Consider the following 57,671-nt stretch of genomic DNA (forward strand, 5'->3'; position numbering starts at 1 on the left):
AGGCCGTAGAGGCGCATGTATTAAAGCTTCAAATGCGTATTGCAAAGGCAATAAGAGAAGGTAGACACGGCAAAGCCAAAGCATTGCAGTGGATATTGACTCACTCACGTTCGGCTAAGCTGTTAGCGGTCAAACGTGTATCACAAAACAAAGGTAGTAAAACATCTGGGGTAGACGGTGTCATCTTAAATACAGATGCTCGTCGCATGAAAGCGGTTGATAAACTTTCACGTAAAGGATATCAAGCAAAACCACTTAAACGGATCTATATCCCCAAGAAAAACGGCAAACTCAGGCCATTAGGTATTCCTTGCATAATAGACAGAGCTCAACAAGCACTGCATTTATTAGCATTAGAGCCTATTTCTGAATCATTAGCCGATCCAAATAGTTATGGCTTTCGCCCTAATAGAAGTACAGCAGATGCCATTGGGCAATGCTTTATCTGTCTAGGCCAGAAGAAATCAGCTAAATGGGTACTTGAGGCAGATATCAAAGCCTGCTTTGATAAGATTGGACATCAATGGCTCTTAGATAACGTTCCTATCGATAAGCGAATGTTATCGCAATGGCTCAAGTGCGGCTTTATGGATAAAGGCGTGTTTCATCGAACTGACGAGGGAACACCACAAGGTGGGATAATATCGCCCACCTTGATGGTGATGACCCTTGCAGGGCTGGAACAACATGTCAAATCCACTGCACTGAGTAAAGGTCAACGAGTCAACTTTATTGGTTATGCTGACGACTTCATCGTTACAGGGCATTCAAAGGAATTTCTTGTAAATGAAGTCAAACCGCTGATTGCTGGCTTTTTAGAAGAACGTGGCTTGACTCTCTCTGAAGAGAAAACACAGGTAACACACATTGACGATGGCTTTAATTTTCTGGGTTTCAACCTTAGAAAGTACAAAGGGAAGTTACTCATAAAACCGAGTAAACCCAATGTGCTATTGTTTCTGCGAAATCTGCGTGAACTCATCAAGAAACACGCAACCATACCAGTGAACGACCTCATCAAATTGGTGAATCCTAAGCTGCGTGGTTGGGCGAATTACTATCGTCATAGTGTTGCCAAGAAAACTTTCAACTACATTAGTCATAAGCTATTCGAGATGCTATGGCATTGGGCTAAACGACGCCACCCGACTAAATCTAGACGGTGGATCGCTATGAAATACTTCATCAATCGTAAAGGGCAATGGCAATTTCACGGTTGGCGTAAAATAGCGAATATAGATTCTCAGTTTAATCTTGTTCAGATAGCCCAAACTCCCATAAAAAGGCATGTGAAGATAAAAAGCCCAGTTACAGCTTATAATCCAGAGTTCGCTGATTATTTAAAAAGGCGAAAACAACCTGATAAGTGTCGTAATGCTTGGTCTTCACCAGTCTCGCCTTTGTTTTAATTGCTGGGTATCAAACGATACTTTATATGAGGCTTGAGCCCAGTGCAGTGAAAGTTGCACGCTGGGTTCTTAGGGAGACGGCACTTGGCAACAAGTGTCGTCCACCCGACAAATAATCAAACCGAACCAAAACCAAAATCCTTTGAAAAATATCAACGTTATATCCCTTAACTCTTTGGTTGTTATAAAAAGCCTGAACTTCATTTCAGGCTTTTTTGCTCTCGCGCTTAGACGATCTTCAATACCAGATGATTTACAAGCTCAGCAAGTAGTCTAAACCACCTGTGATTGCCGCGACTTGCGCCACAATGCAGTTTTCATCATCTGACAATGGGCTGTCTGGGTACACTTCTGTGGTCGTCACATATTTGGCATCCGTGACACCGGCACATAAACCAAGGGCTTTAGTGGCGTAATTAATCACGCCAAACTGCGCTAAATCAACGCCAATTAACTTACCGTCATCATCGGCTGGCGCAATATGGGTGACTTGCTCTACTGATTTGATAATCGCTGTTTGAAATTCTTCTTGCGGATGAATGGTGTCACCAACAAGGTAAAAACCATCCGGGATATTCCAGTTAGTATGCTCAACAGCATCACGTGCCGACAGTGCTGGCCTAAATTCACTGTTATCGGTATCGGTGGTTTCATGTAGATCAATATGAGCAAATATCTCAACATCTAAATCCGCTAATAGCTTGATTAACGCTGCCGACTCTTCAGCTGGGCTGTCAGCATAAAATGAACGGTTCGGGTCGATTGCTTTTGGGTTCCAACGGTTAATGGTTTCATATCCCCAAGGGCTGATACACGGCGCCACTAGAATATTAAAATGCTTGGCATAATCAGCCGCTTTAGTTTCAGCAAAACGGATGGCGCCTTGCACGCCGCTTGTTTCATAACCGTGCACGCCACCAGTCACTAAAATCGTCGCTTTATTGGCATCCCAATTTTTTGATTTAACCGCCAACAATGGGTAACGCTCAACATCATAAGAGAGGGCACCATACTGCTCAACATCAAAGCGGTCTTTTAACGCCAGCACCTTGGCTAGCACTTCATCTTGATAAGAACGCTTAATCGACTGAACATTCAGCCACAGGGCTTTTTCAGCGTCGCCCCATTTCTGACCTTTTACACCGATTGCGTACACTTGCTGATCCATTTTTGATTCCTTTTGGCTTGGTTTTGTCTCCAAGCTCTTCTATACCTAATGCAGTAAAAGGCTAACCTTTTTTCAGCGCCTTTTACTCCAGCGTTAAATTACTCGAGAGCATAAACGTGATATAGATTGATATCAATGTCGTTATCCGTAATAGTTTTCAATCAGGTAGTTAGAGCTGCCAACCTATTTCTCATTTACAAGGATGATTTTTATGAATGCATTAAGACATGGATTTTCAATTGGAATAGAAAGAGTTGAGGATGAGTTTTTCCTCACACTCAAAGCAAAAGGTAAGTTAACCCACAGTGACTATCTTGCTATCACACCGGTCATTGATTCGGCATTATCAGAAGTTAAGCAGCCAAAAATTAAAGCGCTATTCGATGCAACAGAACTTGAAGGCTGGGAGCTTAGCGCTGCTTGGGATGACCTTAAACTGGGGCTTAAACATGGCAATCAATTTATAAAAATTGCACTTTATGGCAATAAAGGCTGGCAAGAAACCGCGACTAAAATTGGTCGCTGGTTTGTCGCGGGTGAAATGAAATACTTTGACAATGAAGCTGATGCATTTGCGTGGCTAAATGAATAATACCAATTGATTAATAAGCCCTTTAATCAAATAAAAAACGCCAGCAAATGCTGGTGTTTTTTATTTTAATCTCACAATATTAGGCTAGAATAATCACCTACCAGCCAAGGCTCTTGCAGGCGGTGTCTGGCTTGCCTTCCACGCAGGGTAAAGCGTGGCTATCACGCTCATCACAAACGCTAAACACACCACGGTAATGACATCATTCACTTGTAACTGTGAAGGTAAGAAGTCAATAAAGTACACATCCGCCGATAACAATTGAATACCTAATATTGATTCAATACCACGGGCAATAGCGCTTAGGTTTATCGAAATTGTCACACCTAATACGGCACCAATAGCGCAGCCTAAAATGCCGTTAAAAGCGCCCTGCACCACAAATATTAGCATCACAGAGGCTTTTCTCATGCCCATAGTCAACAAAATCGCAATCTCAGACTGTTTATCTCGTACAGCCATAACCAAGGTTGAAACGATATTAAAACATGCCACAGCAATAACCAATGCCAGTACTAAATACATCACCATACGCACTAATTGAATATCTTGGTATAAATGCCCTTGGGTGCGAGTCCAGTCGGAAATATACACATATTGCTGCTGGCTATAGCCCAAATCACGAATTAACCGCGGCGCAGCAAACACATCATCAGCCTTAATCCGCACGCCTGAAACGCTATCACCTAAATTTAATGTTTTAGCGGCATATTGCATCGGAATATAAGCGGTGCTCATATCGAGTTCACCACCCAGCTCAAAAATACCAGACACAACAAAACGGTGACTCTTAGCTGCACCGATTTTGTTTTGTGACTTGCCATTCAGATTGGGCATATAAAGGTTGAGTGACTGACCGACGGTTAAATCTAAACTCTTAGCAAGCCCCTTACCTAACACAATGTTATTGCTGTTATGTTCACTGAGGCTTTGCCAGCTCTTAGGTGACATAAATTGCTGGATGTTAGACACTTTGGCTTCATTGCCAATATCTATGCCCATCACGGTGAGGCCCTGAAAACCGCCCACCTTTTGTACTAAACCTTGCATACGCACAAATGGCGCAGCAGCAACAATACCAGGCACTTGGCTGGCATCATCCACAATTGATTGCCACTGATGAATCGGCTCATTCACCCCAACTAGTTCACCATGCGAAACCACGCCTAATAAGCGTTGCTCTAACTCTTTTTCAAAACCATTCATTGCCGATAACACAACAATGAGCACCATCACGCCAAGGGCAATACCCGCCGTTGAAGCAAACGAGATAAAGTTAATAAATCGGTTTGATTGGCGCGCAAGATAAAAGCGCCAACCGACCCACATGGCTAACAAACTTCTCATGCAGTCAATTCCTCCGCTTTAACTAAGCGGCCATCTTTCATGTGCAGTTGTCTATCCATTCGCGCGGCTAGCTTTTGATCATGAGTCACCACTACAAAAGCGGTGCCTAGCTGCGCCGCAAGCTCAGTAATGAGTTCATATACAGCTTCACCGCTATTGGCATCAAGGTTACCTGTTGGCTCATCAGCAAGAACCAATTTAGGGTCATTAATTAACGCTCTAGCAATCGCCACTCGTTGACGCTCACCACCAGACATTTCAGCCGGAGTGTGAGTTAAACGGTGACCTAAACCAACCCGCTCAAGCAGCGCCTTCGCTTTAGGCTCCACCAGTTTACGACGCTGACCTTGAATAAGTGCGGGCATAGAGACATTTTCAAGCGCTGTAAACTCTGGCAATAAATGATGAAATTGATAAATAAAACCAACATTCTCATTGCGGACTTTAGCTTGGCGTTGACTCGATAACTGATACAAATCTTCGCCCAACATAGTCACTGTGCCGCTTGTAGGGCTATCGAGTGTCCCCATAATATGCAGCAAGGTACTTTTACCTGAGCCAGAGCTACCAACAATCGCTAATTGCTCACCTTTAAATACTTGCAGGTCAACATTATGTAGCACCAGAGTGTCTACCGCCCCTTCTTGGTATCGTTTACTAACATTACTGACTTGTAGCAATAATTCTTGCGTCATTGTTAACTCGCTATTCATCTAAATCTTAATCTACTCGTATCATCGATTCTTGGTATCTAGGCTTATTCGTACCTAAGCTTATTCATACCTAAGCGCAGTAGCTGGCTGCACATTAGCAGCGCGAATCGCAGGGTAAATGGTGGCTAATAACGTCATCACTAACGTGCCGACGACAATCCAAGTTAATTGGCTAAGCTCTAATTGCACAGGTAAGTTCTGCCCTGCACCTAAAATAGAGATCCCTAAAAAATGGGTAATGCTATTTAAGTTAAAGGTTAACAACACGCCAACTGTAACGCCGGAAATCAGGCCAAGAATAGCGTTGAGCGAGCCTTGAATAAGGAAAACCCCCATCACATTTGGCGTTGTCAGGCCTTGGGTTTTTAACACGGCAACATCGGTAGTTTTGTCGACCACCATCATCACTAATGCAGAGACAATATTAAAAGCAGCAACCGCAATGATAAGACTCAACATTAAGCTCATCATATTTTTTTCCATTTTCACTGCGCCAAAAAGATGACCATAGGTATCACGCCAATCCGTTGTGGTAACAGGCGTTGCAAATTGGCTAACCACCTCTGGCGCCACTTTGCTAGCGTTAAATGGATCATCAAGATACAAACGTAACTGCTTAATTTCGCCCGGTGTTTGTCTCATTAGGCGCTGCGCGTCATCATGATGAACATAAGCAAGCGTGCCATCAACTTGCGAGCCCATTTCAAACATGCCAACAACGGTAAATTTACGCTGACTAGGTACAGGGCCTAACGGGGTATATACCACACCGTCACCGCTTAATACGCGAATTTTATCGCCCGGAGCCACATCAAGTATCCGCGCTAACTCCGCGCCTAAGATAATTCGATACTTACCAGCCTCAAGTAAATCAAAATTGCCCGAATATACATTTTGGGTGGTTTTTAATAAGCTTTTTTCTTGGTCTGGGTAGATCCCATAAATCTGCGCCGCGCCAATATTACTGGCTGACTGCACCATAGCTTGGGTCGAAATACTTGGCGTAGCGCCCACAACGCCAGGAAGCAGGCTAAGCTTTTCAACTTGCTTGTGCCAGTCAGCTATAGGGCTAGAAGCGTGCACGGTTAATTGCGGCACCGCCCCTAAGATACGCTGCTTAAGTTGGCCTTCTAAGCCATTCATCACCGAGCTCACAACAATTAATGCCGCCACACCCAATAAAATGCCTGATACTGCAAACAAGGTAATGAAGGATGCAAATGCATTGGTTTTCTTTGCGCGCCAGTAGCGATAACCTATATAAAACGATAATGAAAAATTCATTAAAAAACCCAAATAAAATCGACTGATACAGAGCCTAAGCGCCGATGATTTAGTTACCCACGAATGCCCCATTTGCATGAAGAATCATTGCATAACTTGTAATCAGAACTGTAGAACTCAGCGCTAAAGCAAGACATTTTAATGTCTAACCTTGCTAAATCATAAAGATGCGCACGATAATAGGGGTATTAGCCCCCTAAAAACAAGAGGCAACTCCCTTGTTATCCGACTCTACCGCCTATTTTAGTATTATTCACCCATTTGATGCCTATTTGAGTCCTTGGGACAGCGCTAAACCTTTGCCAACCGCTGAGCAGTTAAACATGTTGCTGCCCACAAGTTTACAGCTGATCAGCGATGTAAAAGCGTTAGAGTCAGATTGTTTATTGCAATTGCGTCATTTAGACGATGATGCAAAAACAGTAGTGGAATTTTTAAAACTGCAATCACGCAAAATAGACATGGTTTTGCAGCATGTTATGGCCAAAGAACAGTACGAAGGTACTCGTTATCAAGGCAGTCATTTTGGCGGCAGTGGATTTGCCATTGCTAGCCCTATCGCGCTTGAAGTTGGTCAAATATTTCAAGTGACCTTGCATATCAAAGAAGAGCTGATTGCTATTTTATGTATTGCTACAGTGCAAAGCTGTAAACAAAAAGCCCTTGAATCGTCAACGACTCAATTATTAGAAGCTACGCCTTATGTCTGTGAACTCAGCTTTAGGGTGATCCAAGAAAATGATGTCGAGCAATTGGTCAAAGCCAGTTTAAGTTTGCAACAAAAGCAACTCAAATTACGTCAACAGGCTCGCTAGCACAAAAAGATTTTTCGCTGGCATGAGTTGAAACAAGCCTCTACAATACTTAGCAACTTTACTGCAAATGGACTTGTTCCCTCGCCTTAATGAATGCTTTCTCTGTATTGACTCCGCCAGCTGTCAAAAGTGCCAAATTGGCACAAACGCTGTGTACACTCGGCGGCGCTGACCAAGCGCTAACCATCGCGAATATTTCTAAGCAACACCAAGGAATTACCCTTGTTGTTACCGCCGACACGCCAACGGCTATAGCGCTCGATACCGAGCTTAGCTACCTGCTTAGTGAGCAATCAATATCGATTTGGCTATTTCCAGATAGAGAAACGCTGCCCTACGACAGTTTCTCACCCCATCAAGATCTGGTCTCTCAACGCTTAGAGGCATTATCGCGTATTCCCCAAGCCCAGCAAGCTGTGGTCATTGTGCCTATCACCACCTTGATGGTGCGCCTGCCACCGCAATCATTCTTAACTGGCAATGTGTTAATGCTAGAAAAAGGCGATAAATATCGCCTGTTAGACGTGCGCGAGCAGCTCATCAATACCGGCTACCATGTGGTTGAGCAGGTTTATGAGCACGGCGAGTTTGCAGTACGCGGCTCGATTATCGATATTTTCCCTATGGGCTCTAGCCAACCTTATCGAATTGAGCTGTTTGATGATGAAGTGGAAACCATTCGACATTTCGACCCGGAAACTCAGCGCTCAAGTAAAGAGATAGATTCAATCCGCCTGTTACCGGCTAAAGAATTCCCAACTGATGACGCTGCGATTGAAGGCTTTAGGCAAAGATATCGCCGCCGCTTTGAAGTCTTAGTCAAAGAACCGGGTTCTATCTACCAAATGGTCAGTAAAAAGACCATGCCGGCTGGTATTGAAAATTACCTGCCATTGTTTTTCGACGAAACGGCAACGCTATTTGACTACCTGCCTGACTCAACTCAGCTTGTTAGCGTCGGCGATATTGAAGCCGCGACGCAGTCGCACCTTAAAGAGGTTGAAACCCGCTATGAAGATAGACGCGTCGACCCATTAAGACCTTTATTAGCGCCGCAAGAGCTGTATTTACTGACAGAGCAAATTTTTGCTAACTTTAAAGCCTTACCTCGCTTTGGACTTAAAGATCTCAGTTATACCGGTACCGCTATACCGGCAAAGGTCAGCAAGCTGCCAGATATCACAGCTAACCATAAGCTTAAACAGCCACTTGCAGAACTAGAGCAGTACGCAACGCTGGGTGAGCGTATGCTATTTAGCGCCGAATCTGAAGGTCGTAGAGAAGCGCTATTAGAGCTGCTCGGCAAGATTAATATCAAACCTAAGCTATTTGCACATTTTGATGAATTTGCCAGCAGCAAAACCAAAGTCGGCTTAATCGTATCGCCACTAGCCCAAGGCTGCGTGATTGAAAAGAAAACTGGCGGTAAGTTTAGCTTAATCTGTGAAACCGAACTATTTGGTCAGCGGATATCCCAGCGCCGTCGCCGTGATAAGCAGCGCCAAATCAGCTCTGACGCATTAGTAAAAAACCTTGCCGAGCTTAAAGTCGGTCAGCCCATCGTGCATTTAGATCATGGTGTTGCCCGTTACCAAGGCTTAGAAACCTTAGATACCGGCGGTCTAGTTGCAGAGTATTTAGTATTAGAATACTCAGGCGGCGATAAACTTTATGTACCGGTTTCATCTCTGCATCTCATTAGTCGTTACAGCGTTGGGCCCGATGAGGAAGCAACGCTTAATAAACTCGGTAATGAAAGCTGGGCTAAGGCGAAGAAAAAAGCCGTTGAAAAAATTCGTGATGTAGCAGCAGAGCTTCTCGATGTTTATGCTCGCAGACAAGCCCGTCCAGGTGAAGCTTGCCGTATCGACCAAGAAGAATACGCCCAGTTTGCCAATAGCTTTCCTTATGAAGAAACCGTTGACCAAGAAACGGCTATTGAGGCGGTTCTTGAAGATATGCGTAACCCAACAGCCATGGACCGACTCGTTTGTGGTGATGTGGGCTTTGGTAAAACAGAAGTCGCGATGCGCGCCGCTTTTGTTGCGGTGAACGATGGCAAGCAAGTCGCGATATTGGTGCCCACCACCCTGCTTGCTCAACAACATTATGAAAACTTCAAAGACCGTTTTGCCGATTGGCCATTTAAGATTGAAGTGATGTCGCGTTTTAAAACAGCCAAAGAGCAAACCCAAGTCATGAAAGACTTGCTCGACGGTAAAGTCGATATCGTGATTGGTACCCATAAACTGCTGCAATCTGAAGCCAAGTTTGAAAACCTGGGCTTACTCGTTATTGATGAAGAACACCGTTTTGGCGTCAGACAAAAAGAGAAAATTAAAGCGCTACGAGCCAATGTAGACATTTTAACGCTTACGGCTACGCCTATTCCGCGTACTTTGAATATGGCGATGTCGGGCATGCGTGACTTATCGATTATTGCTACGCCCCCAGCCAAACGTCTTGCAGTAAAAACCTTTGTTAGAGAGTACGATGAAGCGACAATTCGCGAAGCCTTGCTGCGTGAAATATTAAGGGGTGGCCAAGTTTACTTCTTGCATAACAGTGTTGAAACCATTGAAAAACGCGCTGCTGAAATCAGTGAATTGCTACCGGAAGCGCGTGTAGTTACTGCCCATGGTCAAATGCGTGAGCGTGAACTTGAACGAGTCATGTCTGATTTTTACCATCAGCGCTTTAATGTGCTGGTGTGTACTACCATTATCGAAACTGGTATTGATGTACCATCAGCCAATACCATTGTAATCGAGCGCGCCGATAACTTTGGTCTTGCGCAGCTGCATCAGCTACGTGGCCGCGTTGGTCGCTCGCATCACCAAGCTTATGCTTATCTCATGACGCCTCATCCAAAGCGAATGACCAAAGATGCTCGCAAGCGCCTTGAGGCCATTGGCGCGTTAGAAGATCTCGGTGCAGGCTTTATGCTTGCCACTCAAGATCTTGAGATCCGCGGCGCCGGTGAGTTACTCGGTGATGAACAAAGTGGCCATATTTCGAAAATCGGCTTCACTCTCTATATGGAAATGCTCGAAGATGCAGTGAAATCGTTAAAGCAAGGCAAAGAGCCTTCGCTTAACCAGATGCTACGCCATCAGTGTGAAATAGAGCTAAGAATCCCAGCACTTTTACCTGAAGATTATGTTGCTGATGTGAATATGCGCCTATCTTTATATAAGCGCATCGCAAACTGTGAAACAGCCAAGGCTTTGGATGAATTGAAAGTCGAGTTAATCGATCGCTTCGGTATGTTGCCTGACGCCACCAAAAACTTGATGGAAATGACACTTTATAAGCACTTAGCCACGCAGTTAGGCTTAAGAAAAATCGAAATGCACGCTAAAGGTGGTAGTATAGAGTTTGGTGAAAATAATAAGGTTGATCCAACCTTTATCATCGGCTTACTGCAAACTCAGCCCCAAGTATATCGAATGGACGGGCCCAATAAGCTAAAATTTGCTATGCCGTCTGAAACAGCAAAAGACAGGCTTGCACTACTAAAACTGTTAATTGAGCAGTTGTTTCAACATCGTCTTGGAGAATGATCGTGTTAAGACTATCTAAAAACAAGCTAAGCGCAGCTTTAGCTGTTAGCCTTTTATCTAGCCTATCTGCCAGTACCGTTGCTGCAGCTGAACGCTGGTTTGAGGTCGAAGTCTATATCTTTGAACGGGATACTCCAACGACCGAACAATGGCCAACAACCGCGGCGACCAAACAGAATCGTAAGGCTGTGGATTTTATTACACCTATGATCAGCACTGATTTAACTGCCCTGAATATGGGGCTCAACGGTTGTACCTCAACTGATTGGGCAACCGATAGCGTGAACTGTAATGAACAACTAAGCAGCGCTAACCATAAAGCGATGGCCGATGTTCCAATGCAAATTTCTGCGTCGACGCCAGCGGTTGCTCATTTAGGCGATGGTGCAGTGCTACTTGCCCAGAGCCAAAGTCAATTTAAAGATATTATGGCAACCATTTCACGTGAAAAAGGTACTTCAAGCCTATTACACATGACATGGCAACAATCGATGTTACCGCGAAACCGTGCCGTACCCGTTAAATTATTCTCTGGTCATGACTATTCTGAAGAGTTTGAATTTAATGGCCAGCCTATTGAGGCAAGCTCAACGACATCAGAGTTTGGTAACTTTGATTTTATGGGCAGTCAGTTTGCAACTGATAGCAACAAGCCTGTTTGGAAGTTTGACGGAACGATAAATATTTATCTGCAGCACTATCTGTTTATCGAAACAGACTTTAGATTACGTGAAGCGGGCAGTAAAACCGTGTTACTCGCTAACAACGAGTTAAGAGCTAATCCTAATACATTGGCAAACACTGGGGAAAGTTCAGAATCACAAGCGGTCACAACACCGTACCTGTACTCTATTCCGATGACGCAAAATCGCCGGGTGCGCAGTGATGAAGTCCATTATTTTGATCATCCTAAAATGGGCATGATTATCCAGATCCGTAAAATGGAACAACCAACAGCTAAAGTCGTTGAGCCAACAAAGGACGTTGCTGAATTACCTGCAACAACACTTTAAAGCTGAATGATTGAAAAATCGAGGTAGATATCATCTGCCTCGTCTTCTGCTACAAAGACCTCATCAACCTGTGATGATGGCGAACCGATATGGCACCAACTAATCAGCTTATCGACAGCGGGTTGCCCACCTTGCGCTAAAATCTGCACTGAGCCATCACTTAGATTACTGACATACCCCGTGACTCCCAGAGCCTTTGCTTGAGCGAGTGTATTTTGCCGGTAGGAAACGCCCTGCACCCTGCCTTTCACTTTTATCACCACACGTTTCATCACGTATTCCTTTTAAGAATCACTCAACTTAGACACTGCCTACAATAGTCATTACTGATCTCAAACAAATATCTGTTTGTATAATACCAATTAGTATAAGAAGTTGCTCTACTCAGAGCGTATTTGGCAAACTAATTTAAGGCGAATAACTGAAAGAATGGTTACTCCCTTGTGAAGTTATTCAACGTAGAAGTAGGCAGCCAAAAATGCTCCAGAATGGCGAGTTTTAGCGGCTCTGATACTGCGTTAACAAGTTTGAACGTAGAATAACTATGCTCTTCACTCGTTGCCTTGTCTCAGTGCCGCTAAATTCTCGCTGAGCGACCAAATCTTTATACTAATTGGTATAAGGAATAACATAGCCTAAAGCACACAGTTCAGCAAAGTAAGCTAAACCATTAACCTGCCGACTGCTGCTATCTAGCGATTGTTGTGTTTGATACTTTAAAAGTCTTCAGTCTGCATATAAAAAGCCGCCACAAGCATCAATTGCTTGTGGCGGCTCTATTTATATTTACGACAAAACAGTTAGCTTGCTTTAAATGCCTTAATAAGCTGTAACTGACCAGCTAAGGAAACAAACTTGTGCTGCTGTGCTTCATCCCACTCTATCGAGTAATACTCTTTAAGTGTAGATTCAACTTTCGCATTATCATTCACATCATCTTGACGAGCCAAAATACACAATGCTTTACCAGCATTTAGTGCCCGAAAATCTTTAACGCATTTATTAGCGATATCAGCATATTCTTCAGGACGATCAATATGTTCAGCCATATTGTCTTCAGGCTTTAAATTAGGATTAATCAGAACCGACTTAATACCGTTTAAGAAACCAATCCGTTCAGCCCAAAAACCACCTAGCCCGACACCTAAAATCAACGGCGCTTTATCATCTGAAGAAGCAATTTGCTTACTGACTTCATTCAACAAATGCTGCATATCATTTTTAGGGTGTTGCGTACTGTAGCTGATTAAACGCACATCATCGTCGATAAACTGTAGCTGACGCATTTTATCGTGATTACCCGGACTAGTTGCGTCAAACCCATGAAGATAAAGGATCATTTTGTCCCCCAGACAATAAATACAACGGTAATTATGACTTAACCTATCAAGCTGCGCCTGTTTTTATGTTGCGCTAAGTCAAACTTTTCGCGATTGCTTTAGCACGTTCCCAGCGAGTGTTGTCTTCCAGCGCCTTAGCGACTTTTTTAGCGTCTGGCTTTAATAAGTTAGCGCTTAAGCCTTTGTCATCTGTTGGCCAGTTAACCGTATTTAACACCTCGGTAGCGCCAGCGCTGTCGTTACACACTAATATCATATTACAACCTGCATCCAGTGCTGCTTGTGCTCGAGCTGCATACCCACCAGCCACTGCAGCGCCTTTCATTCCTAAATCATCGGAGAATATCACGCCATTGAATGAGAGTTGCTTACGTAGTACCTCTTGTAACCAAAATGGGGAAAAGCCCGCAGGCTGACTGTCTACTTTTGGATAAATAACATGTGCAGGCATAATGCCTTGCAAGCGCTCTTTTCCAATCAAATTCACAAATGGCTGCATATCTTCAGCGAAAATCTGTTGTTTACTGCGTTCATCAACAGGTTTTGCAATATGTGAATCCGCCTCGACACTGCCATGCCCAGGGAAATGCTTACCTACAGCGCACATTCCTGCTTGCTCCATACCATCAATAAATGCACTCGCAAGCTCAATCACTTCGCTTTTTTCTGGGCTAAAACTGCGCGTGCCAATCACTTGGCTGATGCCGTTTAAATCAAGCACAGGTGCAAAACTTAAATCAATATCGACAGCTAATAATTCAATCGCCATTAAGTAACCGAGCTCTGTCGCCCACGCTTTTGCTTGGGTCATGTCACCTTTCGCTGCCGGTAAAATATCGCCCATTGCTGGTAGAACGGTAAACCCGTCTCGAAAGCGCTGCACTCTGCCGCCTTCATGATCAACAGCAATAATAATATCGGGGCGAATCGCCCGTATCGATTTTATCAGCTCAACTAATTGTGCACGGTCAACATAATTGCGACTAAATAATATTAATCCGCCTATCATAGGGTGAGTTAACTGCGACGATTCAGCAACATCTAACGTCGTGGACTCAATATCTAACATCAAATAACTCATACTACCCTCTAAATTTTTTATCAATCTGTAGATTTTATCTACATTAGCCCTAGCAAGGATAAGCCTCAGCTATAAGCAAAAACACGCTATAAACCCATGTTAAACGTCAACTAATATAAAATAAACCAAACCCAAACACATAATATCACCGCTTAGCTTACAATTAGTTTATCTAATGCTCTAAAATTGGATACAAAAAAACTAATGCTAGAGAAGACCTTAAAGTATGGGATACTTTTTTGCACCAACAACTCAAGCAACTAAGATTAATAGCAAGCATTGTTTTAACACGCTGGATAGACGAAATATACCAAGAAAAGCGTCATTCCTCCATCCAGTCATTTCTTAGTGAAGTTGGTTATAACTATAACGACTAGAGCAATTAAGGTTTAGCATGATTAGTGTATTCGACATGTTCAAAATCGGCATCGGGCCGTCAAGTTCGCACACTGTTGGCCCAATGAAAGCCGGCAATATCTTCATCAATCAATTACAAACGCTAGATCATCTAGATAGCATTGATGAATTACGTTCTGAGTTATTTGGCTCTTTAGGCCAAACGGGCAAAGGTCACGGTACAGGTAAAGCGGTTATTCTAGGCCTGATGGGCGAAGCGCCTGATACGGTTGATACTGACTCAATTGATGATATTTTACAGCAAGTGAGTGACTCTGAGCGACTCAAGCTTGCAGATGGTCGTGAGGTACTCTTTAGCCGCGCAAACGGTATTACTTACCATAGACGCAAAAGCTTGCCTGCTCACGCCAATGCCATGACGCTATATGCTTACAAGGAAGGTAAATGCATATACGAGCGCACCTATTACTCTGTAGGGGGGGGGTTCATTCTTGATGAAGATGAAATTCAAGCACAGGACGCCTCACCTGCCGCACCAATTAAATCAGCCCCTTATGATTTTAATTCAGCCCAACAATTACTCGAACTTTGCACCACTAACGGTTTTAGTATTTCATCATTAATGATGGCTAATGAGCTGAGTATCGCTAATGCAGATGAGATCAACGAGCAACTATGGCTGATTTGGCAAACCATGAAAAACTGTGTCGAACGTGGCTACCTAAAAGAAGGCATGTTACCTGGTGGATTAAAGCTTAGACGCAGAGCCCCATCACTGCATCGCCGCCTAAAAGCCGAAGGTAAAAACTGTGTTGACCCATTAACCGCTATGGATTGGGTTGATCTGTTCGCGCTATCGGTCAATGAGCAGAACGCTGCAGGCGATCGCGTTGTCACCGCACCAACTAACGGTGCTGCTGGCATTATTCCTGCCGTATTATGTTACTACGATATGTTTGTGCAAGAAGTGGATCAAGATATTTGTAGCCGTTACCTGCTAACTGCTGCGGCTATCGGTATTCTCTATAAAAAGAACGCGTCTATTTCAGGTGCTGAAGTGGGCTGCCAAGGTGAAGTGGGTGTAGCTTGTTCTATGGCTGCAGCGGCATTGACCGAAATTATGGGCGGTACTGTCGAGCATGTAGAAAACGCAGCAGAGATTGGTATGGAGCATAACCTTGGACTCACCTGTGACCCTGTAGGCGGCCTTGTACAAGTACCTTGCATCGAACGTAATGCTATGGGAGCCGTAAAAGCAATTAACGCCTCACGCATGGCTATGCGCGGCGATGGTAACCACAAGGTTTCACTCGATAAAGTGATTAAGACCATGATGGATACTGGTAAAGATATGCGCAGTAAATACAAAGAAACCGCTAAAGGCGGCTTAGCTGTAAATATTGTCGAGTGTTAAATCACTGAATCATCTAGCATTGAGTAACTAAAGTGGCTTAGTACACCATAAAAAAACCTCGCGATTGCGAGGTTTTTTATTGGTTTAAAGAGAAGGCTACCTAACCGGTAATTCAATATCTTTAAACATGGCTTCAATCTGCTGTGCATCTCTTAATGCCACGGCTTGCTCAACCACAGTTCGCGTTAGGTGCGGTGCAAAATGCTCGATAAAGTCATACATATAAGTACGTAAGAAATTACCTTTTCTAAAACCAATTTTAGTGGTGCTGTGACCAAAGAGGTGGCTCGCATCGATAGCGACTAAATCTTTATCCATATGCTCATCAATTGCCATTGAGGCTATCACACCAACACCAAGGCCTAACCTTACATAGGTCTTAAGCACATCAGCACTGGTAGCACTAAATACGACTCTTGGCTCTAACCCTGCACGATTAAAGGATTTTTCAATCTCTGACGCCCGATCAAAACCAAATACATATGTCACTAACGGAAAACGAGCGAGATCTTCAATGCTAATATTGCTTCTTGCTGCCAATGGATGATCACGAGTCACTACAATTGAGCGGTTCCAGTGATAACACGGCAACATGATCAAATCGCTATAAAGGTGCATCGCTTCAGTCGCAATGGCAAAGTCAGCATCACCTCTTGCCGCAAGCTCACTAATTTGTGATGGCGTACCTTGATGCATGTGTAAGTTAACTTTAGGGTAACGGTCTATAAAACCTTGAATGATATGCGGTAATGCATAACGTGCCTGAGTGTCTGTAGTGGCGATATTTAGCTCACCTTGATCAGGTTTGGTATACTCTTCAGCTACTTTTTTAATGCTTTCGACTTTACCTAAAATATCATTCGCGATACTAATCACTTGCTGACCAGCCGGGGTCACATGAGTTAAATGCTTACCACTACGACCAAAAATCTGGATCCCTAGTTCATCTTCAAGCATACGTACTTGCTTACTTATACCAGGCTGAGATGTATACAGATTTTCCGCTGTAGCGGAAACATTGAGGTTGTGGTTAACCACCTCAGCTATGTATCTAAGTTGCTGCAACTTCATCTTTTATCCTTCCTTGTGGCAGGCTTATTACCTGTCTAATAAATAAGTAATGACGCTTTTAAATATAATTATTAGTTATAGTACAACAGAATAATTATATCAAATGGAATATAGCACAATAGTCTATCTCTACGAAACAGTAATCGATAATCCTTGATGAAGATTACTACCTTATACTGTTGATTTATAGTAGCATTGACCGAATTGTAAAATTATTGGTTCTGCTATGATATTTATTTCAGTCTTGGTTTTGATTGGCGTATTACTACTTTTAGTAATAGGCATCAGCATCATCCAACAACAAAAAGCCCGAGTTGAAGCTGAAAGGCGAACTGAACTAGCTCGTCATAGAGCCATTATTGATGAAACGGAAGAAGTGCTATCAAACAGTGGGCTAATTCCCTGCTCTTCAAATATTGTATTAATCCTTTACAAAAGGGTTGAAGATGCGCTGGAGAGTGCGCTTCCGCTCGCACGTAATCAAAGTAATGATTATGAACGCCGTTTAACTGATTTACGCGGTCAAATGCAAGTCTTAAAAGCCAATCAAAAACCTGCTCCTGCCATTGAGCAATTTCGATTACCCGATAGCGATAGACAGATTTTAACTTTGGTTAAAACACTTAAAAAAATGAAAGCTATTCTTCGAGCTGAACATAAAAAAGGCAAAGTGGACCCGAGTATTTTCAGTGAAGAAGAGATCCGAATCGATAGCCTGCAACTGCGTATTAACGTTGACTCAATGCTAGGAAGAGGTCGAGCAGCCTGCTTTATGAAACAATATGGTTCAGCCAAACAGATGGTAACGAAAGCCCTAGCAACGCTACATACCATAAAAGCGCAGACCCCCAACGACCCATTTATTGCGCGTAAAGTCGAAGAAGCTAAAGCTATGCTCCTTGAAATCACAGGTGCACAAGAAAAAGCTCAGCCTGCGCGAATAAAACCAAAAGAAGATGACGATGATATTGATGTGCTGTTTCAGCCGAAGAGAAAGTGGTAACAAAACACACTGATTAACTGTTTGAGCTTATCTTCAAAGCAAGATAACCACCTTCAAAAGAAGGTGGTTATCTCAGAAAATATTAACCAGCCTTATTAGCAAGCAGCGCCTTCACATAATACCAATCAGTATAAGAATTTGATCTACTCAGAGCGGTTTTTGGCAAACTAATTCAAGGCGAATAGCTGCAATAATGGTTATTCCCTTATAAAGCTAATCAACGCAGAAGTAGGCAGCCAAAAACGCTCCAGAATGGCGAGTTTTAGCGGCTCTGATACTGTGTTAACGAGCTAAAACGTAGAATAACTATGCTCTTCACTCGTTGCAAACCACATAGATGTGGTGAATGTCATTAAAGCAGGAGCACTTAATGACCTTGTCTCAGTGCTGCTAAATTCTCGCTGAGTGACTAAATGTTTATACTGATTGGTATAAATGGCTAAGCATTTGCGATATCTATAACTCCCCCTTCTACCTGCAATAAAACGACCCGCCGATACATTCAAGATTTAACTACTAAATAAGCTTCCACACGCACACAAAAATCCTGAGCAAACCCATTTCTTCCATCTCAAAGGGAATGAATACAAAAAAGCCCCGATTAACGGGGCTTCTTAATATCCATCAAGATTATTCTTCTTTTTTCGACTTAGGCTTGGCTTTCGCTTTAGGCTTTGCCTTGGCTTTAGGTTTGGCCTTAGCCTTAGCTTCCGTCACCCATTTGCCATCAACAAACTTCGATGACCAACCCGTCGCTTTACCATCAACATCAGTAGCCACGTACTGCTCTTTTGTCTTACGACTAAAGCGCACTGACGCCAAGTTACCATCATCATCTGCAACGGGTGCATCAGCTAGGTACTGGTACTTTGGCCACAATAGTTCACGGTACTTAATTAGCTCTTCCACTAATGGACCACGGGTTTCACGTGATTTAGGGAAAGTGCTTGCAGCAAGGAAGATACCTGCCGCGCCATCACGTAATACAAAGTATGCATCAGACTTAGTACACTTAAGCTCTGGAAGATGGATTGGATCTTCTTTTGGTGGCGCCGCTTCACCGCTTTTGAGCAGTTTACGGGTATTCTTACACTCAGAGTTTGTACAACCAAAATACTTACCAAAACGACCGTTTTTAAGCTCCATATCGTTACCACAACGATCGCACTCAAGAATCGGACCTTCATAGCCTTTGATTTTGAACTGTCCCGCTTCGACTTCGTAACCATTACACGTTGGGTTATTACCACAAACATGCAGTTTACGCGCCTCATCGATTAAGTAGCTGTCCATCGCTGTGCCACAAATGCCACAACGATGTTTTGCGCGTAATGCTTCAGTCTCAGCATCTTCACCACTGCTAACAGCTTCTTCACCTGGCGTTAAGTTTAACGTGGTTTTACAACGCTCTTTTGGCGGCAATGCATAACCAGAACAACCTAGGAAGACACCGGTAGTACCGGTACGGATCCCCATAGGGCGTCCACAAGTTGGGCACTTGATGTCATCTGTTATCACCATTTCGTTCGGGCGCATACCGCCCTCTTCTGGTGGCAACTCGGCAACTTCTAGCTGCTTAGTGAAATCTTTATAGAATCCATCGAGTACTTTTTTCCAGTCAAGCTTACCATGAGCTACATCATCTAATGTTTGCTCCATACTTGCGGTAAAGTCATAGCTCATCAAGTCTTCAAAACTGCCTACTAGGCTATCACTGACAATTTCACCCATCTTTTCTGCAAAGAAACGACGGTTATCAACTTTAACGTAACCACGATCTTGGATCGTTGAAATAATCGTTGCATAAGTAGATGGACGACCAATACCACGCTTCTCAAGTTCTTTAACCAATGAAGCTTCGCTATAACGCGGCGCTGGCTTAGTAAAGTGCTGCTTAGGAAGTAGCTCTTTTAAGGTAACTGAGTCACCTTGTGCTACATATGGCAGAGTATTATCTTCTTCATTTTTCTTTTTGATGGCAGTTTGAACACGTGTCCAACCATCAAAACGAAGTGTACGGCCTGTCGCTTTTAACTCATACTCGCCAGCTTTTACCGTAAGACGAGTTGCATCATATTTCGCAGGAGTCATCTGACATGACACAAACTGACGCCAAATAAGCTCATACAAGCGCTGAGCGTCTCGCTCCATGTCTGAAAGCGATGCGGCACTAACTTTTACATTAGAAGGACGAATCGCTTCGTGAGCCTCTTGTGCGCCTTCTTTGCTACCGTAGCGAATTGGCGATTCTGGCAAATACTTATCACCGTACTCATTGCCAATCATTTCACGCACGCTATCAAGCGCTTCTTGACTCAAGTTAGTCGAGTCGGTACGCATATAGGTAATGTGACCCGCTTCGTATAAACGCTGCGCCATCATCATGGTTTTCTTAACCCCGAAACCTAAGCGCGTACTTGCCGCTTGCTGCAGTGTCGAAGTGATATAAGGTGCTGATGGCTTGCTTGATGTCGCTCTGTCTTCACGAGCTGCAACAACGAAACTAGACTGAGAAAGTTGGCTAACCGCTGTTTGCGCTTCAGTTTCGTTTACTGGGCTAAATGCTTTACCTTGGAACTTGACTACCTGCATTTTTAGCAAGTCATCCGTTAAAGTATTTAGCTCAGCGTGCACGTCCCAAAACTCTTCAGGCACAAACGCTTTAATTTCGCTTTCACGCTCAACCACCAAACGCACTGCAACAGATTGCACACGACCGGCAGACAAACCACGAGCGACCTTTTTCCACAATAGTGGCGATGCCATAAAGCCCACAACACGGTCTAAGAAACGACGTGCCTGCTGAGCATTGACCATATTGGTATCAAGTACTGATGGCTGGCTAAATGCATCTTGAATCGCAGATTTTGTGATCTCATTAAACACGACGCGCTGATAACGCGATTCGTCACCACCAATCACTTGCTGTAAATGCCAAGCAATCGCTTCTCCCTCTCTATCCAAATCGGTTGCGAGATAGATATGGTCAGCGTTAGCAGCCAGAGTTTGAAGTTCTTTAACGACCTTTTCTTTACCAGGTAAAGTTTGATATTTAGCTTTCCAGCCTTTTTCTGGGTCAACCCCCATACGCGCAACTAATGCTTGCTTAGCTTTCAAGCTCTTATATTCAGCCTTCTCCTCTGGAGACATCTTCTTTACTTCAGCAGCTGTTTTACTGACAACTTTAGCGTCTGAAGTCGACGATGTAGGCAAGTCACGGATGTGACCTACGCTCGACTTAACGATGAAATCTTTGCCTAGATATTTATTAATAGTCTTGGCTTTGGCCGGTGATTCGACGATTACTAGCGATTTACCCATAGATTAATTTGCGCCAACGAGTCTCAAAAATCGGAAATTTGGCTCCATATATAGAGGGTTGTGTACAGAGTTTCAAGCAAATCCCTCTTTTATTTGTACTGGAGTACCAATTTTTAACCATTTTTGAAAAAAATGTGAAAAAAAATAGTGCTTATTTAAAAACTAATATTTCATTATTAGTCATCAAGCAAGTATTAGTTGTGCATTTCGATGCAAATACAGTGTTTTTACTAAATAAAGCTCGCTTGTGTGGTGCACTCGCTTAAGTATACTGACCACAATAATTACAACTCAGAAAAGATATAACAACCTGAGATACCCTTAAGGAAAACAACAATGAAGCATTTTGAAGCGAATTTCGATGGACTCGTTGGCCCAACCCATAATTATGCAGGGTTATCATTTGGTAACGTTGCCTCTCTAAACAACGCTGCCGCGACCTCAAGCCCAAAAGATGCCGCCAAACAGGGACTAAAAAAAGCCAAAGCGCTGGCCGACTTAGGCCTAGTACAAGGTATGTTTGCCCCACAAGAGCGCCCAGACATCCATTCATTACGCCGTATGGGGTTTTCTGGGACTGATAGCGATATTCTGAATAAAGCAGCTAAAGAAGCCCCTGCTTTATTACGTGCCTGCTGCAGTGCATCAAGTATGTGGACAGCCAATGCTGCAACAGTGTCTCCTAGCGCGGACACCCATGATGGTAAGCTGCATTTCACTCCTGCAAACTTAGTCGATAAGTTACACCGCAGCATCGAACCTACGACGACAGGTAACATACTTCAAGCTACGTTTAACGATAGCCGCTATTTCAAACATCACCAACATTTACCTGAACATACCAGCTTTGGTGATGAAGGCGCAGCCAATCACACTCGTTTATGCAGTGAATATGGTCATGCAGGTGTTGAGCTATTCGTTTATGGACAAGAAGCGACCAATCCAAGTGCACCACGCCCACAAAAATTTCCTGCACGCCAAACATTAGAAGCATCGCAAGCTGTAGCTCGCCTGCATCAACTTGACGATGACGGCACTGTCTATATACAGCAAAATCCAGATGTGATTGATCAAGGTGTATTTCACAATGACGTGATTGCGGTAGGCAACCAAAACGTGCTCTTCTACCACGAGCAAGCATTTTTAAATACTCAAGCAAAGCTCACTGAAATTAAAAATAAGTTTGGTGAGTCTGCATTGCATTTTATCGAAGTACCAACGTCAAAAGTCGCTATTCAAGATGCAGTCAAGAGTTACCTGTTTAATACTCAAGTAGTGACCTTACCTTCTGGTGAAATGGCGATTATTGCCCCAACTAACTGTCAAGAAAACCCAGCCGTTTTTGCCTACCTTAACGAACTGGTCACGCTAAATACTCCTATCAAACAAGTGCTTTACTTTGACGTTAAGCAGAGCATGCAAAATGGCGGTGGTCCAGCATGTCTTCGCCTACGTGTTGCAATGAATCAAGATGAAGTGGCGGCAGTTAATCAGCATACCTTGATGAATGATGGGCTTTTTAACCGCCTAAATCAGTGGGTAGATAAACATTACCGCGATCGTTTATTAGTCGCTGACTTAGCCGACCCACAACTATTAATTGAATCTCGAACTGCGCTAGATGAGCTGACACAAATTATGCAACTAGGCAGTGTTTATCAGTTCCAGAGATAAGTAAGACTAGATAAATTCCCCGCCATAAAAAATGCCGCTAAAAAGCGGCATTTTTTTACTAATCAATAAACTACAAAATATTTACATCTATTGTTACGACTTCTGTCGTCACTTTATTAGGCGTTTCAACAACCACACTAAATACGCCTGAAGTCGGCTCATCAACACCTTTAAGCGAAACACTAAACTGGCGGCCACCATTATAGTTTGAGCTAGGCCATATAATAGGGTTTGTTGATGAAATAGAACCAGCGCTCGTAGAGAAGCTTACAATCGACCCAGCAGGCATTTGCTGATTGTGAAGATCTGAAATAGTGAAATGCACTGTAGCTGAACCTTTACCATAGATCTGAATTGAGCCACCTTTATGCTCCCTTCTTGCAATAACAGTAATTGGCTCTCCTTTATCATCAACATCATCAACCAACTCCTGGTCGACAATGACGATGTCTTCATGCTTTGTTGCTACAGCAGCACTACCTGACATCACCATAGTGAGACTTCTACGAACATATACGGACTTTGAATCACTGATACCGTCAGCACAGTAATCATGAGCAGGAGACGCACATAACACACCATTATATTTCTTATCCTTGGTATCAAAATCTCCCTGTGAATCAAAATCAATAAGCTCTTCTAACTCACCTCCAACTAATCCTATTAGTTGCTCATCAGGTTGAGGGTTAAATACTGTATCCTCATTATAATCATTAAAGGCATCGTTCAAGTCGAAAGGCTCACCAGTAACGTCGGTTCCATTTAAGAAAGCGTCTTTCTCATCCTCATAATCACCAGGCACATAATCAAAACGACCATTACCATTTAAGTCAGGGAATGTTTCTTCACCAATAGCTGTAGCGGTGATAGTCGCTCGCCCACCAAAAGGCTGACCATAGTAGTTACCGTAAACCCTTACTTGATTACTGTTATTTAAATCACAAACATCAGAGTCTGTAACCGACTTTTTCAATACAAAACACTTTTGAATCGCTGTCGGATTATTAATCTGAATTCCCTGTTCATTAAACAGTGTTGCACCCTCAGGACGTGATAATTGACTTGTCCAAGTGACAGAGCAAGCACCATTTGTAGTTTGGCAAGCATCTTCAATTGAACCACCTTCAGTAGTAAAGGAAATTGTTGTTCCATCTGGTACAGGGTTATTGAATGCGTCCGCCATACGCGCTGTCACTTCCACCTCAGTACCGTCTCTATTCCATCCTTCGGCGTTGACGAATTCAGCAGCAAGCGAGAAGCTATCTTGATCAGGAATACCTGTGGAAATGACAAGTAGTTTAGACTGGCTAGTAATTGCAGGAACCGCACTATTATCTACAGTTGCAGTTACCCTTACCGAGGTAGCGACTGTACCGGTAGTCACAACAGTTTGCACTATACCATCACTATTTGTTGTGGCAGCACTAGGATTAAGCTCCACTCCACCAGTTACAGTGTTGAGTTCAAATAACACATTTTGATTAGTGACAGGGTTACTATTTTCATCAAGAACACGAAATTTAACTACCGATGACTCCGTTCCGCCTGTACCTAAAATACCTATATTTTCAGGCATGGCTGATACAAAAGCGATACTACCAACATCAGCTTGCGAAACTTCAAGTGTCGCCGAAGCTGATAGACTTATTCCGCCAGCATTAGCACTGACGTTAATTTGGTCTTCACCCACACAACCTTGTGCGAGATAAGTTGTAGTCGCTTTGCCGTTACTTGAAGAAATTGGAGAACTTATAATAGCTTGAGCAGGGGTCTTAGTTCCGCAAGTTGACGAGAAATACACATCAATAGGCTGTGAAAAAGGATTGCCCTTATCATCCTGAATCAAAACAGAAATCGTCGCAGTTCCGCCAGCTGAAAGTTTCTCTCCAGCATGCTCAACACTCGCAATATTTTCTTTAAAGGGATCACCGCTTCCCATTAAAACATTGGTCGCACCTAGCACAACAATGGTTTTACCAATTTCATTAGTAGGCAGCGTAGCTGTCGCCTCTGCAGCGCCTAACTCACTGCCAGCGAAAATACTAACTGATGCTAGACCATTAGCATCTGTTACCGCAGTTTTTATCGGTAAATCACCAAGCGGGCTATCAAAAGTAACAATAGTAGGTTTTGAGATCCCTGTAACTTCAGCCGTTAAGCGTCCAGGTGATAAAGTCGTAATTGATTCTATCGAATTGCCTTCATTATCGGTCAAAGACAATGAAACTTGAGCGCCACTACCAGCATCCCCTCCATCACCAACCATGGTCACGTTGATAAATGCAGATTCACCAGATGGAACTGCTGCAGTAACGGTAGCACCAGTATTAATTGATGCTGTATCCAAAGTTATTTCTGCAACGCCATCTGAGTTAGTCGCAACTTCACCGGTTCCAGGCGTAAACGTGCCGTAATTAACGTTGTTTAATGAAAAGCTCACCAATGCACTCACTGGAGCGCCAGAAGAATCTGTAACTTTTGCAGTTATAATGGCCTTACTTTCAGCAGAGATAAGCGTCTTATCTGCACTGAGCGTAATAGAGATAGTTGTAGGATCAGGCGTACCCCCACCATCTGGGTCCGTAGAAATACTCCCTCCGCCACCACAACCGACGAGTATAAACGTCCATATAAAAGCGATAAAAATGCTATAAGCTGACTTCATTGTCAGACTCCCTGTTACTCTGATTATTATTACTGATAACCTTACGGCTACGCACTGCGTAACATTACACAATTTACATGCAACTTTACCACAACAAAATGCGTTTATTTACAACGAATACCGAAAACTTTAACTTCTGGAGCATTTCTTATGGGGCACTTTCTTGGTAGGCTTTAATGCGCAAATTGAAAAGCATAAAAATTATACAGGAAGCACTATGTCTGCTACGAAAACCAAAAAACTCGGCCTCACGAGTAAGATTATAATCGGTATGTTTACCGGTATTATTCTCGGGTTGTTATTACGCAATCTGTTTCCAGAGAGTGATTTTATTAAAGAGTACATTACCGAAGGCGTACTCAATGTTATTGGTACCATCTTCATCTCCAGTTTAAAAATGTTAGTTGTTCCCCTCGTTTTTGTTTCACTTGTCTGCGGTACCTGCTCGCTAAGCGAACCTTCTAAAGTCGGCCGTTTAGGCGGTAAAACTATTGCGTTTTATCTATTCACAACAGCTATCGCACTCTCGATGGCAATTCTTGTTGCGGTTGCAGTCCATCCTGGCAATGCCAGCATGGTGGTCGAGGGTATGCAGTTTGATGCCAAACAAGCGCCTAGCCTTTCAGATGTGTTAATCAACTTAGTACCGACTAACCCTCTACATGCAATGAGTGAAGGCAACATGCTGCAAATCATCATTTTCGCGGTGATTTTTGGTTTTGCTATCTCCCACATAGGAGAGCGTGGTGCGCGTGTTGCAGCGCTGTTTAATGACCTAAACGAAGTCATTATGCGTGTTGTAACGCTTATCATGCAGCTTGCACCTTATGGTGTATTTGCTTTGATGGCGAAACTTGCGCTAACTCTGGGCATGGAAACATTTGGTAGCGTGGTTAAGTACTTCTTCGTTGTACTCGGCGTATTACTTATTCATGCTTTTGTTGTTTACCCTACTTTACTTAAACTGTTCTCTGGGCTAAACCCATTCACCTTTATCCGTAAGATCCGCGATGTTCAATTGTTTGCTTTTAGCACTGCTAGTTCGAATGCGACGCTACCAGTAACCATTGAGACAGCTGAACACCGCATGGGCGTAGACAACAAGATTGCCTCATTTACCTTGCCGCTTGGCGCCACCATTAACATGGACGGCACCGCGATTATGCAAGGTGTGGCAACTGTGTTTATTGCGCAGGTATTTGGTATTGAACTAACAATTACTGATTATGCGATGGTGGTTATCACTGCAACTTTAGCGTCAATCGGCACAGCAGGTGTACCAGGCGTAGGCCTTATCATGCTTGCTATGGTACTTAACCAAGTGGGTCTGCCAGTTGAAGGTATCGCGCTGATTATTGGTGTCGATAGACTGCTTGATATGGTCCGTACTGCAGTTAACGTAACCGGTGATACCGTTGCTACTGTTGTGATTGCAAAATCTGAAGGCGAGTTTGATGAAGCTCTGTTCAACGATACTCAAGCAGGTAAAGTCGCTCCAGGCTTTAATGCAGAGGTGCATGCTGAAGAGCATAAAGTTAATCGATAGTACCGACGCGATTTAACTAAAAAGGCATCCAAATGGATGCCTTTTTTTATCGCAGATGCTTACAGAAAGCTTTTTAATATTGCAGCATAATTTAACAAACTAATTAATTAGCTGAACTCAGCTGCTTTAATACTCTAGCAGGCACGCCGCCCACCATAGTATCGGGTGCAACATCTTTATTGACTACGGCACCAGCAGCAATAACCGAACGCGCACCAATTGTCACACCTTGATTAATCACTACATTGCCACCAATCCACACATCATCTTCAATAGTGATCGGTAAGCAAAATGTTTCCCAGCGGCGTCGACTCATATGATCAACACTGTGAGATGCTGTATAAAATTGGCAGTTAGGGCCAATCATCACATGATCACCAATGGTAATCTGGGCACCATCGAGCATCACTGCGCCCATATTGATAAAACTGCCACTCCCTATGGTAATTTGTTTACCAAACTCGCAATTAAACGGCTCACGCACAATCGAACCTTCACCAATATTAAGTAACTGCTTCATCAAGCACTGAGTTTCGCTAAAGCCTAAGCTATTATTAATTTGCTTTTGCAATAAATAAGCATTGTCTCGTACAGCTGAAATCTCAGCATCTGCGCCAGCAAACACTTCACCATTGAGCATTTTTTGGTATTCGGTCATCGCTTTATTTTTCTTATGTTATTTAGAGTAGATTCAAAAAAGGCATAACTCAGAATGCTAAGTTATGCCTTTTAAAATTATGTCACTGCAAGCCTTCAGCGGCTTCTCAGCTTATCTTTCCCAGTATGACTCTTCCAAGCTATCTTCACGCTCTGGTAAGCCACGTGAAAGTCTTGGGCTATGCTGTGCAAGTACTTCATAAGCTACGCGGTTAGCATACTTACAAATTTGCGAGAATGATGAGTAACACAAACCATCACGCTTATGCTTGCTTGAGCCTGGCACGTTAGTCTTGTGGAAAGTATTCGAAGCCAAATCATGTAATAGTGCAGCTAATGCACCATCGCCTGCACCGTTAGTATTACGGATAACCTCAGGACCGCCCATATATGGCGAGATGTGCGCGTAAACCTTAAGTGGAGACTCACAATCAGCCTTTAATTTAGGGCGAGAGAATTCGTAACGGTTAAACTCAGGAATAGAACCTGGTAATAGCGTATGGCTAGTTTCACGCTTTTCTGAGTCTTCAGTGTAACCTGCTGTGTATAGCCCTAGAGGACCTGCTGTGGTCAACACCATGTCACACCACTCAAGTGCCGCTTCACTGGCTAGCAATGGATCGCTAAAGCCTGTTAACGCTTCACCTTCATCTTCATTCATAGCAAGAATGGTCACGTGCTCTTTAATGAATTCTTGCCACCATTTTGGATCTTCTTCAATTAAGAAACGGGTACCTAATGTTAAGACTACTGGCACTTCAGCTTCTTTAGCGTAGTTAATCGCTGTCATTGCCGCATCAGTGATCTGATCGCCACCGCTAGCTCGCGTTAAATAAGCCGTCAGAATTAGCGCAGAGCCACCTTGAACCACGTCTTTATCAATATATGTCGGCGTTAACTGATCCATTGAGCCTTTGCTGATCGCAAAGGTACGCTCACCGCACTCAGAAATTAGCGTAAAGCAACGACCAATGGGACCCGCTACGGGTTGCAAGTAGTTCAAATCTACTTTAGAAGAGGTGTTACATAAATAGCGGTAAGCATAGCTACCCACTTCAATATTTTTGCTCATTACGCCAAATAATACTGAGCGATCATCCGCCAAAATAGAGTAATTGTGTACCGTGTTACCAATGGTGCCACCAGCAAACTCATCGCTGATCAGTTCATTGCTTTTAAGCTCGGTATAAAGTGCATGGGCCTTGTCATCGTCAATCAAGGTTGAGTTACCTTTCGGCAGCTCATATCGACTCAATAACTCATCTTCCACTTTAGCCTCAATGTCTACTAACGTCTGGTCAATACCAGAAATGTAAGTAGAGATTGGTAAAGGCTGCTGGATCAACTGCGCCAGCAGTGGATCACGGTTTTTAACTGGAAAATAATGTTTAGACTTACGCTGACCTGGAAACTTCATATTGAGCTCTCTTTCATTCGGCATCCATGCAAAATATCAATTTAAACGGGTAAGTAATCTCTCATTGTTTATCCAATGGTGAATAAACAAAACGACACTTTAAGCGGTTAACTATAGTAAAGGTTAGCTATAGTAAAAATTATGCCGCCACTATTTATTTAGCTTAGTCACAACTTAAGCAAAATAGTGAGCTTAGTGGGCTATATACGCAAAAAGGTGGGGGATTTTACCACACCCCACCTCTTTCGCTAGCTGAAATCACTACAGAAGGGATAAAAATTAATGCCAGCCTTGGGTTTGCAGCTCAACAATCTTAGCTAATAAGTCAATATGACCAGCAGAGTCATTTAAACACTCGATAAACTCATAACGCTCACCACCAGCCGATAAGAAGTCTTCTTTACCCTCTTGTGAGATCTCTTCAAGAGTCTCTAGACAGTCACAAGAGAACGCTGGGCACATGATATCAACTGACTTCACGCCTTCTGTTGGTAACGACTCAAGTAGTGCATCAGTTGCAGGACCAATCCACTGCTCTTTACCAAATTGCGATTGAAAACAAATACGCCATTGCTGCTGAGTTAAATCAAGCTCGGCAGCTAACAATTCAGCTGTTGCTTGGCACTGGGCTTGGTAAGGATCGCCTTCGGTAATGTAACGTAGCGGCACACCATGAAACGACATTAATAAAACCTGTGCCTGACCTTTAGCTTTCCAATGGTTTTTAACAGACTCAGCTAATGCCTTAATATAATCTGGGTGATCAAAATACTGTTTATTGAAACGCAGCTCTGGAATATTGCGCTCTGCTTTTAAAAGCTCTGCAATCGCGTCGTAAACCGGGGCAACGGTTGAGCAAGAATATTGCGCATAAAGTGGCAGTACAAAAATCTTTTCAGCGCCTTGCGCCTTTAAGCTATCCAGCCCCGATTGCAAAGACGGGTTGCCATAGCTCATGCCGAGTTCAACTGGAATATTTTGCCCTAAGGTTTGCTGCAATTGAGTTTTAAGCTTATCGCGCTGTTTTTGGCTTATTACCATTAACGGCGAACCTTCATCCCACCAGATAGACTGATACAACTTGGCCACTTTTGCAGGACGAGTATTAAGAATGATGCCGTTTAAGATCGGTTTCCAGATCCAAGGCGAAAGATCAACAACACGAGGGTCGCTTAAAAACTGTTTGAGGAATTTTTTTACATCAGGAGCGGTCGGTGAATCAGGCGTACCTAAGTTAACTAATAACACACCGAATGGAGGGGCTAAGTCACTCACATGAATTCTCTTTTTAGCAAGATATTCAGCTCAGGCTATCACCGCAAAACGCATAAAAAAAGCCCATTCGCATGGGCTTTTCAAAATATGAGAACTAGCTCATAAACACATATTCACTCGAGTATTTTTTATACTCAGTGACTATGGAATTGACGCTAAGTATTAGCCAAGAATAGTTACGATTTCTTCGCTAACTGTTGCTACAGACTTAGTACCGTCAAACTTGTTGTAAGTTACGTCGCCTTTAGCTGCAACTGCGCCGTAGTATTCAACTAGTGGCTTAGTTTGCTCATGGTAAATATCAAGACGCTTACGCACAGTTGACTCTTCGTCATCTGGACGGATTGCTAGATCTTCACCAGTTACGTCATCTTTACCTTCAACCTTTGGTTGGTTGAATACGATGTGGTAAACACGGCCAGAACCTGGGTGAACACGACGACCACTCATGCGCTTAACGATTTCTTCGTCTGGCACATCAATTTCAATCACATGATCAAGAGCAATACCGCTTGAAGCCATAGCATCAGCTTGTGGGATTGTGCGTGGGAAACCATCTAATAGGAAACCACCAGCGCAATCATCTTGTGCAACACGCTCTTTAACTAGACCGATGATTAGCTCATCAGATACCAATTGACCAGCATCCATCACTTTCTTCGCTTCTAAACCAAGCGGTGTACCTGCTTTAACGGCAGCGCGTAGCATGTCGCCTGTTGAAATTTGAGGAATACCGTACTTTTCCATGATGAATTGGGCTTGAGTACCTTTACCGGCACCTGGGGCACCTAATAGCATAATGCGCATCTGAATCTTCCTCTTAATTTCGCACTGTGATACCCACATCGTCTAGAAACGAGCAAAAAGCCGTCAGCGTGATGGGTATTATATGTTTAGGGCGGCGATCTTCGCATAAATGGCCGCCATTTTGAAGCTATTTGTCCTTCGACTTTAGCATCAGTTAGCTGAAAAATACTTTGACGTTAATCAGTAAAGTAAGGTGTAGAGCTTACGTCGGTATTGATTAGCGAGTGTGTTGCCTTGCCCTAGCGCCGTTAAGATCTCTAAGAATGCCTGTTTTACTTTGCCATCTTGTGCAGAGATATCTTTTTGCAGCGGCGCAAAAAGCAACTCAAGCGCTTCATCATTGCGCCCTGCTTGATGCAATGCTTTGGCAAGTTCAATCACTAAACCTAAGTTAGATGGATCGTTTTCAACATCTAGCTGCAGCTTTCTAATTTCTGGGGTGTCTGCTGCATCAAGCGCTAACGCAAGCTTGGCTTTTAAGCTTTGGTAATAACTATCTTGATCGGCAAGGCCAACTGAATCTAATAAAGCCTGTGCATCTTCTAGCACATTTAGCGATAAATACACATCGGCTAAGGCTAAGGCGATTTCAGCAAGCGGTTTTTCGTTGTAAGCATCTTTTAATAGTGGCAATGCAGCAATAGCATTATTTTCAGCTAAAAATACTCGCGCTTGATTAAGCTTTAATTGCCACTGGGCAGGTAAATGCTTATCCAGCATCTCTGTAATTTGCTCAGCCTCTTGCACACCAGCAAAACCGTCTACCGGTTTACCTTGGTGTAAAACCAAGGTTGTCGGTAAGCTTTGGATCTGGAAGTAATTGGCAATTTCCATTTCCGTTTCACAGTTAACTTTAGCTAACACAAAACGGCCATTTTGTTGCTGGGCGATACTTTCAAGGGTTTGCATTAAGCTTAAGCTTTCAGGGCTTTGACTTGCCCAAAACGCCATCACTACGACCTTCTCCATCGAAGCGTCGACCACTTGCTGTATATTTTCTTTTGTCAGCTCTAGAATCGATTGCATAACATTTCCTTCGCTTTTAGCGAGTGACCATAAAAAAGAGGCAGTATAACTGCCTCTTTAATCATAGCTGTTGATTACTTAACGCTAGCTAATAGCATTTGGTTTATTAGCTTAATAAATGCAGATGGGTCAGCAAGGCTACCTTTTTCAGACAACAATGCTTGTTGCAGTAAAAGCTCAGACCACTGCGCAAATTGCTGCTCATCTTGCTCGTCATTTAAACGCGCGACTAACGGATGCTCTGGGTTTAGCTCAAATGTCGGCTTAGACTCAGGTACGTCTTGTCCAGCAGCTTGCATCAACTTGATCATTTGCGTTGACATTTCGCCTTCACCGGCAACCACACATGCAGGCGTATCAGTTAGACGTGTTGTCACCTTAACCTCAGAAACCTTATCACCTAAACTGTCTTTAACACGCTTAACTAGGCCTTCTGATTCAGTTTGTAACTTCTCTTGCGCTTCTTTTTCGCCAGCATCTTCAAGCTCACCTAACTCAAGATCGCCACGGGTAACAGAGTGTAGTTTCTTGCCATCAAACTCAGTTAAGTGGTTAATTAGCCACTCATCGATACGCTCAGACATTAATAACACTTCAATGCCTTTCTTACGTAACACTTCAAGGTGTGGGCTGTTAGCTGCAGCTTCATGGCTATCGGCAACAATGTAGTAGATCTTAGACTGACCTTCTTTCATGCGCTCAATGTAATCTGCTAGCGATACGTTAGCCGTTGCTTCACCAGTGTGAGTCGATGCAAAGCGCAGTAAGCCAGCTACACGCTCTTTGTTAGCAAAATCTTCAGCAGGTCCTTCTTTTAGCACTTGGCCAAATTCAGTCCAGAACGACTGATACTTTTCAGCATCGTTCTTGGCAAGCTTTTCAAGCATGCCTAATACACGCTTAGTCACAGCTGTACGCAGCGCTGTAGTAACCTTGTTATCTTGCAAAATTTCGCGAGATACGTTTAGCGGTAAGTCGTTTGAGTCAATCAAACCTTGCACAAAACGCAGGTAGCTTGGCATGAACTGCTCAGCATCATCCATTACGAATACGCGCTGTACAAACAGTTTTAGGCCATGCTTACGGTCACGGTTCCACATATCCCAAGGCGCTTTAGCTGGGATATACAGTAAGCTGGTGTACTCTTGCTTACCTTCAACGCGGTTGTGGCTCCACAAAAGTGGATCAGCAAAGTCATGGGAAATATGCTTGTAAAACTCTTGATACTCTTCGTCCGACACATCACTCTTGTTACGTGTCCAAAGTGCTGTTGCCTTGTTCATAGGCTTCCAGCTACCTTCAGTTGCTGGTACAGCTTCTGAATCTTCAGTGGCTTCAACAGCTGGCGTGCCTTCTTCAAACATCTCTACTGGTACCGAGATATGATCTGAGTATTTAGTAATGATTGAGCGTAGACGGTAGTCATCAGCAAACTCTTTTTCATCATCACGTAAGTGAAGGGTAATTTCAGTACCGCGAGTTTGCTTAGAGATAGTCTCAACAGTGAAGTCTCCTTCACCAGCTGATTCCCATAGTACAGCTTCATCAGCGCTATGGCCTGCAGCGCGAGTGCGAACCGTTACGCGATCAGCAACGATAAAGGCTGAGTAAAAACCAACACCGAATTGACCAATTAGCTGTGAATCTTTTGACTCATCGCCAGATAGGTTTTTAAAGAAATCTGCAGTACCTGATTTAGCAATCGTACCTAAGTGCTCAATCACACCGTCACGAGTCATACCGATACCGTTATCTTCAATCGTAACAGTACCCTTTTCTTTATCAGCGCTAATGCGAACACGCAGTTCACCGTCGCCTTCATAAAGATCGTCATTTGTTAGGGCTTCATAGCGTAGTTTATCTGCAGCATCTGCCGCGTTCGATACTAACTCACGTAAAAAGATCTCTTTGTTTGAGTACAAAGAATGGATCATCAAATGTAATAGTTGTTTGACTTCAGTTTGAAAGCCATGTGTCTCTTGTTGTGACATGAAATGTTCCCTTTAAAAATCAGTTTAAATAAAGCCTACAAATAAGATGGGGCTATAAAATCGCTTTTCAAGGGAAAGAGTGCGCATTGATTTCAATTGCACAAAAAAAATCCAGTTGGTGATAATCACAAACTGGATTTAAAAGCATTTCATTCTCAAACAAGTGCTTATCACTGTAGTTTAGACTTAAGCCTCAACAATGTAGAACAAGTCTGGATGATATTAGATAGGTAAACGTCCATTAAAGGATAAAGCTAAGGTAGTACTGTCTACATATTCAAGCTCACCACCAACTGGTACGCCATGGGCGATGCGGCTAACCGTTAACTGATGACGCTTCGCCATATCAGCAATGTAGTGTGCGGTAGCATCACCTTCAACGGTTGGATTGGTCGCTAAAATAAGCTCACTGACATCGCCGGTCGCTAAATGCTGCTCAAGTAAATCAAGCCCCAGTTCATCAGGACCAACACCATCAAGCGGTGATAAATGCCCAAGTAAAACGAAATAGCGACCAGTAAAGTGTCCACCAGCTTCAATTGCTAATACATCAGCAGGCGTTTCTACCACGCAAATCACTTCAGAGTGGCCGCGTTTAGTACTGACACAAATTGGGCAATAGGTTTCTTCGGTAAAAGTACGACATGACTGACAATGACCCACATCAGACATCGCTTTACCTAAAGCCTCTGACAACTTAGCGCCCGCTTTACGGTCGCGCTCTAATAGTTGAAATGCCATTCTTTGGGCAGATTTGGGGCCAACGCCCGGTAAACAACGAAGAGATTGGATCAACTCATCAACGAGAGGACTAAATTTCATTTAACATTCCGCACATAGCTTAAAGTAAAGCGATTAAAGTAAAGCAATTGGACTCAAGCCTTGGGCTTTAGTGACAACAATCCAAAGTAACAGCTTTCTCATACGCTATTTTTGCGCATTTTAACATAAAATGACACATCGGTTAGGTAATTTTATATCTGCTTTAGGCGCTCTGGTGAACTGCATTAAAATCGAAAAAATGACGTTAATCCCTGTCGCATTTACACAAATAACGTTCAGTAAAAACTACACAAGGATTTGAATAATCGCCTTTATTTTTGACCGAAACTAAAAGTAAGTTTAAAGGATATTAAATTCAAATCTAAATCAAATAAAAACAACTTACGACCATGCCAGCTTAATAATGAATTAATATATTTTTAATGAACTCACAATTAAGTATACAATATAAAGTGTACTAGAAATCACTGCAAAGACATAATAAATTCCGAATCGTTATAAGACTATACTTTCTACACATCGCAAACCGTCACGCACCTAAATACTGGCTAACAAGCCCAATTAATTAGTACAAAAGTACTAGTATTAAATAATATAAAAGTACATATCTACCGACTATAGTTTAATAAAACACTGATTCGCACCAAACGGATAATAAATTGAGTAAGTAATATTGACGATGAATCAGTCGATCGTTAAAGTAGCGCTCAAATAGAGATCATAAGGAAATGAGATGTCTAGGGCGGAACTATTTACTGAGACAAAGGATTCTCAGAATTTAAGGCTTTTGAAGCATAGCGCAGAACTTCTTAACCTAAAAATCAATACAGAAAGCAATCACATTGACTCTTGGTACAATAGTGATTCAAATAATAAAATACTTATTCATTTTATTAATGATGTTCAGTTGCGCCTCGCTGAAATTGACGCTGAACTACTTAAAAACGGCAAGCATGTCGCTATCTGTAAGACTTTATCTACAACCGACGAACTAGCCCTTTTAAGTGTCGGGTTTTCTGCTGCAACAAAAGAGTCAGCTCCACCTCATAATACCTTAGAGGTGATTAACGACGTTATTAGCAATAATTTGCACTTTAGCCCAAAAACACTTTCTGACTACATCCAAAAAAATAGAAAAATAAACAACCCTAAAAACTATTACTCCTTATCAGAGAATATAACTAAGAAAGAAAAAGAAGTGTTGACACAAGTTTGTAGTGGTCTAAGTAACGACGAAGTCGCTAATGAGCTGAACATATCCATTAATACTGTAAAAATGCATTTACAGAACATTTACCGTAAAACTAAATGTAAAAATAGAACTCACCTGCTATTAGCTAACGCTAACTGTGAAGTATAAATGCTATACCAAAGTATATATTAACAAACAAAGAGTATCCCCTTGGGTAGTTGAGAACTATTTGGCAAACGTTAAAATGACGCAGCTTTAATAATACATTATTCAGGAGATAGAAAATGTTAAGAGTAAAACAACGCGGTCAAGGTATGACGGAATATATCATTATCGTAGCATTAATTGCTGTATCTGCAATTGGCGTATATAGCTTCTTTGGTAAAACTATTCGTAACCAAGTAGCAGGTCTATCTGCAGAAATGTCAGGTAAAGACTCATCAGGACAAATAACTAATGCACAGACTTCTGCTGGTGCAGCAGATGGCGTAGCAAACCAAGATTACAACCTAGGAAACTATAACGACGGTGGTAATAGTGGCGCAACAGGTGGTTCAGGCGGCGGAAACTAAACTTTTAGTTTTCTATATTTAAAACCGATAAAAGCAAGAAAACCTCTTTTCTTGCTTTTTTGCAAAAAGGATTTCGCAGATGAAAATATCTAAAGCGCTTGGTCAAGGCATGACCGAATACATCATTATTGTGGCATTAATTTCCGTATCCGCAATTGGAGTCTATAGCTTTTTTGGCAAAACAATTCGTAATCAAGTTGCTGGTTTATCAGCAGAAATGGCAGGACAAGATGCTTCAGCTCAAATAACTAATGCGCAAACATCTGCAGGTGCTGCGGATACTGTTGCAAATAATGATTATAACTTAGGCACATACAATGAAGGAGCAAATAGTTCTGCAGGTGGAACCGGAGGTTCTGGCGGAGGTTCTGGCGTCGACTAGTTTAATCTAAAACTTTTATCCAAATTTAGAAACATTAATAATTAGAAAGATCAGAGTTTATTTAAACTCAATCAGAGTGCTCTGTTAGCACATGGAAAATTATAATGAAGCATGGACGTATGCTAAAACAACAAGGCCAAGCTATGGTGTTGTCATTAATATTAATGTCATTTGCATTAATGGTAGTGATATTTAGCTTCAATGCCTCTCAGCTAAACTTAAATAGCACAAGGTTGCAAAATACTGCAGATAATACCGCTTACAGTATTGCCACTATTGCTGCTAGAGACTTTAACTTTAAAGCCTATACCAATCGCGCTTCAGTCGCGAATCAAGTTGCCGTCGCCCAAATGGTCGGCTTATCTTCTTGGTTTAATATGACTGAAACTTTTGCACAAAATGCGTGTAATTACCTGTGTGGCTGGCCCTATATTGGACCAGTTGTTTCAGGAATCAATCAAGCTGTTGCTGGTATTAACCAATTTGCCCAACCAGTATTTGAGGTATTAATAAACCTCGAGAACATAACCTTAATAACATTACGTGCATCACAGCAAATTATTCATTTTGCGGGTGCCTTTTCAACAATATCTACCGCGCCAGAGATTGTACGTGCCAATGACCCGGACGCTCAATTTGATTGGCTTCAAAACGCACAGATGTTTAACTCTGTTTCAGGTCTTTGGCTCAACTTTCAAGAACAGCATGCACGAAATAACCAAAACCAGGGGCGAACACAGTATCAAGATTTTATTGGCGTTGTTTTAAATTCAAGAGACGACTTCTCCAAGCGAAGAACCTATTCGCTTGAGTCGCCTTGGACTAAGGATTTTGATCTAGTTAAATGGGAAACCATAAAAGCCGGTGGCAGCGACTTGATCTCAAACGGTCAAAACGAGCCTGAAACTTGGACAGCGATGGATACTCTTAGCTTTCACGGCTGGACTCGCTATGGCTGTGGAACCTTCGGACATAGGTCATGCAATTGGGAATGGCCACTAGGCTGGGCATCGACTCGCTCCGATAGCAGAGCAGAAATTAGCTCATCAGGAAACTCAAACTCATGGGGTTCAAGTCGAAGCAAAAACAGAAGTGCTTCTTACTACGCAGGATATGAGCAAGAAACGAGAGGAAGCTTCAGTGGAATTCAGCCATTCTACGGGTTATCTAATCAATCTCTATCTATAAATAGCACTGACAATATTGCTGTAGTGGTGTCTAAATCGCAACAAAGAATACGAACTAGCAGCAGCGTTGCTGTTGGCGAGGCCAACACAAATCCAGCTAAAAACGAGAACATGCTCGGCGATAGGATGTCAGCGCTATCAACAGCTCAAGTCTACTATTCTAGACCAAATGATTTGATGCAATCAACGCTCGCATGGAGCCGTAATGATTCCAGACACGAGTACGGAAACCTCTACAATCCATTTTGGCAAACAAGGTTATCGAAATCCTCAAACAACGAGCGTCAAGCAGTACTTACATTAACGAGATACCTGTGATGCAAACGGTTTATAGAAAACAAAGTGGACAAGCACTGATAGAAAGTGTTCTGGGTTTAAGCTATGTCATTATTCCATTACTTATTATCATGCCATTCATGTCTAAGGTAAGTGGCTTGCAACATAAGTCTCACCAAGCCTCTCACTATTTAGCTTGGGAAAGAACTGTTTGGAAAGAGCAAGATCCAAGCTTACTTCCTAACGTTAGTGGTTTATATATTGCGAAGAAGAGCGAAACCGAAAATGCAAAACAGCTCCCCTGGCGATTCTATCAAAAAGATGGTCTGGCTCTAAATAGCCGCAACACTAATCAATGGAATTGGAACAATATTCATCCATTACTTAAACATCAAACTCAGAGAAACCATAGTCAAACCACACTCCTAAAACCTGTACAACAGAGTTCAGCGTCAGTTGATGAAGAACTTAGCCGCTTTACTAGAACCCATAACGGAGAGCGGCTTCCGGGCAGCATGGGGGGAATTGTGGAAAATGCTGTTAACTTACTCTCATTGACTGGCTTTTCATTAGAACAAGACCAATTCTATCGAACAGGTATTAATACAAATATTGAAAACCATTACTTAGAACCTTTCAACAATTTGAATCTTAACTTGAATGGTAATAGTGCCCTTCTAGCCTCAGGCTGGAATGCGGCAGGCCCTCATCACGTAAAAAACAGAGTCGAGCGCCTAGTACTAACAAACTACATGAATATCGCGCCAATCCAAACAGCCCAAAGCATATTGGGCATATTACCTTTTGGCAAAGAGCTTCGCCCAAACAGTCTAAGGCTAGGGCATGTCGACCCTAACATCCTACCAACTAACCGACTCTGTACCTATGGTACAGCGAACTGTGGAGGTTAGATGATGAAAGTATTAACAACCGCTATAGCTCTGTTTTTTACCACTCAAGGTTTCGCCAGCGAATGGCCTGAAATTGACTTCCCAAAGTCATCTCAAGTAGAGGTCGTAGCTGATAGCATGCGTTATCACGGATATCCAATGAAAACATGGGTATTAAAGGATAAGCAAAGCCAAATGATGATGGCTAATTTCTTTAAGCAACAATGGTTAGACTCAAGCGATCGTTTTGATGCAAGAATGTTTAATGGCGATTATGTAATTAATAGTCTGCAAGACCCTTACTTATTAACAGCCCGAATTAATCAAACCTACGATGGTGTCATCGCATATATCGGCATAACAAAGAACATTAGCGACTCTGAGTTAAATAAAGCAACAGCAACTCGATTCCCAAAGTTGCCTCAAACCGTTGTAATGTCAGATATTCAATCTACTGATATTTATAAACAAGGTCGTACTCTTGTTATGAATAATAGTCAAAGTTTATCAGCTAATTACCATTACTATCGACGCCACTTTCAGCAAAAAGGGTGGATAGAAAATTCCGCAATGCTAGACACTTTATCGGGGAAAGCTGTCTTACAAATGAGTCAAGGGACGGATTTAATAGATATCTGCTTCAATAGAAAAGAATCAAAAACTTATATCGTTGCAAATCAAGTCAAGGAAGGACTTTAAAATGTATAAATATCTCGTAAGAAGCAAGCAAGATGGCCAAGCAAGCGTCGAGTATATCGTCGTTTGTTCAGCACTTGTTGCCGCCTTATTAACCCCAATACAAAACAATCAAAATGTCATGGACTTGTGCCTTGATTCACTAAAAGACTGGTATACCGCATTTGCTTACAGCAAGTCTTTACCTACCCTACCTAACTAAACTAGGTCTACTCATGCAACTAAAATCAATCGACTTCAACTGGGTACTTCTTGTCATAGCAATTGTGCTCGGCAGTATCGCAGCCTGGGCAACTAAAAATTATTTTATAACTAAAGAGCAGGAGCTTAGAGACAAGCTCTCTAACACTAATATTGTAATGGCAGATGTAGTAGTCGCCACTCAAGAGCTAAGAAAAGGCGACATAGTTTCACAACAAAATATGTCAGTAAGACAAATTCAAGCTGACACCTTACCTCTTGATGCTATTCATCCAAGAGATTTCGCTCAAATTGAAGGACAAATGTTACTCGAGCCTATGTCACCGGGTCGTCCTCTTGTTGGCGCTTACTTGCCAGGACATAAAATAGATCAATTCTCAGACATGCTCAAAGAGGGGCAGCGTGCGGTAACTATTGATATCGACGAGCTCAACTCAACAGCTGGCATGTTAGTACCATCAGATCATATCGACCTACTTTTATCATTTGAGGAAAATAATAGTGGTGATGATCGCAACAAACTGCAGCTACTTCTAGAAGACGTAATCGTATTGGCAACAGGTAGACGCAGTATAGATGTTAACCCGGAACTTGTTGATACTTTATACGATAACCCAAACGCATATAACACTGTCACGCTTGCACTGAATGTACACGATGCAGCGAGAGTCACGCTTGCTAAAGATAAGGGTAAATTTGTTACTTTGTTACGCAATCAACAAGAAAGCTTACCGCTTGAATTCGTCTCTTTACATGAAGGCCAACTTTTCAATCAAGATGAAGACGGCCTAACTCGAGAAGTAGAAATAATTACCGGTGGAAGTGGAATTAAAACATCAACCCAAGCTTACCCATTGCCTCCTCAAATGTTAGAGCAACTAAGCCAACTAAAAAATAAAACGGTACTATGAAAACTAATAAATATTTAAAATTCATTTGGGTATGCCTATTCATTCCCTTCTTTAGCATCGCTCATAATAATAAGCCTCTTAAACTTTATGTCGGAGCAGTAGAGCTTTATAAAACGACTGAAGTTGAACGTATTGTTGTTGGTAATGGCAGCATTCTTAGCGCAAAAGTCATTAATGAAAAAGGCGTACTATTAATTGGTGAGAAAGCTGGTAATACTGACTTACAGCTGTGGCAAAAAGACGGTAAGCTAATTAAGCTGAGCATTACAGTAACGCCAGACAATAGCGTTCAAACCACTGAAAAAGTGAAAAAAATGCTCGCAGAATTCCCTTCACTCACGGTAAAAGAAAGTGATGGGCTGATTGTTGTACAAGGCGAAGCTGATCTTTCTTTAAAAGACCAATTAGAAAAAATCCTCAGTAGCGCCCCCAATGTAGTCTCTTTAGTTAAATATCTGCGCTTTGCAAAAGCAATATCCCCGATGGTAAAAATGCAGGTCAAAATCGTAGAGTTCAATAAATCTACACTCAATAATGTCGGTATTAAATGGGATACGGCTATGGCAGGGCCAGCCTACGGTGCAGCAAAAGCCTTTAGTGCCAACCCTATTTTCAGCGTCGCATCACCTGGGCAATTTGCCGAAACCATTGGCGGGGCCATTACTGACAGTATTGGTGTGTTAGATACTCGGGGCTGGAGCTATTTTGGCATTGTGACCGGCATCGGCTCACAAATTCAATTACTGTCTGAGAAAGGCGACGCTCGTATGCTAGCAGAGCCAAACCTAACCACTCGCAGCGGCGAGTCAGCATCGTTTTTAGCAGGTGGTGAATTTCCAATACGCAGCGTAAGCGGCTTGGGGGCAGTTGATGTGGAATTTAAAGAATATGGCATCAAACTGGATATTGAGCCCGTTGTTGATAGTGAGCAAAATATTGTTAGCCGCGTTATGGCTGAAGTCAGCTCGATTGACCCTTCAGTTGCAGTAGATGGTGTTCCTGGCATGTTAACTCGTCGTACCGAGTCCGTCATTAACGTAAAAAATAATGAAACGATTGTCATTTCAGGTTTGGTCAATAGCGAAATGTCAAAAATAGTAAATAAGTTTCCAATCTTAGGTGATATCCCAATCCTAGGTGAGCTCTTCAAATCTAGAGACTTTAAAGATAATAAAACTGAACTTGTCATCTTTGTGACGCCTACTGTTGTTTATCCCGGTGAAGAAAGCCATGAAAAGCAACTTGAACGAGGCAGAGAGATGGCAATAGAAGCTAATGAACTAGAAGCATTTTATATCTTAGATTAGGAGAGTGGGATGTTTAGCATAGTTGTGAGTACCACAAAAGGTACCAAAGTTGGTGAGTTTCAGTGCATTCACTCTCAATGTAAAATTGGCAAAGACCCTGAGCAATTAATCGTTTTAAGGGGTTTTAAAGTTTCAAAGCACCATGCCATTTTAACGCAAGATGAGCGAGGGATCTTTGTCCAAGATAATAAAAGCCGAACTGGACTCAAGGTCAATGATGAAAAGCAAATCGAGTTTGGTCCCCTTACGCTATCAGATAATATCCAAATAGGAGATTATCAAATTAGAGTGCAAAGCACCGATCCAGAATATGCCAAAACTAAACCAAGCGCTAATGTAGCAAAACAACAAAGCCCTTCACAAAACTCGGCGGCAGAACCAAGTCTTCAAAGTGACAATAATGAGGTGGAAAGTAAGGCTCAAAGCGCTAAAGCCATAACAGATCCGAAACTGTTAGAACAAATTAAAGTGCGTAATGACTGGCGCCGTAAAGTGCATACTGAGCTCTTAAAGCAAATGGATCTGCGCCGAGTCAACGTTAATGAAATGAGTGATGATGAGCTTAGAAGCCAAAGCGGTTCACTTATCAACCAAATTATCTCTAACTTTAAGCTACCTAAAGAAATTGAGATAGATTCGTTAATTAAAGAAGTACTTGATGAAACTATCGGTCTAGGTCCGCTAGAAGGCTTAATTGCCGATAAAGAAGTTACAGAGATTATGGTCAACAGCCATGACCAAATATTTTATGAAAAAGCAGGAAATCTCTATCTATCTGATATCGCCTTTTCTGATGATCAAGCCGTGCTCGGCGCCATTGAACGAATCGTCACTCCTATTGGTAGACGAATAGATGAAAGTTCACCTATGGTCGATGCACGCTTAAAAGATGGCTCACGCGTAAACGCTGTTATTCCACCACTGGCACTTAAAGGGCCTTGCATAACGATTCGTAAGTTTATGCAGCAAAGACTCAGCTGTAACGACTTAGTCAACTTTGGCTCAATGAACCAAGGCATGGCAGAATTTTTAGAAATGGCCGTCAAGCAAAAACGTAATATCGTTATTTCAGGCGGAACCGGCTCAGGTAAAACAACTCTGCTTAACGTACTGTCAAATTTTATTCCTGATAACGAGCGCATTGTAACCGTAGAAGATGCAGCGGAGCTTCAGCTTTACCAACCTAATTTAGTTTCACTTGAAGCGCGTCCACCTAACCAAGAAGGTAAAGGTGCAATTGAAATTAGAGACTTAGTTAAAAACTGCTTGCGTATGCGACCGGATAGAGTAGTCATTGGTGAGTGTCGTGGTGGCGAAGCGCTAGATATGCTGCAAGCTATGAATACGGGTCACGATGGCTCGCTAACCACCGCGCACTCTAACTCCCCACGAGATTGTATATCGCGTCTAGAAGTGATGGTCATGATGGCTGGAATGGATTTGCCCGTTCTCGCTATCCGGGAGCAAATTACCTCAGCAGTCAATATCATTGTACAGCAGTCTCGTTTCTCTGATGGCTCTAGACGAGTCACCAGTATTTGTGAAGTGACAGGATTGGAGGGCAATGTTGTTCAGCTCTCAGAGATCTTCAAATTTGAACAAACTGGGTTTAATGAAGCAGGGAAAATACAAGGTTACTATACTGCAACCGGCACTATGCCTGAATTTTACGAACAACTGCGCAAACAAGGCGTTAAAGTAAAACTCGATATCTTCGGTAAGGAGATAAGAAATGTCTAGTGCACTCTTTGCCGCTATTTTTGCATTTCTTACTGTCACAATTCTTGTTTGGTCAGTAAAGCATTTGTCTGAAAAATTTGCCGCTAATTATCAAGAAAAGTTTACAGCATCAGCAAAAACCAACTTATTTGATATGTTTTTATTCATTGAACCCCATCAAATATTTTGGATTAATGTCATCACCCTAATCTCAGTCCCCTTTATTGTCAGGATATTTTTAGGTTCATGGGTGCTGGGCATAATCATAAGTATTATCCTCGCGGTCATCCCCCGCTTTGCTTATAAATTTTTGCACGCACGTCGCCGCCGTAAGTTTGTTCACCAACTCCCCGATGCGCTCAACATGATAGCTTCATCAATGCAGTCTGGCGCCAACGTTAGCAGTGCAATTGAGTTTATGGCTGAGGAGATGGAAGCACCGATGAAGCAAGAGTTTCTGCTATTTCAACGTGAGCAGCGCTTAGGTGTCGAATTTAATACCGCACTCGATAACATGCTAAAACGGATCCCTGAAGATGAATTCCAGCTCGTCACCGCAGGAATGCAGATCTCAAGAGAAGTGGGTGGCAATCTAGCTGAAGTATTGCTGAGACTATCAACAACTCTAAGACGAAAAATTGAAATGGAAGGCAAAATTGATGCACTAACTTCTCAAGGAAAAATGCAGGGAGTCGTAATGACGTTGCTGCCTATTTTCATCGGTTTTGTGCTCTACCATATGGAGCCACAGTCCATGGGACGGATCCTCACAGAACCTTTAGGTTGGGCACTCATTGCATTGATTGTCATTATGCTTACCAGTGGTTACCTCTCCATCCGTAAAATCGTTTCAATTGATGTATAGGTGATTACTATGGTCAATTTAATTGTTAGCTTTTTCACCATTGCGTTAGTTTTTCTCGTAGTTAGCTGCATTCGGATTTATCGACGAGTGCCAGCAACAAACCGCGAGTTCATGGATCCGCTTTCTCCAGGCCTCAAGTTAATGTGGCCTTTAGTCAGGTTATTTGCTTTTTATATTAGTGAAAACCTCAGTGTTGACTATTTAGAAAGAGTATCTAAGAAACTACAAGTATCCGGCTTGTCTTATATGATGACTGCCGAGCAATACTTCGCCATTAGGATAATCAGTACTTTATTCGCGCTAATGCTCGCTACAATCTGTGGGTTACTGCTCGAAGATATTAGCTTTAAATACCTGTTCCTTGCCGGTGTTTTAGGGTATTTCCTGCCGGTGATGACACTCAACGACCTACGTAAAAAACGCCAAGGTTTAATTGTAAAAGCCCTACCCGTTTACCTAGATTATCTGACGATGTCGATTGAAGCAGGGCTCAATATGACTGGTGCAATTACTCAGGCAGTTGAACGGGGACCTGATGGTCCACTTAAGATTGAATTTGAAAAAGTAACCCGCGATATGCGCGCTGGTATGTCCCGAGCACAATCATTTAGAAATATGGCGGACCGAATTCAAGTCACTGAAATAAACAGTTTGGTTAGTGCACTCGCTCAAGCAGAAAAGACAGGTGCCAGTTTAGGGCAAACATTACGAGTTCAATCTGATCAGCGCCGAGTCGAGCGCTTCCAACGCGCCGAGAAAAAAGCGTTAGAAGCACCAGTAAAGCTGGTCTTCCCATTGATTGTTTTTATCTTCCCGGTCACCTTCATGATCCTAGCGTTCCCTATCGCAATGAAGTTTATGTATGAGCTATAAAATGAACAGCGCTCATTTAAGCAGCCAAAGCGGAAGACTTCTAGATGAAGCTTTCCTTGCAAATACTCCGTGGTTAAGACTAAGGGGATTGCTAGGCAGATCTACGCTAACTGATAACCAAGGAATGCTTATTTCCCCTTGTAACTCAGTGCACACCATAGGTATGTCATACCCACTCGACATTGTGTACCTAAATGATAAAAACCAAGTACTTAAAATAACCAGAAATCTAAAGCCTTGGAGAAGTAGCGGCTGTAAAGACGCAACTAAAGTTTTAGAACTAACAGCTGGGAATGCTAGTAAAAAAAATATAAATCAAGGAGATATATTGTCATGGTAAGACATTTATGCATCAGCCTGCTGCTATTTGGCACTATAGGTTTAACAGGTTGTAGTTCATCTCCTGAGGAGCAAACACCTCAAGGTAATCAACAAATAATGACCATTCAGGCTGAAGCAGAACAAGCCTACAAAATGGCAAGGCTCGATCAAGCTGAAAGCCTTTATTTTGAGGTGCTCGCTAGCGTACCTAACTATGCCCCAGCCTGGTTTAGATTAGGTAATATCTATACTCGAACCGGAAGAAACGAGGCAGCAATAGCAGCTTATTTGCGCTGTATAGAGCTTGAACCCGATAACCAAAAGGCCATGTATAACATGAGCCTCGTTAGGTTAAAACAATCTACTCAGGTACTCAGTACCGCCGTAAGACAGGGTGATAAAAATAGCCCTGTAGGCTTGCAGATTCAGGCCTTGCTCCAAGCGCTGAACACCATTCAAAGTGACACGCATAAACCCACATTGAATAATGCAACAACCGAGCAAGCTAAACGATGATGCCTGTAAAACTCCCCCAGTACCAGAAAGGGCAAAGCATGGTCGAGTTTAACCTCGCTCTGCCTTTTTTAATGCCTATCATTCTGGTCACCATGATGATGATCGCACAATGGGGGTTTATCTATTCAAGTAAAAGCACGTTAGATGCTGCAACAGTTCAAGCTGTCAGAGCTGGAACGTTACACCACGGTCACCCCTCTGAAATAAGTAAAGGTTTAGCGGCAGGTATGATGCCTTTATTTGCTCACGGCACAGACATAGCAGACACAGCTGCAGCAGTGGCAAAATCAACACTAGCTACCGCAGCGCAAAGTGAAATACGCGTGCTAAGTCCAGATCGTGCAACCTTCGATGAATTCAAAGTTCGCAGCAGATACACCAGTGGTTACATATATGAGATCCCTAATAATAATCTCATGTACCGTAATCCAGCGACCAAAAGTGTCGGTAGTCATCGACAATTAAATATTCAAGATGCCAACCTGTTACAAATAGAAGTTCGCTGGTGCCAAAAACTGATTGTACCATTCGCGAACTATGTCATTAGGGAAATCGTCACCTCTCCTTTATATGCTCCGAGTGCAGATCAAATAGCTTGTAATGCCCTTGGAGTTGCTACCGGGGATATATTTTTAGCGCTGACATCTCAAGGGTTAATGCGCATGCAAACACCTTTTAGAATGTAATTCTAAACGTCAGTCAAAGGATAACAAAATGAAATCTATCTAGATGAAATCGACAGGTTAAACACATATAACAACATGATATGAAGGAAACGTTAGCACTCAATACTACGTAATAACATTGTTAGACATAAAGTAAAAATTAGGACATAAGGACGTTTAATAGGGACATGAAAATGAAGCACAATACACTTAAGCCAACACCAAAGCTGTGGTTGGTTGCCCTGCTCACCGCAAGTTTGAGCATGACAGGTTGTAACAGTGAGCTAGAAGAAGGTGAAGGCCAAGATCCAGTGACAAACCCTGAGCCACAACCGGATCCTCAGCCAGATCCTCAACCTGATCCTCAGCCAGACCCAGATCCCCAGCCAGATCCTGAAGAATACATTGGTACTTGGGAAAACAAAGATGAAGATGGTGATGGCGTGCCAGATGAACAGGATGATTATCCGTTTGATGCAACAAAAAATGCATTCATTTCTATTCAAGAAAGTGAGCAAAATAACCTTGTAGAAACTGCTAATGATGTCGAAGGAAATTTTCCATTTCGTATTTTTGGTGCTTTACCCAATGCGGGGGATACCGATGTATTTAAAATAAAGTTGCCAATAGAAAAAATTGAACCTGATGATAGATTAAGTATAACGATCATATCGAGTAACAATCATTTTTATCCTACGGCAAACTTGTTTAATAAAAATGGTACACAACTTGAAACATATCGTGAAGATAAATTTAAACCCGTTAATGGGCTAAAATATCACTTTACTTACATACCAAATGGTAACGAAGTCGCTTATTTAAGTATTTCTTCGTTGAAGCAAAACGGTGATGCCTCTTACATAGCAGAAATCTCTATCGATAATGATGCTGATGGTATGGCAGATATTAAAGAAGTTGCATTGGGTATGAACCCATACAGCTCGGATACTGATGATGATGGTATCAAAGACAGTTACGAGTATTATGTTTATAAAGATAACCAGCTAATAACGGATATAGATAATGATGGTATACCAAATTTTTTAGATGATGATTCTGATGGTGACGGTTTACGCGACGACATGGAGCTATATTCAGATTTTGATAACGATAGTCTAAGTAACTTTGTTGATATAGACAGTGATGGCAATGGTATAATTGATGCTGTTGAAGCTATCAATGTCAGTAACCCGTTAGATACTGATTTAGACGGTACTCCAGATTATATTGATTTAGACGATGATTCTGATGAAGTATTTGATATATTTGATAATAATAGACTCGTTCAAGTTGATCAGCCCGTTCTTAACGCTGACAACCTAAAAATATATGGCATAAATACAGTATTAAGTGAACAAACACAACTCTCTCAACAGTCTTTGCAGGGACAAACTATAGCTATATCAGGTACGTTCTCTCAGAACACTGAATATACGCTTGTATTACGTATTGGAAACGAGCTATTTAATGAACGAATAGTCAGTGACAATAATGGTAAATTACAGTTAAAAATTCCGCAATTATCGACCATTCAAACTAGCAGCCTAAGTAGTAGTGTATTTGTGTATTCTTCAATAGATACACGAACTAACGCGAGCAATTTTGAACTTTTAGCACCTCAAGTACCAATTATTACAGAATTTAATAATAGAACCTATGCTAAAGGAGAAATCATAACACTCAATGGTTGGAACTTTAATAATCACACTTCGGCTTGGTTTGGCGAAATAAATGTGCCATTAAGTAATTTTTTAAGTAGTACTGAAATCGAGTTTGAAATTCCACAAAATATAAACCAATTCTCAATTCAACTACAAAATGGTTGGGGTAAAGGTAATACTCACCAACTAAAGATTAAGAATGAGTTCTCAGTTCAACTGTCTGTTCCAAATGCCATTTCTAGTAGATATGAAAATTTGTACTATGATGACGCTGATGGCAATATAATTAAGTTTGACTCGTCTGGTGTTACAACCGTTAATTTACCGGCGCTCAGTGATCCTTTATTAATATTGAATGTAAAAAAGGATAGTGATTATATAAGGCTGTTTAGTTTACCGATTGCAGGTAATGAACTTCAAACAATTTCCCTAGATACTACGTTGTTTTCTTTTATTACATACAGCAACCCTGAATTAACCCTTGAATCGATGATGGAGAGCCCCAATTATTCAACTCTTTATGATTATGTTTACAATAAGCTTGTAGATGATATCTATTATTTTAGTTTTGAAGCTGAAAATTCGCAAAATGAATTCTTTGACGAATTAGAAAAATTTAAAAATAGTATTGTAATTTCAAAAGCTAGTGTAAAAAAAAATAGTAATTTCAATGTAAGGTCACTAAATAGTAATAAATTACAAGCGAATTCATCAAACAGGGAGTTATCAGCAACGATAACTCCGGATGAAGTAGCTGATATATCAGTAACTGAACTATCTCGCTACTTCACAGGTAGTTGTTGGGATAGTTTTTATGACGAAGCTGCTTACGGATATACCAATTTAAACAATGATACTCAATTATATTTAAGTGTTGCAGCGTTTAAGCACTTACCTGATGGAACTGTGGATACAGCGCCTGCAGTAGGTAAAGATGATTCAGGTAAAACAAAAACCTATCAACATATATCCAATTTAGGTGATGGGAATATTGTTAACCCCGCTCATTTCACCTATTGGGGGGTTGAAATCTTGGATAAAGACACTGCATTGCGTGTTTGCCATTTTGACGATTGCCGAATTGAAGTAGTAACTGCTGGCTATAAAGATTCACATACATTAGTGACCCCAGAGCAAATAAAGGTTTCATCTAGCTTAAAAATAAGAACTATCCTCGACCGCATAGTGATAGGCACGCTCAAGTCTGCACTTCAAGCGAGCGGCTTAGTTACTGACAGCTCAAAATTTAAGCGTGTACCTGTCGAATTTATTTATGATGTCTTGGCTGCATATTATCCAGATGTCGTCGATGCATTAACGACTATAGATAATACAAATGGTAATGATTCAAGTGCGTTTAGAGTTGGATATACAAAAATTACAAAGATGCTTGATGATGAAGTGAAAAAACTAGCTTCAGGTGAGTTTGGGCCATTAACCAAAGTGATCCTAGCGTTAATACTGGACCCCGATGCGGCTCAAGTTAAAGACATTAAAGACTTTAGGTTATATTCACAAATTATCGAAGAAATCATAGTGAGAAATCTTGAAGCAGCTATTGTCATTGCTGCCGCTGAAAAGGCCGCTTATGCCATACCTTATGTAGGGCAAGCGCTAGCGTTAAAAGATATAGCAGATGTTATAGATGGTATTTTGGCGCCATTTGGCGTTGCTTTTGACTTAATGACGGTTCCTTCACGTATTGAGTTTAATATCGCATGGGGCATAGAAATCAAGCGTCTTACACCTGCGATTGTCAATTCAGAGCAAGATGCCATTATTACAGTGCAAGGAGTTGGTTTTTGTATTGAAGAGGGTTGGTGGTTTGAAGAAGACGATAAACCACAGTTTATGGCACTCGACTATAAAGATGATGAATTATTTCATATTCTAGATGAAATAGAGGAAGGAGATGTAAGTGAAGATTGTCGCAGTGTTAATATCCGAATCCCGCAAGATTATTTAGAGCTGGTGGAAACATCAGGCAGCAAGCAAGTAAAAATCACGGTTGACCATTTAGGGGATAGTGCTTCGTCAGCGGGTATTCCTTCATTAAATAAAGCGCCTGCCCAGCCTGAATTCATAAAAATAGGTAATGGAATAGAAATTGGTGAAATCAGCCCTAATCCAGCTTACAGAGGGCAAGTAGTTGAAGTGAGCGCAATTGGTATGTCGACCTTTATTAATCGTAATTACTTCTACATAACTAACGCCAGTGGCGGACAAACCAGAGTCCCATTGCTAAGTGATCCTCAAAACAATATTGCTAAGATAAAAATGCCTAGTGATGCCGTGACTGGGACGTTAACGTTAGAAGTCGCACGTATTAAAAACAATATTCCAGAGGTAGTTAAATCAGAGCCTGTGGATATTGAAATCAAAGAAAGCTTTGTACAAGTACGTTATGGCGATAACGGTAATTTCGATGATGACCAATTTGCCATTTATTATAACGGTGCTGAAATAGACAAAACTGCTGTTGGCCAGCGTAATAAGGTATTTAACTACAACCTAGCAGTAGGACAACATACCTTTGAATTTAAGGGGTTAGTTGCACCAGATAAGCTAGCAACCTACTATGTGTGCTTATCGGATAATGTTGAGGTTATTACTGGAGACAGCAGTGGCCGAGTCGACACTACCGAAGAAGAAAATCAGTCAGGGCTATTTAGTAGTTCAATCGTAATTAATGTTAAAACCGGTAATGGTGACAACATGACGACATGTAGTACTGCAAATTCAAATAGCGCTTTGTCCCGCATAAGCGCTTTAAACGGAGATTAGAATGAGACTAGCAGTAAAAATCCTCACAATGACTAGCGTAGCGATGCTAAGCTTTTCAGCTACCGCCCTTGAGCGTTACGCAGGGCTTACTGACGGCTCGGATGAGAACTTAAGAGCGGTCTGTCAGGACTATATGGTCAATAGTTATCTGAGAAATGACCCTGAGCTATTTTTTCACTTACTACCTAAATCAATGAAAAAACGTGAAGAAAGGCTTGAAAAAAAGTGGTATGAAAATCATTTGAGTCGCTTTGGTAGTGAGCCGTTAACAGAATATGACCTTTTTGAAATGAAGAATGAAATTGAGAAATCCGAGCACAAAGGTCTTCAAACCAAAAGTATAAGAATAAGATTTAAAGCAGGAAGCATGACGTTTGATAAGGGATCTTCCTGTTACTTCAAACGCCATGAGGATGGCCGTTGGTATTTTGGTAAAAAACCCTAATTGAATAAAAATGTGCCTTACTAATTAGTGGGGCCTTTTTTTACTCGACTTTATAATTAAAAGGATGTAATGGGTTATAAAATTTGTAAGCAGACTGATGAACGCATGGTATTGCAAACTACTGGCGGTATCATCGATTTTATTTTTGGTATAGTCATGGCGGCAATTGGTGCTGTAATTATGTATTTAAGGTGGTTTAACTTCCAAGATACAGGCGAGATAATTATGTCAGTCTACTAATCAAAAGCAAGATGATATTACAAGCTGAGAGTGCTGAGGAAGAGACTGAATGTCCTGTCAATACTAATTAACAAACTGGCACCCTTCGGGGTGCTTTTATGTATAACGATGTTAAATTTGTTTACAAAAGATTGCTCACGAAAAGTAAGGAAAGGATGCTTTATGTTAAGAACAATGTTTTTAGCCGCTTTGGTCGTTGCAACACCATGTCAAGCGTGGAATTTAGATAAATATCCACCTATTCCTGACAATATAGATATTTCCATTCCTAAGGAAAACTGCATAAAAGCTGCTGAAGTGGTTATTAATCAGGATGTTGAGCTTTTTAAAGCTTTATTTATCCCTAATCCAGCGACTGATGCACAAGTAGCACAACTTCTAAAAACGAAACATGACAAGTATTTTAAAAAGAGATATACGGGGATTAGTAATTTTAGATTGAGCAATGCCTATGATTACTACTATGAGGATGCAAAAAACTCAATCAATGATGTTGTAAGCTCAGAAGCTAAATCTAAAGGCTATGACGAAGAAGTGTGGATTGGCTACACTTTCGATACAACAGACCCTGAAACAAATTTTGATGGAGAAGGTGGAGGCTATTGCCGCTTTGCAAAAGTCGATGAACATTGGTATATGATTAATTTATTATAAATAAGTCATTATTCATAATAATCACCACTAAATTGATAAAGCAGCGCCTAATACTGGTGATGCTTTTTAGGTATCTATATGCAAGAAAAGCTTACAGTCGATGATGCAACTTGGTTTGGCTCAACTTACTTTAAAGGCATAAAACAACTTAACGCAGCGAGTAATATCACGCTCAAGATAATTTCATTCTTTTATCCATTAAGGGCGAGGACACAGTTAGTATTATCTGCAGGCTTACTACTCATGGGGTTACTGCCTTTTGTAACACCTAGCGCGATATCGCTATATCCAAAGTTTCCGGAGATCCCATTGATCATTGTCATTATTAATGTGTGTTTGGTTCCAGGAAGCTTACTGTTACGCTACTTTTTAATTAAGCGCCAATATAAAATAGAAGCGCCTTTACTTTGTCACATAAGTACCACGACAGTATCATTACCAGTAAACAGCTTGGTTAATGAACCTGATGGGCAATTGGTATTATCTAAAGATGATATAAAGCAGATTGAAGCTATTTACAACGTCCAAACCAATAGCGGAAACGCTATACGCACTGTGTATCAAGTTAATATTCAATTGGTCTCAGGTAAAGTCTTAAATTTGGATGTGTTTCATTATCCATTAAAGAATATACTTTACTTATTAGTTTATTTTAACTACCCAGTAAAATTGACTCAGCGACGTTGGACTATGAAGTATCAGTTACATGTTGTGGTATTGATTTTTCCTGTACTAGCACATCTAGCATTAACAAGTCTGATGGTATTGATCGTGTCACCGTTCAATTTATAGGAACAATATGCCTCCATACTAGATAAACTTTATATAAAAAAGGATGTCCCATGCTCTTAAGGAATAAGATTGTTTTTCTTCTCTCCATATTACTTGGCTGCCATAGTGCTTTTACAAACAATGCTTTGGCAAACAGTGATAAAAAGCTTGATAACCTGTTGAGTCAACGCTGTTTAGGCACGCTTGATTTTATCAAGAGCCAAGATTTGTCCGCTTTTATGGCAGAAATGCCTGCAGCGTCAACAAAGGGGCAAGAAAAGCGATTAGCAAAAATATTGCAACGATCTCATCAGCGTAACTTTGGTAAAGATGAGCCTCACACGGTAAAGATTACAGGTGTTAGCTACGAAGATGCACCACAAGCAAAACAGGATAGATTTGGCGCAATAGAGTTAGCAAAAATTAATATCAATATTAAAAGTGACTCTTCAACATACTATGCGCGATGTAAATACATGAGAACTGCTGATGGCTGGTTTTTATCTTCACTGCCCTAGTAAACCAAACATCATTGTTAATCGCGAGCGCTACTCCGTTTAGCACAAGAGTAAACACTCTTACCATTAACAAACTAACCAAGGCGTATTATCTTGATGCCCTTGGTTTTATTATATTAAAAAGGATGTTCAGTGCTCTTACGGAACAAGATTACTTTTCTTCTAGCCATATTACATAGCTGCCATACTATATTGACAAATAGTGCATTGACAAACATTGCTAAAAATCTTGATAACCTGTTGAGCCAACGCTGCTTGAGCAGTTTAAAATTCTTCCAAGTCCAAAATCTATATAGCGCACATGTCTACTCAATGCATAAAAGGCCACCAAAAGCGCCTAGAAAAACCAAAGTATTAACAAATCAATGAGCAACCAATAAGTTACCGGTAGTACAAGGAAGTCATACATGCAGTACTCGCAATTGCCTAAACAGGCACAACGATTTATCCGCCCAGAGGGGTTACCTGAACAATTACGTCTTGCGACCAAAAATCATTACGTTTGTCGCGGTTTAGCAATATTGGGGCTATTACCCTTACTGTCTTCTTTATTGATGGCTGTAACACTCGACGGTGCTCAGCAGACTCTGTACCAATTTGTAGTGGTACTGCTGCTCCCTGTCTTGCTCATACTTGGCACGCTAAAGCACCATTTAGTGCTCGATAATCCAAGTAAGCAACGCTTTGTGCAATTACAAATCTTCGGTTATCACTGCCAAAAGGCGTACCAAGCGCCGCTGCCGTCCACCGAGTTATTATTGCGGCATTCTAGTTACGACCGCAGCCAGTATGAGCTCAAGCTAGATAATATTGTTTATCCTATCGGCAGTTTAGTTGACGCCACTCAAGTGACGATGTTTTTTGCAAGTACATTTAACATACCTGCCAAAGAGCAAGTGAGTGATTTTCCCCATATCCATAACTTAATAGCCAGCTCAACAGAGACTCCCCTTGAAACCTCAAGCAAACTAACTAAAACAAACAATCAGTCCATACCGGACGCTAAAACAGTCTTCAATAAACAAACTGCAAAACCACAAAATTCGTCGACTACAAAAGATAATGACAATACAGATAAGAACAAACAGGCCGCGCCATTTGTCCCGCCTCTTTGGCAACCCAAAGTGATACTACGACTATTTTATCCATTGCCGTTTTTAATGCTATTTGGCTTTATCATGAAATACCTGGGGACTTTATAGATATGTATTTTAAACAGCTGTCAGCAAGCAAAGCGATCATGGCTAAAACTCGCACACAAGTTATCGCTCGATGGTTTTTTGCAGGATTAGTGGCATCTTTAACACTGTTTGTGACCGCAGGTTTTGAACACTGGCCAAACAATGAAGTCTTTATTTGGTCATTTACTGCGTTGCTGAGTTGGCACTTTCTTTTTGCCCGTCGTCGTGTTGAGTTTGATCTAGATAAACAATTGATCACCAACAAAATTAGCTCTCTCTACCCATTGAGTCAACAACGGATCCCAATACAAAATATCAGTGCATTTCAAATCCGTCGACGCCTTGGTCAGTCAAACGGCTATGAGCTTTGTATTATAATGGACTCTCAAATTGAGCAACTCAAATTTGACTATGGCAATCTGCCACGAATGCAGCAACTTGGTCAGCAACTCTCGCTGTTTTGTAAGGTGCCCTTACTATCGGATCCCAATTGAGGAATTTACAATATGAATAAACCATGGATGGCAATATTGATAGTTTCTAACACTAAATAACAAGCACGCAAACAGCGATGATTGCTACCAAGATACACCCTTTAGGGCAATACCGAGCCTAAAGGATTAGTGCTAAAGTATCGCTTTTTTAGGTGCTGCATATTTGTAAAGAATCTAATACCAATCAGTATAATACAAGGACGAAACGCTCATGGTAACGGAATTACTGGCGCTCGAATTCAAATCTAAACGCACGTTAACTGCCCTGCTAGTGTTAAGCGCTATTAATACTGGCTGCAGTCCAGAGCAAAGCCCGTCAATCTCTAGCGCCCCTGCAGCTAACAATCTCACTGCAGCAAAGCCAGCAGCCTCTACATCCACAGGCAAGAGTCAGACATTAGCCCATGACGCAGCTAAAGCTGAGTCAATCAACAATACACAGATGGGCAGTTGGGAAAACAAAGATGAAGACAATGATGGCATCCCAGATGAGCAAGATGACTATCCGTTTGATGCTAGCAAGCAAAGATATCCAACAACAACAGAGTCTACTTTTAATGATAATCCAGCAGTGGCTACGAAGGTACAATATCGTTTTCCATTTACTTTAGAAGGTGCCTTTGAAGAACGAGGAGATGGTGATGTATATAACATCCAAATAGACCAAGAAGTCATTGATGCTGACGAGCCTATTACCTTCTTGTTACTAATGGATGATTTGAAATACAAACCAACAATCAGTATTTTGGACAAAAATGGAAGAGCTATTTTTGAAATTAAAAACAATACAGTTCCATTAGGTGCCATAGGCAGTTTAGCAACAGTAAAGTTTAAAACAGCAGGGACGTATTACATTGCAATAGCCGAGCAAAATCTAGCAGGTGGTTCAAGTGCGAGCTATAAATTAAAAGCTTTTATTGATAAAGATTATGATGGTCTACCTCTAGCACTAGAAAAAGCACTAAGTATCAACGAGATCAACCCAGATACCGATGGTGATGGGATTTATGACGGTAAT

51 protein-coding genes (1 of these 51 running past the window's edge) are annotated in these 57,671 nt (G+C 41.8%); 34 read left to right on the forward strand and 17 right to left on the reverse strand.

All coding sequences use genetic code 11. From position 1 onward, the window contains the following. On the forward strand, nt 1-1,409 hold a 1,409-nt coding region (gene ltrA, locus L2748_RS14415; protein WP_248957711.1), incomplete at its 5' end, for a group II intron reverse transcriptase/maturase. Nucleotides 1,410-1,662: 253 nt separating this feature from the next. On the opposite strand, the gene L2748_RS14420 is transcribed toward ltrA, so the two are convergent. Continuing rightward, nucleotides 1,663-2,577: a M14 family metallopeptidase gene (locus tag L2748_RS14420; protein ID WP_220780912.1), complete on the reverse strand. Its 915-nt coding sequence runs from the start codon at nt 2,575-2,577 to the stop codon at nt 1,663-1,665. A 211-nt stretch (nt 2,578-2,788) separates the two neighbouring features. Between L2748_RS14420 and L2748_RS14425 the strand changes: the two genes are divergently transcribed. Continuing rightward, complete coding sequence (locus L2748_RS14425; protein ID WP_220780911.1) at nt 2,789-3,169, forward strand: SpoIIAA family protein; 381 nt, start codon at nt 2,789-2,791, stop codon at nt 3,167-3,169. A 93-nt stretch (nt 3,170-3,262) separates the two neighbouring features. Here L2748_RS14425 and lolE read toward each other — a convergent pair whose 3' ends face one another. The 3 genes from lolE to L2748_RS14440 all read right to left on the reverse strand — a co-directional run bounded on the left by lolE (nt 3,263) and on the right by L2748_RS14440 (nt 6,513). Continuing rightward, nucleotides 3,263-4,516, reverse strand: coding sequence for a lipoprotein-releasing ABC transporter permease subunit LolE (gene lolE / locus L2748_RS14430; protein ID WP_220780910.1), 1,254 nt, complete (start codon nt 4,514-4,516; stop codon nt 3,263-3,265). Further along, entirely contained in the window at nt 4,513-5,211 is a 699-nt protein-coding gene (gene lolD, locus L2748_RS14435) for a lipoprotein-releasing ABC transporter ATP-binding protein LolD (RefSeq protein ID WP_246616143.1), read from the reverse strand. Before lolD ends, lolE begins: the two co-directional genes overlap by 4 nt. Before the next feature lie 78 nt (nt 5,212-5,289). After that, the gene (locus L2748_RS14440; RefSeq protein ID WP_220780908.1) at nt 5,290-6,513 is read right to left on the reverse strand and encodes a lipoprotein-releasing ABC transporter permease subunit; all 1,224 of its coding nucleotides are present in this window, start codon (nt 6,511-6,513) and stop codon (nt 5,290-5,292) included. Between the two features lie 218 nt (nt 6,514-6,731). On the opposite strand from L2748_RS14440, the gene L2748_RS14445 reads away from it, so the two are divergent. The 3 genes from L2748_RS14445 to L2748_RS14455 all read left to right on the forward strand — a co-directional run bounded on the left by L2748_RS14445 (nt 6,732) and on the right by L2748_RS14455 (nt 11,904). Continuing rightward, complete coding sequence (locus tag L2748_RS14445; protein WP_220780907.1) at nt 6,732-7,328, forward strand: hypothetical protein; 597 nt, start codon at nt 6,732-6,734, stop codon at nt 7,326-7,328. A gap of 89 nt (nt 7,329-7,417) precedes the next feature. Further along, nucleotides 7,418-10,891, forward strand: coding sequence for a transcription-repair coupling factor (gene mfd, locus L2748_RS14450; RefSeq protein ID WP_220780906.1), 3,474 nt, complete (start codon nt 7,418-7,420; stop codon nt 10,889-10,891). Further along, nucleotides 10,888-11,904 (forward strand): peptidoglycan binding protein CsiV, encoded by a 1,017-nt coding sequence (locus L2748_RS14455; RefSeq protein ID WP_248957712.1) that lies wholly within the window; start codon nt 10,888-10,890, stop codon nt 11,902-11,904. The genes mfd and L2748_RS14455 overlap by 4 nt, the downstream gene beginning before the upstream one ends. On the opposite strand, the gene L2748_RS14460 is transcribed toward L2748_RS14455, so the two are convergent. The 3 genes from L2748_RS14460 to nagZ form a co-directional block, all read right to left on the reverse strand. Further along, complete coding sequence (locus tag L2748_RS14460; protein WP_220780904.1) at nt 11,901-12,176, reverse strand: acylphosphatase; 276 nt, start codon at nt 12,174-12,176, stop codon at nt 11,901-11,903. The genes L2748_RS14455 and L2748_RS14460 overlap by 4 nt on opposite strands. A gap of 528 nt (nt 12,177-12,704) precedes the next feature. Further along, on the reverse strand, nt 12,705-13,244 hold the full coding sequence (gene ycfP / locus L2748_RS14465) for an alpha/beta hydrolase YcfP (RefSeq protein ID WP_220780903.1): 540 nt from the start codon (nt 13,242-13,244) through the stop codon (nt 12,705-12,707). Between the two features lie 73 nt (nt 13,245-13,317). Next, nucleotides 13,318-14,325 (reverse strand): beta-N-acetylhexosaminidase, encoded by a 1,008-nt coding sequence (nagZ, locus tag L2748_RS14470; protein ID WP_220780902.1) that lies wholly within the window; start codon nt 14,323-14,325, stop codon nt 13,318-13,320. Between the two features lie 394 nt (nt 14,326-14,719). Between nagZ and L2748_RS14475 the strand changes: the two genes are divergently transcribed. Beyond that, nucleotides 14,720-16,096 carry an L-serine ammonia-lyase gene (locus L2748_RS14475; protein ID WP_220780901.1) on the forward strand — a complete coding sequence of 459 codons (1,377 nt, stop codon included), beginning with the start codon at nt 14,720-14,722 and terminating at the stop codon, nt 16,094-16,096. 96 nt (nt 16,097-16,192) lie between these two features. Here the strand turns inward: L2748_RS14475 and cysB are convergent, their stop codons facing one another. After that, nucleotides 16,193-17,167, reverse strand: coding sequence for an HTH-type transcriptional regulator CysB (gene cysB / locus L2748_RS14480; RefSeq protein ID WP_220780900.1), 975 nt, complete (start codon nt 17,165-17,167; stop codon nt 16,193-16,195). 226 nt (nt 17,168-17,393) lie between these two features. Here cysB and L2748_RS14485 point away from each other — a divergent pair, with 226 nt between their 5' ends. After that, on the forward strand, nt 17,394-18,170 hold the full coding sequence (locus L2748_RS14485; RefSeq protein WP_220780899.1) for a hypothetical protein: 777 nt from the start codon (nt 17,394-17,396) through the stop codon (nt 18,168-18,170). A gap of 630 nt (nt 18,171-18,800) precedes the next feature. Here the strand turns inward: L2748_RS14485 and topA are convergent. Beyond that, nucleotides 18,801-21,491: a type I DNA topoisomerase gene (topA, locus tag L2748_RS14490; protein WP_220780898.1), complete on the reverse strand. Its 2,691-nt coding sequence runs from the start codon at nt 21,489-21,491 to the stop codon at nt 18,801-18,803. An 8-nt stretch (nt 21,492-21,499) separates the two neighbouring features. Between topA and L2748_RS14495 the strand changes: the two genes are divergently transcribed. Together L2748_RS14495 and astB are read left to right on the forward strand one after the other, a co-directional pair. After that, nucleotides 21,500-21,757 (forward strand): hypothetical protein, encoded by a 258-nt coding sequence (locus L2748_RS14495; RefSeq protein ID WP_220780897.1) that lies wholly within the window; start codon nt 21,500-21,502, stop codon nt 21,755-21,757. Between the two features lie 70 nt (nt 21,758-21,827). Next, entirely contained in the window at nt 21,828-23,165 is a 1,338-nt protein-coding gene (gene astB, locus L2748_RS14500) for an N-succinylarginine dihydrolase (RefSeq protein ID WP_220780896.1), read from the forward strand. Between the two features lie 70 nt (nt 23,166-23,235). Here the strand turns inward: astB and L2748_RS14505 are convergent, their stop codons facing one another. Beyond that, nucleotides 23,236-25,830, reverse strand: a complete 2,595-nt coding sequence (locus L2748_RS14505) for an Ig-like domain-containing protein (protein ID WP_220780895.1) — start codon at nt 25,828-25,830, stop codon at nt 23,236-23,238. Nucleotides 25,831-26,047: 217 nt separating this feature from the next. Here L2748_RS14505 and L2748_RS14510 point away from each other — a divergent pair, with 217 nt between their 5' ends. Continuing rightward, nucleotides 26,048-27,376, forward strand: coding sequence for a dicarboxylate/amino acid:cation symporter (locus tag L2748_RS14510; protein ID WP_220780894.1), 1,329 nt, complete (start codon nt 26,048-26,050; stop codon nt 27,374-27,376). Between the two features lie 103 nt (nt 27,377-27,479). Here L2748_RS14510 and L2748_RS14515 read toward each other — a convergent pair whose 3' ends face one another. From L2748_RS14515 to recR, 7 genes are all read right to left on the reverse strand, one after another. Further along, a complete protein-coding gene (locus L2748_RS14515; protein WP_220780893.1) occupies nt 27,480-28,034 on the reverse strand; it encodes a sugar O-acetyltransferase in 555 nt (184 codons plus the stop codon). Between the two features lie 111 nt (nt 28,035-28,145). Then, nucleotides 28,146-29,450 (reverse strand): inosine/guanosine kinase, encoded by a 1,305-nt coding sequence (locus L2748_RS14520; protein ID WP_220780892.1) that lies wholly within the window; start codon nt 29,448-29,450, stop codon nt 28,146-28,148. A 279-nt stretch (nt 29,451-29,729) separates the two neighbouring features. Next, entirely contained in the window at nt 29,730-30,725 is a 996-nt protein-coding gene (hemH, locus tag L2748_RS14525; RefSeq protein ID WP_220780891.1) for a ferrochelatase, read from the reverse strand. Between the two features lie 162 nt (nt 30,726-30,887). Beyond that, nucleotides 30,888-31,532, reverse strand: coding sequence for an adenylate kinase (gene adk / locus L2748_RS14530; RefSeq protein WP_220780890.1), 645 nt, complete (start codon nt 31,530-31,532; stop codon nt 30,888-30,890). A 180-nt stretch (nt 31,533-31,712) separates the two neighbouring features. Further along, nucleotides 31,713-32,558, reverse strand: a complete 846-nt coding sequence (locus L2748_RS14535) for a tetratricopeptide repeat protein (protein WP_220780889.1) — start codon at nt 32,556-32,558, stop codon at nt 31,713-31,715. Nucleotides 32,559-32,632: 74 nt separating this feature from the next. After that, nucleotides 32,633-34,549: a molecular chaperone HtpG gene (gene htpG, locus L2748_RS14540; protein ID WP_220780888.1), complete on the reverse strand. Its 1,917-nt coding sequence runs from the start codon at nt 34,547-34,549 to the stop codon at nt 32,633-32,635. 222 nt (nt 34,550-34,771) lie between these two features. Next, complete coding sequence (recR, locus tag L2748_RS14545; protein WP_220780887.1) at nt 34,772-35,371, reverse strand: recombination mediator RecR; 600 nt, start codon at nt 35,369-35,371, stop codon at nt 34,772-34,774. 694 nt (nt 35,372-36,065) lie between these two features. On the opposite strand from recR, the gene L2748_RS14550 reads away from it, so the two are divergent. The 24 genes from L2748_RS14550 to L2748_RS14665 form a co-directional block, all read left to right on the forward strand. Beyond that, nucleotides 36,066-36,692: a response regulator transcription factor gene (locus L2748_RS14550; RefSeq protein WP_220780886.1), complete on the forward strand. Its 627-nt coding sequence runs from the start codon at nt 36,066-36,068 to the stop codon at nt 36,690-36,692. A gap of 116 nt (nt 36,693-36,808) precedes the next feature. Then, nucleotides 36,809-37,096: a Flp family type IVb pilin gene (locus L2748_RS14555; RefSeq protein ID WP_220780885.1), complete on the forward strand. Its 288-nt coding sequence runs from the start codon at nt 36,809-36,811 to the stop codon at nt 37,094-37,096. Between the two features lie 79 nt (nt 37,097-37,175). After that, complete coding sequence (locus L2748_RS14560) at nt 37,176-37,478, forward strand: pilus assembly protein (protein WP_220780884.1); 303 nt, start codon at nt 37,176-37,178, stop codon at nt 37,476-37,478. 104 nt (nt 37,479-37,582) lie between these two features. Then, complete coding sequence (locus L2748_RS14565) at nt 37,583-38,983, forward strand: Tad domain-containing protein (protein WP_246616142.1); 1,401 nt, start codon at nt 37,583-37,585, stop codon at nt 38,981-38,983. Then, the gene (locus tag L2748_RS14570; RefSeq protein WP_220780883.1) at nt 38,983-39,852 is read left to right on the forward strand and encodes a hypothetical protein; all 870 of its coding nucleotides are present in this window, start codon (nt 38,983-38,985) and stop codon (nt 39,850-39,852) included. Before L2748_RS14565 ends, L2748_RS14570 begins: the two co-directional genes overlap by 1 nt. After that, the gene (locus L2748_RS14575; RefSeq protein WP_246616141.1) at nt 39,853-40,530 is read left to right on the forward strand and encodes a hypothetical protein; all 678 of its coding nucleotides are present in this window, start codon (nt 39,853-39,855) and stop codon (nt 40,528-40,530) included. 1 nt (nt 40,531) lies between these two features. Further along, the gene (locus L2748_RS14580; protein WP_220780882.1) at nt 40,532-40,729 is read left to right on the forward strand and encodes a hypothetical protein; all 198 of its coding nucleotides are present in this window, start codon (nt 40,532-40,534) and stop codon (nt 40,727-40,729) included. A 13-nt stretch (nt 40,730-40,742) separates the two neighbouring features. Then, entirely contained in the window at nt 40,743-41,639 is an 897-nt protein-coding gene (cpaB, locus tag L2748_RS14585) for a Flp pilus assembly protein CpaB (protein ID WP_220780881.1), read from the forward strand. Next, a complete protein-coding gene (locus tag L2748_RS14590) occupies nt 41,636-42,946 on the forward strand; it encodes a type II and III secretion system protein family protein (protein ID WP_220780880.1) in 1,311 nt (436 codons plus the stop codon). The genes cpaB and L2748_RS14590 overlap by 4 nt, the downstream gene beginning before the upstream one ends. Before the next feature lie 9 nt (nt 42,947-42,955). Beyond that, nucleotides 42,956-44,686 carry a TadA family conjugal transfer-associated ATPase gene (locus tag L2748_RS14595; protein WP_220780879.1) on the forward strand — a complete coding sequence of 577 codons (1,731 nt, stop codon included), beginning with the start codon at nt 42,956-42,958 and terminating at the stop codon, nt 44,684-44,686. Beyond that, entirely contained in the window at nt 44,679-45,530 is an 852-nt protein-coding gene (locus L2748_RS14600; RefSeq protein WP_220780878.1) for a type II secretion system F family protein, read from the forward strand. The genes L2748_RS14595 and L2748_RS14600 overlap by 8 nt, the downstream gene beginning before the upstream one ends. Before the next feature lie 9 nt (nt 45,531-45,539). Beyond that, nucleotides 45,540-46,403 (forward strand): type II secretion system F family protein, encoded by an 864-nt coding sequence (locus tag L2748_RS14605; protein ID WP_220780877.1) that lies wholly within the window; start codon nt 45,540-45,542, stop codon nt 46,401-46,403. 1 nt (nt 46,404) lies between these two features. Next, on the forward strand, nt 46,405-46,743 hold the full coding sequence (locus L2748_RS14610; RefSeq protein ID WP_220780876.1) for a DUF192 domain-containing protein: 339 nt from the start codon (nt 46,405-46,407) through the stop codon (nt 46,741-46,743). Further along, entirely contained in the window at nt 46,737-47,240 is a 504-nt protein-coding gene (locus L2748_RS14615) for a tetratricopeptide repeat protein (protein ID WP_220780875.1), read from the forward strand. The genes L2748_RS14610 and L2748_RS14615 overlap by 7 nt, the downstream gene beginning before the upstream one ends. Beyond that, nucleotides 47,237-47,926, forward strand: a complete 690-nt coding sequence (locus tag L2748_RS14620; RefSeq protein WP_246616140.1) for a TadE/TadG family type IV pilus assembly protein — start codon at nt 47,237-47,239, stop codon at nt 47,924-47,926. The genes L2748_RS14615 and L2748_RS14620 overlap by 4 nt, the downstream gene beginning before the upstream one ends. 173 nt (nt 47,927-48,099) lie before the next feature. After that, complete coding sequence (locus L2748_RS14625; RefSeq protein WP_220780874.1) at nt 48,100-52,350, forward strand: IPT/TIG domain-containing protein; 4,251 nt, start codon at nt 48,100-48,102, stop codon at nt 52,348-52,350. Between the two features lies 1 nt (nt 52,351). After that, nucleotides 52,352-52,795 carry a hypothetical protein gene (locus L2748_RS14630; protein WP_220780873.1) on the forward strand — a complete coding sequence of 148 codons (444 nt, stop codon included), beginning with the start codon at nt 52,352-52,354 and terminating at the stop codon, nt 52,793-52,795. A gap of 69 nt (nt 52,796-52,864) precedes the next feature. Further along, complete coding sequence (locus L2748_RS14635; RefSeq protein WP_220780872.1) at nt 52,865-53,035, forward strand: hypothetical protein; 171 nt, start codon at nt 52,865-52,867, stop codon at nt 53,033-53,035. A gap of 162 nt (nt 53,036-53,197) precedes the next feature. Beyond that, a complete protein-coding gene (locus L2748_RS14640; protein WP_220780871.1) occupies nt 53,198-53,689 on the forward strand; it encodes a hypothetical protein in 492 nt (163 codons plus the stop codon). Between the two features lie 78 nt (nt 53,690-53,767). Next, a complete protein-coding gene (locus L2748_RS14645) occupies nt 53,768-54,481 on the forward strand; it encodes a hypothetical protein (RefSeq protein ID WP_248957713.1) in 714 nt (237 codons plus the stop codon). Between the two features lie 50 nt (nt 54,482-54,531). Continuing rightward, the gene (locus tag L2748_RS14650) at nt 54,532-54,978 is read left to right on the forward strand and encodes a hypothetical protein (protein ID WP_220783457.1); all 447 of its coding nucleotides are present in this window, start codon (nt 54,532-54,534) and stop codon (nt 54,976-54,978) included. 407 nt (nt 54,979-55,385) lie between these two features. Next, nucleotides 55,386-56,180, forward strand: coding sequence for a hypothetical protein (locus L2748_RS14655; RefSeq protein ID WP_220783456.1), 795 nt, complete (start codon nt 55,386-55,388; stop codon nt 56,178-56,180). Nucleotides 56,181-56,182: 2 nt separating this feature from the next. Then, nucleotides 56,183-56,653, forward strand: coding sequence for a hypothetical protein (locus tag L2748_RS14660; protein ID WP_220783455.1), 471 nt, complete (start codon nt 56,183-56,185; stop codon nt 56,651-56,653). A 211-nt stretch (nt 56,654-56,864) separates the two neighbouring features. After that, nucleotides 56,865-57,671: the 5' portion of an IPT/TIG domain-containing protein gene (locus L2748_RS14665; RefSeq protein WP_220783454.1), read on the forward strand. The gene runs 813 nt beyond the window's last position; the window shows 807 of its 1,620 coding nt (coding positions 1-807); it begins with the start codon at nt 56,865-56,867; its stop codon lies beyond the right edge, outside the window.

This window comes from Shewanella sairae, assembly GCF_023283535.1.
In the GTDB taxonomy this organism is placed as follows: Bacteria; Pseudomonadota; Gammaproteobacteria; order Enterobacterales; family Shewanellaceae; genus Shewanella; species Shewanella sairae.

What these genes read in the sequence shown, in the direction of transcription:
- L2748_RS14655 (WP_220783456.1), top strand. Translation starts at nt 55,386, where the DNA reads ATGCAGTACTCGCAATTGCCTAAACAGGCACAACGATTTATCCGCCCA.
- cpaB (WP_220780881.1), top strand. Translation starts at nt 40,743, where the DNA reads ATGCAACTAAAATCAATCGACTTCAACTGGGTACTTCTTGTCATAGCA.
- L2748_RS14595 (WP_220780879.1), top strand. Translation starts at nt 42,956, where the DNA reads ATGTTTAGCATAGTTGTGAGTACCACAAAAGGTACCAAAGTTGGTGAG.
- htpG (WP_220780888.1), bottom strand. Translation starts at nt 34,549, where the DNA reads ATGTCACAACAAGAGACACATGGCTTTCAAACTGAAGTCAAACAACTA.
- L2748_RS14645 (WP_248957713.1), top strand. Translation starts at nt 53,768, where the DNA reads ATGCAAGAAAAGCTTACAGTCGATGATGCAACTTGGTTTGGCTCAACT.
- L2748_RS14660 (WP_220783455.1), top strand. Translation starts at nt 56,183, where the DNA reads ATGTATTTTAAACAGCTGTCAGCAAGCAAAGCGATCATGGCTAAAACT.
- L2748_RS14600 (WP_220780878.1), top strand. Translation starts at nt 44,679, where the DNA reads ATGTCTAGTGCACTCTTTGCCGCTATTTTTGCATTTCTTACTGTCACA.
- L2748_RS14550 (WP_220780886.1), top strand. Translation starts at nt 36,066, where the DNA reads ATGTCTAGGGCGGAACTATTTACTGAGACAAAGGATTCTCAGAATTTA.
- L2748_RS14510 (WP_220780894.1), top strand. Translation starts at nt 26,048, where the DNA reads ATGTCTGCTACGAAAACCAAAAAACTCGGCCTCACGAGTAAGATTATA.
- topA (WP_220780898.1), bottom strand. Translation starts at nt 21,491, where the DNA reads ATGGGTAAATCGCTAGTAATCGTCGAATCACCGGCCAAAGCCAAGACT.
- L2748_RS14650 (WP_220783457.1), top strand. Translation starts at nt 54,532, where the DNA reads ATGCTCTTAAGGAATAAGATTGTTTTTCTTCTCTCCATATTACTTGGC.
- L2748_RS14535 (WP_220780889.1), bottom strand. Translation starts at nt 32,558, where the DNA reads ATGCAATCGATTCTAGAGCTGACAAAAGAAAATATACAGCAAGTGGTC.
- L2748_RS14505 (WP_220780895.1), bottom strand. Translation starts at nt 25,830, where the DNA reads ATGAAGTCAGCTTATAGCATTTTTATCGCTTTTATATGGACGTTTATA.
- nagZ (WP_220780902.1), bottom strand. Translation starts at nt 14,325, where the DNA reads ATGAGTTATTTGATGTTAGATATTGAGTCCACGACGTTAGATGTTGCT.
- L2748_RS14560 (WP_220780884.1), top strand. Translation starts at nt 37,176, where the DNA reads ATGAAAATATCTAAAGCGCTTGGTCAAGGCATGACCGAATACATCATT.
- L2748_RS14425 (WP_220780911.1), top strand. Translation starts at nt 2,789, where the DNA reads ATGAATGCATTAAGACATGGATTTTCAATTGGAATAGAAAGAGTTGAG.
- cysB (WP_220780900.1), bottom strand. Translation starts at nt 17,167, where the DNA reads ATGAAGTTGCAGCAACTTAGATACATAGCTGAGGTGGTTAACCACAAC.
- L2748_RS14420 (WP_220780912.1), bottom strand. Translation starts at nt 2,577, where the DNA reads ATGGATCAGCAAGTGTACGCAATCGGTGTAAAAGGTCAGAAATGGGGC.
- mfd (WP_220780906.1), top strand. Translation starts at nt 7,418, where the DNA reads ATGAATGCTTTCTCTGTATTGACTCCGCCAGCTGTCAAAAGTGCCAAA.
- lolD (WP_246616143.1), bottom strand. Translation starts at nt 5,211, where the DNA reads ATGACGCAAGAATTATTGCTACAAGTCAGTAATGTTAGTAAACGATAC.
- recR (WP_220780887.1), bottom strand. Translation starts at nt 35,371, where the DNA reads ATGAAATTTAGTCCTCTCGTTGATGAGTTGATCCAATCTCTTCGTTGT.
- L2748_RS14610 (WP_220780876.1), top strand. Translation starts at nt 46,405, where the DNA reads ATGAACAGCGCTCATTTAAGCAGCCAAAGCGGAAGACTTCTAGATGAA.
- ycfP (WP_220780903.1), bottom strand. Translation starts at nt 13,244, where the DNA reads ATGATCCTTTATCTTCATGGGTTTGACGCAACTAGTCCGGGTAATCAC.
- adk (WP_220780890.1), bottom strand. Translation starts at nt 31,532, where the DNA reads ATGCGCATTATGCTATTAGGTGCCCCAGGTGCCGGTAAAGGTACTCAA.
- L2748_RS14575 (WP_246616141.1), top strand. Translation starts at nt 39,853, where the DNA reads ATGATGAAAGTATTAACAACCGCTATAGCTCTGTTTTTTACCACTCAA.
- L2748_RS14625 (WP_220780874.1), top strand. Translation starts at nt 48,100, where the DNA reads ATGAAGCACAATACACTTAAGCCAACACCAAAGCTGTGGTTGGTTGCC.
- L2748_RS14635 (WP_220780872.1), top strand. Translation starts at nt 52,865, where the DNA reads ATGGGTTATAAAATTTGTAAGCAGACTGATGAACGCATGGTATTGCAA.
- L2748_RS14605 (WP_220780877.1), top strand. Translation starts at nt 45,540, where the DNA reads ATGGTCAATTTAATTGTTAGCTTTTTCACCATTGCGTTAGTTTTTCTC.
- L2748_RS14455 (WP_248957712.1), top strand. Translation starts at nt 10,888, where the DNA reads ATGATCGTGTTAAGACTATCTAAAAACAAGCTAAGCGCAGCTTTAGCT.
- L2748_RS14620 (WP_246616140.1), top strand. Translation starts at nt 47,237, where the DNA reads ATGATGCCTGTAAAACTCCCCCAGTACCAGAAAGGGCAAAGCATGGTC.
- L2748_RS14475 (WP_220780901.1), top strand. Translation starts at nt 14,720, where the DNA reads ATGATTAGTGTATTCGACATGTTCAAAATCGGCATCGGGCCGTCAAGT.
- L2748_RS14640 (WP_220780871.1), top strand. Translation starts at nt 53,198, where the DNA reads ATGTTAAGAACAATGTTTTTAGCCGCTTTGGTCGTTGCAACACCATGT.
- astB (WP_220780896.1), top strand. Translation starts at nt 21,828, where the DNA reads ATGAAGCATTTTGAAGCGAATTTCGATGGACTCGTTGGCCCAACCCAT.
- L2748_RS14460 (WP_220780904.1), bottom strand. Translation starts at nt 12,176, where the DNA reads ATGAAACGTGTGGTGATAAAAGTGAAAGGCAGGGTGCAGGGCGTTTCC.
- L2748_RS14565 (WP_246616142.1), top strand. Translation starts at nt 37,583, where the DNA reads ATGAAGCATGGACGTATGCTAAAACAACAAGGCCAAGCTATGGTGTTG.
- L2748_RS14515 (WP_220780893.1), bottom strand. Translation starts at nt 28,034, where the DNA reads ATGACCGAATACCAAAAAATGCTCAATGGTGAAGTGTTTGCTGGCGCA.
- lolE (WP_220780910.1), bottom strand. Translation starts at nt 4,516, where the DNA reads ATGAGAAGTTTGTTAGCCATGTGGGTCGGTTGGCGCTTTTATCTTGCG.
- L2748_RS14555 (WP_220780885.1), top strand. Translation starts at nt 36,809, where the DNA reads ATGTTAAGAGTAAAACAACGCGGTCAAGGTATGACGGAATATATCATT.
- L2748_RS14615 (WP_220780875.1), top strand. Translation starts at nt 46,737, where the DNA reads ATGGTAAGACATTTATGCATCAGCCTGCTGCTATTTGGCACTATAGGT.
- L2748_RS14630 (WP_220780873.1), top strand. Translation starts at nt 52,352, where the DNA reads ATGAGACTAGCAGTAAAAATCCTCACAATGACTAGCGTAGCGATGCTA.
- L2748_RS14570 (WP_220780883.1), top strand. Translation starts at nt 38,983, where the DNA reads ATGCAAACGGTTTATAGAAAACAAAGTGGACAAGCACTGATAGAAAGT.
- L2748_RS14520 (WP_220780892.1), bottom strand. Translation starts at nt 29,450, where the DNA reads ATGAAGTTTCCAGGTCAGCGTAAGTCTAAACATTATTTTCCAGTTAAA.
- L2748_RS14590 (WP_220780880.1), top strand. Translation starts at nt 41,636, where the DNA reads ATGAAAACTAATAAATATTTAAAATTCATTTGGGTATGCCTATTCATT.
- L2748_RS14580 (WP_220780882.1), top strand. Translation starts at nt 40,532, where the DNA reads ATGTATAAATATCTCGTAAGAAGCAAGCAAGATGGCCAAGCAAGCGTC.
- L2748_RS14440 (WP_220780908.1), bottom strand. Translation starts at nt 6,513, where the DNA reads ATGAATTTTTCATTATCGTTTTATATAGGTTATCGCTACTGGCGCGCA.
- L2748_RS14485 (WP_220780899.1), top strand. Translation starts at nt 17,394, where the DNA reads ATGATATTTATTTCAGTCTTGGTTTTGATTGGCGTATTACTACTTTTA.